Annotated in this window: 57 protein-coding genes and 2 pseudogenes (1 of these 59 only partly in view); 32 read left to right on the forward strand and 27 right to left on the reverse strand. The window is 64.1% G+C overall.

The features are described 5' to 3' along the window. Window positions 1-647, forward strand: a pseudogene (locus tag AC07YR_RS13005) (hypothetical protein); the annotation flags it as partial. An 89-nt stretch (window positions 648-736) separates the two neighbouring features. Continuing rightward, window positions 737-1,123 (forward strand): VOC family protein, encoded by a 387-nt coding sequence (locus tag AC07YR_RS13010; RefSeq protein ID WP_436057500.1) that lies wholly within the window; start codon window positions 737-739, stop codon window positions 1,121-1,123. A gap of 12 nt (window positions 1,124-1,135) precedes the next feature. Here the strand turns inward: AC07YR_RS13010 and AC07YR_RS13015 are convergent, their stop codons facing one another. Continuing rightward, window positions 1,136-1,534, reverse strand: a complete 399-nt coding sequence (locus AC07YR_RS13015) for a hypothetical protein (RefSeq protein ID WP_494734211.1) — start codon at window positions 1,532-1,534, stop codon at window positions 1,136-1,138. 326 nt (window positions 1,535-1,860) lie between these two features. Between AC07YR_RS13015 and AC07YR_RS13020 the strand changes: the two genes are divergently transcribed. The 4 genes from AC07YR_RS13020 to AC07YR_RS13035 are packed head-to-tail and all read left to right on the forward strand — an operon-like array spanning window position 1,861 to window position 5,318. After that, window positions 1,861-2,211: a ribosomal maturation YjgA family protein gene (locus AC07YR_RS13020; protein WP_436057498.1), complete on the forward strand. Its 351-nt coding sequence runs from the start codon at window positions 1,861-1,863 to the stop codon at window positions 2,209-2,211. 29 nt (window positions 2,212-2,240) lie between these two features. Next, on the forward strand, window positions 2,241-3,614 hold the full coding sequence (locus tag AC07YR_RS13025; protein ID WP_494734212.1) for a type I glutamate--ammonia ligase: 1,374 nt from the start codon (window positions 2,241-2,243) through the stop codon (window positions 3,612-3,614). Next, entirely contained in the window at window positions 3,614-4,753 is a 1,140-nt protein-coding gene (locus AC07YR_RS13030; protein ID WP_494734213.1) for an amidohydrolase family protein, read from the forward strand. The genes AC07YR_RS13025 and AC07YR_RS13030 overlap by 1 nt, the downstream gene beginning before the upstream one ends. 37 nt (window positions 4,754-4,790) lie before the next feature. After that, complete coding sequence (locus tag AC07YR_RS13035) at window positions 4,791-5,318, forward strand: DUF427 domain-containing protein (RefSeq protein WP_494734214.1); 528 nt, start codon at window positions 4,791-4,793, stop codon at window positions 5,316-5,318. A 57-nt stretch (window positions 5,319-5,375) separates the two neighbouring features. Here AC07YR_RS13035 and AC07YR_RS13040 read toward each other — a convergent pair whose 3' ends face one another. From AC07YR_RS13040 to AC07YR_RS13050, 3 genes are all read right to left on the reverse strand, one after another. Then, window positions 5,376-6,155, reverse strand: a complete 780-nt coding sequence (locus AC07YR_RS13040; RefSeq protein ID WP_494734215.1) for a type 1 glutamine amidotransferase domain-containing protein — start codon at window positions 6,153-6,155, stop codon at window positions 5,376-5,378. 122 nt (window positions 6,156-6,277) lie between these two features. Further along, on the reverse strand, window positions 6,278-6,616 hold the full coding sequence (locus tag AC07YR_RS13045) for a DUF1801 domain-containing protein (protein ID WP_494734216.1): 339 nt from the start codon (window positions 6,614-6,616) through the stop codon (window positions 6,278-6,280). 170 nt (window positions 6,617-6,786) lie between these two features. Then, entirely contained in the window at window positions 6,787-7,581 is a 795-nt protein-coding gene (locus tag AC07YR_RS13050) for a hypothetical protein (RefSeq protein WP_436057492.1), read from the reverse strand. Window positions 7,582-7,731: 150 nt separating this feature from the next. Here AC07YR_RS13050 and AC07YR_RS13055 point away from each other — a divergent pair, with 150 nt between their 5' ends. Further along, complete coding sequence (locus tag AC07YR_RS13055; protein WP_494734217.1) at window positions 7,732-8,289, forward strand: putative immunity protein; 558 nt, start codon at window positions 7,732-7,734, stop codon at window positions 8,287-8,289. A 30-nt stretch (window positions 8,290-8,319) separates the two neighbouring features. Here the strand turns inward: AC07YR_RS13055 and AC07YR_RS13060 are convergent, their stop codons facing one another. Beyond that, complete coding sequence (locus AC07YR_RS13060; RefSeq protein WP_494734218.1) at window positions 8,320-8,823, reverse strand: DUF1801 domain-containing protein; 504 nt, start codon at window positions 8,821-8,823, stop codon at window positions 8,320-8,322. Window positions 8,824-9,159: 336 nt separating this feature from the next. Between AC07YR_RS13060 and AC07YR_RS13065 the strand changes: the two genes are divergently transcribed. Continuing rightward, entirely contained in the window at window positions 9,160-9,600 is a 441-nt protein-coding gene (locus AC07YR_RS13065) for a ribosomal maturation YjgA family protein (RefSeq protein ID WP_436057489.1), read from the forward strand. A gap of 855 nt (window positions 9,601-10,455) precedes the next feature. Here the strand turns inward: AC07YR_RS13065 and iolG are convergent. From iolG to AC07YR_RS13085, 4 genes are all read right to left on the reverse strand, one after another. Further along, window positions 10,456-11,469: an inositol 2-dehydrogenase gene (gene iolG, locus AC07YR_RS13070; RefSeq protein WP_055806314.1), complete on the reverse strand. Its 1,014-nt coding sequence runs from the start codon at window positions 11,467-11,469 to the stop codon at window positions 10,456-10,458. Window positions 11,470-11,513: 44 nt separating this feature from the next. Further along, window positions 11,514-12,398 carry a sugar phosphate isomerase/epimerase family protein gene (locus AC07YR_RS13075; protein WP_494734219.1) on the reverse strand — a complete coding sequence of 295 codons (885 nt, stop codon included), beginning with the start codon at window positions 12,396-12,398 and terminating at the stop codon, window positions 11,514-11,516. After that, window positions 12,395-13,477, reverse strand: a complete 1,083-nt coding sequence (locus AC07YR_RS13080; protein ID WP_494734220.1) for a Gfo/Idh/MocA family protein — start codon at window positions 13,475-13,477, stop codon at window positions 12,395-12,397. Before AC07YR_RS13080 ends, AC07YR_RS13075 begins: the two co-directional genes overlap by 4 nt. Window positions 13,478-13,646: 169 nt before the next feature. Then, window positions 13,647-15,248 (reverse strand): IclR family transcriptional regulator, encoded by a 1,602-nt coding sequence (locus tag AC07YR_RS13085; protein WP_494734221.1) that lies wholly within the window; start codon window positions 15,246-15,248, stop codon window positions 13,647-13,649. Window positions 15,249-15,481: 233 nt separating this feature from the next. Between AC07YR_RS13085 and chvE the strand changes: the two genes are divergently transcribed. The 8 genes from chvE to AC07YR_RS13125 all read left to right on the forward strand — a co-directional run bounded on the left by chvE (window position 15,482) and on the right by AC07YR_RS13125 (window position 25,291). Next, a complete protein-coding gene (gene chvE / locus AC07YR_RS13090) occupies window positions 15,482-16,642 on the forward strand; it encodes a multiple monosaccharide ABC transporter substrate-binding protein (RefSeq protein WP_494734222.1) in 1,161 nt (386 codons plus the stop codon). Window positions 16,643-16,726: 84 nt separating this feature from the next. Then, complete coding sequence (mmsA, locus tag AC07YR_RS13095) at window positions 16,727-18,265, forward strand: multiple monosaccharide ABC transporter ATP-binding protein (RefSeq protein WP_436057482.1); 1,539 nt, start codon at window positions 16,727-16,729, stop codon at window positions 18,263-18,265. Between the two features lie 26 nt (window positions 18,266-18,291). Beyond that, window positions 18,292-19,503: a multiple monosaccharide ABC transporter permease gene (gene mmsB / locus AC07YR_RS13100; RefSeq protein ID WP_200939432.1), complete on the forward strand. Its 1,212-nt coding sequence runs from the start codon at window positions 18,292-18,294 to the stop codon at window positions 19,501-19,503. Window positions 19,504-19,583: 80 nt separating this feature from the next. Continuing rightward, window positions 19,584-20,663, forward strand: coding sequence for a maleylacetate reductase (locus AC07YR_RS13105; RefSeq protein ID WP_436057481.1), 1,080 nt, complete (start codon window positions 19,584-19,586; stop codon window positions 20,661-20,663). A 133-nt stretch (window positions 20,664-20,796) separates the two neighbouring features. Then, entirely contained in the window at window positions 20,797-21,738 is a 942-nt protein-coding gene (locus tag AC07YR_RS13110; protein WP_494734310.1) for an aldo/keto reductase, read from the forward strand. Window positions 21,739-21,847: 109 nt separating this feature from the next. Continuing rightward, entirely contained in the window at window positions 21,848-22,735 is an 888-nt protein-coding gene (locus tag AC07YR_RS13115; protein ID WP_494734311.1) for an intradiol ring-cleavage dioxygenase, read from the forward strand. Between the two features lie 96 nt (window positions 22,736-22,831). Further along, window positions 22,832-23,542, forward strand: a complete 711-nt coding sequence (locus AC07YR_RS13120; RefSeq protein ID WP_494734223.1) for a substrate-binding domain-containing protein — start codon at window positions 22,832-22,834, stop codon at window positions 23,540-23,542. Window positions 23,543-23,728: 186 nt separating this feature from the next. Continuing rightward, window positions 23,729-25,291, forward strand: a complete 1,563-nt coding sequence (locus tag AC07YR_RS13125) for an IclR family transcriptional regulator (protein ID WP_494734224.1) — start codon at window positions 23,729-23,731, stop codon at window positions 25,289-25,291. A gap of 258 nt (window positions 25,292-25,549) precedes the next feature. Here AC07YR_RS13125 and AC07YR_RS13130 read toward each other — a convergent pair whose 3' ends face one another. The 4 genes from AC07YR_RS13130 to AC07YR_RS13145 form a co-directional block, all read right to left on the reverse strand. Continuing rightward, entirely contained in the window at window positions 25,550-26,044 is a 495-nt protein-coding gene (locus tag AC07YR_RS13130; protein ID WP_494734225.1) for an MFS transporter, read from the reverse strand. A gap of 118 nt (window positions 26,045-26,162) precedes the next feature. Continuing rightward, window positions 26,163-27,407 (reverse strand): cytochrome P450, encoded by a 1,245-nt coding sequence (locus AC07YR_RS13135; protein ID WP_494734226.1) that lies wholly within the window; start codon window positions 27,405-27,407, stop codon window positions 26,163-26,165. Window positions 27,408-27,578: 171 nt separating this feature from the next. Then, complete coding sequence (locus AC07YR_RS13140; RefSeq protein WP_055806337.1) at window positions 27,579-27,836, reverse strand: DNA-processing protein DprA; 258 nt, start codon at window positions 27,834-27,836, stop codon at window positions 27,579-27,581. A gap of 38 nt (window positions 27,837-27,874) precedes the next feature. Further along, window positions 27,875-28,498 carry a TetR/AcrR family transcriptional regulator gene (locus AC07YR_RS13145; RefSeq protein ID WP_494734227.1) on the reverse strand — a complete coding sequence of 208 codons (624 nt, stop codon included), beginning with the start codon at window positions 28,496-28,498 and terminating at the stop codon, window positions 27,875-27,877. Window positions 28,499-28,601: 103 nt separating this feature from the next. Here AC07YR_RS13145 and AC07YR_RS13150 point away from each other — a divergent pair, with 103 nt between their 5' ends. Beyond that, a complete protein-coding gene (locus tag AC07YR_RS13150; RefSeq protein ID WP_055806343.1) occupies window positions 28,602-29,390 on the forward strand; it encodes an SDR family NAD(P)-dependent oxidoreductase in 789 nt (262 codons plus the stop codon). A gap of 76 nt (window positions 29,391-29,466) precedes the next feature. Beyond that, window positions 29,467-30,324 carry a PhzF family phenazine biosynthesis protein gene (locus tag AC07YR_RS13155; RefSeq protein ID WP_494734228.1) on the forward strand — a complete coding sequence of 286 codons (858 nt, stop codon included), beginning with the start codon at window positions 29,467-29,469 and terminating at the stop codon, window positions 30,322-30,324. Window positions 30,325-30,403: 79 nt separating this feature from the next. Here AC07YR_RS13155 and AC07YR_RS13160 read toward each other — a convergent pair whose 3' ends face one another. Next, the gene (locus tag AC07YR_RS13160) at window positions 30,404-30,919 is read right to left on the reverse strand and encodes a barstar family protein (RefSeq protein ID WP_494734229.1); all 516 of its coding nucleotides are present in this window, start codon (window positions 30,917-30,919) and stop codon (window positions 30,404-30,406) included. A gap of 173 nt (window positions 30,920-31,092) precedes the next feature. Between AC07YR_RS13160 and AC07YR_RS13165 the strand changes: the two genes are divergently transcribed. Further along, a complete protein-coding gene (locus AC07YR_RS13165) occupies window positions 31,093-32,766 on the forward strand; it encodes a phosphodiester glycosidase family protein (protein ID WP_494734230.1) in 1,674 nt (557 codons plus the stop codon). A gap of 203 nt (window positions 32,767-32,969) precedes the next feature. Here the strand turns inward: AC07YR_RS13165 and AC07YR_RS13170 are convergent, their stop codons facing one another. Beyond that, window positions 32,970-33,161, reverse strand: coding sequence for a three-helix bundle dimerization domain-containing protein (locus AC07YR_RS13170; protein WP_494734231.1), 192 nt, complete (start codon window positions 33,159-33,161; stop codon window positions 32,970-32,972). A gap of 217 nt (window positions 33,162-33,378) precedes the next feature. On the opposite strand from AC07YR_RS13170, the gene AC07YR_RS13175 reads away from it, so the two are divergent. After that, complete coding sequence (locus tag AC07YR_RS13175) at window positions 33,379-33,558, forward strand: hypothetical protein (RefSeq protein ID WP_494734232.1); 180 nt, start codon at window positions 33,379-33,381, stop codon at window positions 33,556-33,558. Window positions 33,559-33,574: 16 nt separating this feature from the next. Here the strand turns inward: AC07YR_RS13175 and AC07YR_RS13180 are convergent, their stop codons facing one another. After that, window positions 33,575-33,859, reverse strand: coding sequence for a hypothetical protein (locus AC07YR_RS13180; RefSeq protein ID WP_055806353.1), 285 nt, complete (start codon window positions 33,857-33,859; stop codon window positions 33,575-33,577). 216 nt (window positions 33,860-34,075) lie between these two features. On the opposite strand from AC07YR_RS13180, the gene AC07YR_RS13185 reads away from it, so the two are divergent. After that, window positions 34,076-34,528, forward strand: a complete 453-nt coding sequence (locus AC07YR_RS13185; RefSeq protein ID WP_494734233.1) for a GNAT family N-acetyltransferase — start codon at window positions 34,076-34,078, stop codon at window positions 34,526-34,528. Window positions 34,529-34,556: 28 nt separating this feature from the next. Here AC07YR_RS13185 and AC07YR_RS13190 read toward each other — a convergent pair. Beyond that, window positions 34,557-34,790 (reverse strand): annotated as a pseudogene (locus tag AC07YR_RS13190) (recombinase family protein); the annotation flags it as partial. A 719-nt stretch (window positions 34,791-35,509) separates the two neighbouring features. On the opposite strand from AC07YR_RS13190, the gene AC07YR_RS13195 reads away from it, so the two are divergent. Continuing rightward, a complete protein-coding gene (locus tag AC07YR_RS13195; protein WP_494734234.1) occupies window positions 35,510-35,860 on the forward strand; it encodes a hypothetical protein in 351 nt (116 codons plus the stop codon). A 111-nt stretch (window positions 35,861-35,971) separates the two neighbouring features. Here the strand turns inward: AC07YR_RS13195 and AC07YR_RS13200 are convergent, their stop codons facing one another. From AC07YR_RS13200 to AC07YR_RS13210, 3 genes are all read right to left on the reverse strand, one after another. Then, window positions 35,972-36,157 carry a hypothetical protein gene (locus tag AC07YR_RS13200; RefSeq protein ID WP_494734235.1) on the reverse strand — a complete coding sequence of 62 codons (186 nt, stop codon included), beginning with the start codon at window positions 36,155-36,157 and terminating at the stop codon, window positions 35,972-35,974. Between the two features lie 143 nt (window positions 36,158-36,300). Next, a complete protein-coding gene (locus tag AC07YR_RS13205) occupies window positions 36,301-36,486 on the reverse strand; it encodes a hypothetical protein (RefSeq protein WP_494734236.1) in 186 nt (61 codons plus the stop codon). Window positions 36,487-36,586: 100 nt separating this feature from the next. After that, window positions 36,587-37,159: an IclR family transcriptional regulator gene (locus AC07YR_RS13210; protein WP_494734237.1), complete on the reverse strand. Its 573-nt coding sequence runs from the start codon at window positions 37,157-37,159 to the stop codon at window positions 36,587-36,589. Window positions 37,160-37,392: 233 nt separating this feature from the next. Here AC07YR_RS13210 and AC07YR_RS13215 point away from each other — a divergent pair, with 233 nt between their 5' ends. The 7 genes from AC07YR_RS13215 to AC07YR_RS13245 all read left to right on the forward strand — a co-directional run bounded on the left by AC07YR_RS13215 (window position 37,393) and on the right by AC07YR_RS13245 (window position 44,459). Continuing rightward, complete coding sequence (locus tag AC07YR_RS13215) at window positions 37,393-38,412, forward strand: VOC family protein (RefSeq protein ID WP_494734238.1); 1,020 nt, start codon at window positions 37,393-37,395, stop codon at window positions 38,410-38,412. Between the two features lie 6 nt (window positions 38,413-38,418). Then, a complete protein-coding gene (locus tag AC07YR_RS13220) occupies window positions 38,419-39,381 on the forward strand; it encodes a fumarylacetoacetate hydrolase family protein (RefSeq protein WP_436057463.1) in 963 nt (320 codons plus the stop codon). Next, window positions 39,378-40,412 (forward strand): cyclase family protein, encoded by a 1,035-nt coding sequence (locus AC07YR_RS13225; RefSeq protein ID WP_436057462.1) that lies wholly within the window; start codon window positions 39,378-39,380, stop codon window positions 40,410-40,412. Before AC07YR_RS13220 ends, AC07YR_RS13225 begins: the two co-directional genes overlap by 4 nt. Before the next feature lie 63 nt (window positions 40,413-40,475). Continuing rightward, complete coding sequence (locus tag AC07YR_RS13230) at window positions 40,476-41,600, forward strand: FAD-dependent monooxygenase (protein ID WP_494734239.1); 1,125 nt, start codon at window positions 40,476-40,478, stop codon at window positions 41,598-41,600. Then, entirely contained in the window at window positions 41,597-42,670 is a 1,074-nt protein-coding gene (locus AC07YR_RS13235) for an amidohydrolase family protein (protein WP_436057460.1), read from the forward strand. The genes AC07YR_RS13230 and AC07YR_RS13235 overlap by 4 nt, the downstream gene beginning before the upstream one ends. 11 nt (window positions 42,671-42,681) lie before the next feature. Beyond that, a complete protein-coding gene (locus AC07YR_RS13240) occupies window positions 42,682-43,680 on the forward strand; it encodes a fumarylacetoacetate hydrolase family protein (RefSeq protein ID WP_494734240.1) in 999 nt (332 codons plus the stop codon). Between the two features lie 2 nt (window positions 43,681-43,682). Then, window positions 43,683-44,459, forward strand: coding sequence for an SDR family NAD(P)-dependent oxidoreductase (locus tag AC07YR_RS13245; protein ID WP_436057458.1), 777 nt, complete (start codon window positions 43,683-43,685; stop codon window positions 44,457-44,459). Here the strand turns inward: AC07YR_RS13245 and AC07YR_RS13250 are convergent. Next, complete coding sequence (locus AC07YR_RS13250) at window positions 44,456-45,238, reverse strand: SDR family NAD(P)-dependent oxidoreductase (RefSeq protein WP_436057457.1); 783 nt, start codon at window positions 45,236-45,238, stop codon at window positions 44,456-44,458. The genes AC07YR_RS13245 and AC07YR_RS13250 overlap by 4 nt on opposite strands. A gap of 72 nt (window positions 45,239-45,310) precedes the next feature. Then, the gene (locus AC07YR_RS13255) at window positions 45,311-46,273 is read right to left on the reverse strand and encodes a LysR family transcriptional regulator (RefSeq protein ID WP_494734312.1); all 963 of its coding nucleotides are present in this window, start codon (window positions 46,271-46,273) and stop codon (window positions 45,311-45,313) included. A gap of 192 nt (window positions 46,274-46,465) precedes the next feature. On the opposite strand from AC07YR_RS13255, the gene AC07YR_RS13260 reads away from it, so the two are divergent. The 3 genes from AC07YR_RS13260 (at window position 46,466) to AC07YR_RS13270 (ending at window position 49,712) form a co-directional block, all read left to right on the forward strand. Further along, window positions 46,466-47,251: an isocitrate lyase/PEP mutase family protein gene (locus AC07YR_RS13260; RefSeq protein WP_055806389.1), complete on the forward strand. Its 786-nt coding sequence runs from the start codon at window positions 46,466-46,468 to the stop codon at window positions 47,249-47,251. A gap of 201 nt (window positions 47,252-47,452) precedes the next feature. After that, window positions 47,453-47,995 (forward strand): PadR family transcriptional regulator, encoded by a 543-nt coding sequence (locus AC07YR_RS13265; RefSeq protein ID WP_055806393.1) that lies wholly within the window; start codon window positions 47,453-47,455, stop codon window positions 47,993-47,995. A 4-nt stretch (window positions 47,996-47,999) separates the two neighbouring features. Then, on the forward strand, window positions 48,000-49,712 hold the full coding sequence (locus tag AC07YR_RS13270) for an ABC1 kinase family protein (RefSeq protein ID WP_494734241.1): 1,713 nt from the start codon (window positions 48,000-48,002) through the stop codon (window positions 49,710-49,712). Between the two features lie 110 nt (window positions 49,713-49,822). On the opposite strand, the gene AC07YR_RS13275 is transcribed toward AC07YR_RS13270, so the two are convergent. From AC07YR_RS13275 to AC07YR_RS13295, 5 genes are all read right to left on the reverse strand, one after another. Further along, window positions 49,823-50,917, reverse strand: coding sequence for an ROK family protein (locus AC07YR_RS13275; protein ID WP_494734242.1), 1,095 nt, complete (start codon window positions 50,915-50,917; stop codon window positions 49,823-49,825). Between the two features lie 197 nt (window positions 50,918-51,114). Next, the gene (locus AC07YR_RS13280; protein ID WP_055806402.1) at window positions 51,115-52,704 is read right to left on the reverse strand and encodes a GMC oxidoreductase; all 1,590 of its coding nucleotides are present in this window, start codon (window positions 52,702-52,704) and stop codon (window positions 51,115-51,117) included. Between the two features lie 16 nt (window positions 52,705-52,720). Next, entirely contained in the window at window positions 52,721-54,217 is a 1,497-nt protein-coding gene (locus tag AC07YR_RS13285; RefSeq protein WP_494734243.1) for an MFS transporter, read from the reverse strand. 162 nt (window positions 54,218-54,379) lie between these two features. Beyond that, window positions 54,380-55,177 (reverse strand): hypothetical protein, encoded by a 798-nt coding sequence (locus tag AC07YR_RS13290; RefSeq protein ID WP_055806408.1) that lies wholly within the window; start codon window positions 55,175-55,177, stop codon window positions 54,380-54,382. After that, window positions 55,174-55,611 carry the 3' end of a Gfo/Idh/MocA family protein gene (locus AC07YR_RS13295; RefSeq protein WP_494734244.1) on the reverse strand. Its footprint extends 603 nt past the window's final position, so the window shows 438 of its 1,041 coding nt (coding positions 604-1,041); its start codon lies beyond the right edge, outside the window; it ends in the stop codon at window positions 55,174-55,176. Before AC07YR_RS13295 ends, AC07YR_RS13290 begins: the two co-directional genes overlap by 4 nt.

Consider the following 55,611-nt stretch of genomic DNA (forward strand, 5'->3'; position numbering starts at 1 on the left):
GTCCCCGGACCCGACATCGATTCCCGCGCCGCCCCCGGTGCCCCAAAGCGTTCGCCCTCAACCTCTACCGGGAGGGGGACTTCGTCCCGCAGTACACGTTTGAGTGGTGTGTGGCGGCGAGCATCCAGATCATGCACAACCTCACCGACGACGCAGGGGCCGGCACGTGGGCCGATAGTGCCCAGCAAGGTGAGCTCTGGGAGATGGCCCGGGCACGGTCGTTCAACTCGTTCAACGGTGCCAACCCCTTGGGCTGGGCGCAGGTGCTGAACGAGCTCGGGATGGGGCCGTACGCCGTCGTCAGCGTCGCTGACTACGGCGAAGCGCTGCGGACCGCGGCGCATGCCATCGCCGAGACGGACCGGCCGGTCGGGCTGGTCCTGTGGCGCGGCCGCCACGTATCGGTGATGAGCGGCTTCGAATCCCTCGGCGATCCCGACCAGTTCCCGGAGTTCTCTGTCACCGGAATCCGCGTCCAAGATCCGCTCTACCCGTACGGCGGCGTGCAGTGGGGACCGTCCCCGGCGCCCAACAGCCTGCTCACCCCCGAGCAGTTGGCCACGCAGTTCGTCGTCCGCGAACCGCGGCGCTGGAGCACCGATCTCCCGACCGGCTACCTGCTGGTGCTGCCGGTCGCCAAGGCCTGACCGGAACTTCAAGGACGAATCCGGCGCTCCTGAAACCTGAGAAGTGCCGGACGTAGATGGTTGCAGACAAATCACCCGAGGAGGTCTCCATGACAGTCGCTTTCAACCACACCATCGTCTATGCAACGGACAAGCAGCGCTCGGCAGGGTTCCTGGCCAGCGTGCTTGGACTGCCGGCACCCCAAGCCATGTGGTCCTTTGTGACCGTTGCGTTGGACCATGGAGTGACCCTCGATTTCGCCACGACGGACCGACCGATCTCCCCGCAGCACTACGCCTTCCTGGTCAGCGAGGAGGACTTCGACGGAATTTTCGCCAGGATCCAGGCCGAGAACGTCGCCTACTGGGCGGACCCGGGACGGTCCCGCCCGCAGCAGATCAACCACAACGACGGCGGACGCGGCGTCTACTTCGCGGACCCTGACGGGCATTTCCTGGAGGCGATCACACGTCCGTACGGATCGGATGGTGCTTGACAGCAGATGCGGTCAGCCGAAGGCTTCCTTCGCCTGGGCACGAATGGCCCCAATCACCGGTCCTGACCCCTGGATGCGGTACACATCGATTGGCTTGGATCCCAGTTGCGTGTTGTGGCTGCACATCCAGACCATGGCCTGGGCAGGTGTGAAAGCACCGTGGAGATGACCTACCAGAGCGTCGAGGTCCGCCAACTGAAGCCTGCCATGCACGTCCGGCGCATCCTGGGCAGATGCCCAGCGTTCTAGGAGTTCTTCGCTGACCCCCAGCAGCGGTGCCGCGGCGTCCGCGCCCAACGATCCAATGAGCCGTTCGGCGATGGCCTTCGGGCTGTAGCCGGGGGCGTCCCTCAGCTCAGAAAGGCTGGCAAAAACGGTGGTGACAGACAACGCCGGTTCTTCAGCGCTCATGTGCTGAACCTGTTCCATGACTCAGTCTTGTCCTTTGGCGTCCCGTTGGACTAGGGCCACAGGACCTCCTGGGCTCGGGCGCCCGTTGACATTCCGGCAGGACGGCTCGCTTTCTTCTGCCGGCCCGTCAACCGACGCAAGGCCCTGAGCTAGGCTGAACGCGTTGATTCCCGTGGATCCGCATCAGGGATGGAAAGTGCAGATTCGACAATGGGGGCTTGGGCAATGATCTGGCTGGGAACAGCGGCGGTGCTGGGGCCGTGAGCGATTCCGTCGAACCGGGGCGCTCAATAATCAGACGGGCTTGGCTGTGCATTGCCGGGCTGATGAGCGTTGTGCTTGGGCTGAGCATTCGCACATTCAGCGATGCGGCATGGACAGGTCCTGCGGGCGATGGCCTGTACGCGGTAATGGTCTATGTTCTCGTGGCAATCGTGATTCCGTCGAAGTCCAAGGCATTGATTGCGGCCGCTGCCCTTACTGTCTGTGTCATGATCGAGCTCTTCCAGCTCACTGGTCTTCCTGCCGAGCTCGGGCAATCTTGGCCACTCCTTCGGCTGGTCCTTGGAACCACGTTCGGCACCGTGGATTTGCTGGCCTACACCGGTGGTGCTGCAGTCGCCTACATCGTGGACCGGATGTCGGCCACGGTGGTTGGCTGCCGTCGCCACCACTAGACGCTGGACAGAAGGTGCAGAATATCCCTATGAGCGATGGTTCGGGTTTCCCTGCTCTCGACGCGGCCGACCTGGATCCGGAAGCGGGCCGACTCCAAGAGGCTGGCGTTCGACTGGTCATCGGATCGATGGTGAACGCGGCCGGAATCACGCTTGCCAAGAGCGTCCCGGTGGCCCGGCTTGGCGCCTTCCACCGGGCAGGCATGGGTGCCGCTCCGGTCTGGCATGTGTTCTGCATCGACGGCGAAATCGCCTTCACGGACAGCATCAGCGCCGTTGGTGACCTGCGCCTGAGGATCGATCCCAACGGGTTGCGCAGTCTCGGCGGAGGCCTGGCGTGGGCGCCCGCGGACATGTTCCGCCAGGACGGGAGCCGGGATCCGGCCTGTCCGCGTGGCACGCTGGCACGCGTCCAGGAGCGGGCCGGGAACGCCGGCTATCAGGCACTCGTGGGCCACGAGCTGGAGTTCGTGCTCGTCGCCACCGACGGCACGGCGCTCGACGACGCCCCCTGGGCTCCGTACGGGCTGACCGGCTTGCTTGACCGCGAGCAATTCCTGGCCGAGTTGCTGGCCGCCCTGAAGGATTCGGGTGCCCAGGTTGAACAGCTTCACGCTGAATACGGCCGCAACCAGTTTGAGCTCTCCCTCGCCCCGAAGGATCCACTCGCGGCAGCGGACACCGTGGTGCTGGCAAAGATCATCATCGGTAGGGTCGCCCGTGCACACAAGCTGCAGGCCTCCTTCTCTCCCGCACCCTTCCCCGGCTCGGTCGGCAATGGCGCCCACCAGCACTTCTCCTTCTCCCGTGGCGGTTCACGCCTCTTCAGCGGCGGCGCCGGCCCGTACGGCATCACCGAGGAGGGCGGAGCCGCGATCGGCGGAATCCTCCGGGGGCTTCCCGAGGTGCAGGGGCTGCTCACCGGTTCCATCCTGTCCGGTATCAGGCTCGCGCCCGGAGCATGGTCCGGTGCCTTCTTGTGTTGGGGCCTGGAAAACCGTGAAGCATCGGTCCGTTTCGTCGAAGGCGGTGTGGGCAACCCCCACGGGGCCAGCGTCGAAATCAAGGTCATTGACCCGTCCGCCAACGTATACCTGGCCTCCGCCGCCATCCTGGCCCTCGCGCTCGAGGGCATCACCAGCGGCAGTCGCCTGCCCGATGAAGTTCCCGGCGACCCAACGCGCCTCACCGCGGCGGAACGGCAGGCTGCGGGGATCGGCACCGTGTCGGACTCGCCGTCGGCCATCATCACATCGCTGGCCAACTCCGCCTACGCCCGTCGGCTGCTCGGCAACGAGGTGGTCGACACCACCGTTGCGGTGCGGCGCCATGAGCAGCAGACGCACGGGGCCAAGGACCCCAGGGAACTCGGCGCCCTCTTCCGCCTGGCATGGTCAATCTGATGGCGGAGTCTTTCGCCGGGTTTGTCGAAGACGTGAAGCTCATCGACCATCACGTGCACGGCGCGTATGGGGTCGATGGCGACGAGGAACGCTTTCAGAATTCGCTCAACGAGGGCAACAGCGAACTCCTCGCCGAACCCTCGACAGCCTACGACTCCCAGCTGGGGTTCGCCCTCCGCCGCTGGTGCGCCGAGATCATGGACTTGCCCCGGCACGCCACGGCCGAGCAATACTGGCAGCGCCGCACCGAACTGGGCGAACTGGAAATCAGCCGACGGATGACCAGGGCGGCCGGAGTCAGTCACTGGCTGATCGATACCGGGTTCAAGACCGGGGCCCTGCTCGATCCACCCGGGATGGCGGAAATTACGGGGGCCACGGTCCACGAGATCGTGCGACTGGAAGCCCTCGCCGAAACCCTGATCCAATCGGACCAGGACCCGGGCGGCTACGTGGACGCGTTCACCGGGCTGCTGGCCGGCCTTCCCCCTATTGTTGTGGGAGCGAAGTCAGTTCTTGCCTATCGGGCCGGCTTCCAGCACGACCTTAGCCGGCCGGCCGGCCGCGACGTCGCTGAGTCCGCGAAGATGTGGCGGCGGCGGATCGAGTCCGGTGGGGCGGTGCGCCTTGATGACCCCACCCTCATCTGTTTCGGCCTGCACTGCGCCATCTCACTCGGGCTACCACTCCAACTCCACGTCGGATTCGGGGACCGCGAGCTGGACCTTGATAAGGCAAACCCTTTGCTTCTGCTCGAGTTTCTCCGGTCTGTGGAGGCCAGCAAGGTTCCCGTCCTGCTCCTCCACTGCTACCCGTTCGAGCGTGAGGCCGGCTATCTCGCTCAGGCCTTCGACAACGTCTACCTCGACGTCGGCCTGGCGGTGAACCATCTCGGCGCCCGTAGCCGGAGCCTCATCGCGCGCTCCTTCGAACTCGCCCCATTCAGGAAAATCCTTTACTCGTCCGATGCCATCGGTCCGGCTGAACTCCACTACCTCGGCGCGCGGCTGTGGCGCAACGCGATCACAGCCATCGTCGGCCGATGGATTGACGATGACGAGTGGTCGGAGGCAGATGCCCGCCGCGTTGTGGAGCTTGTCGCGCGGGACAACGCCCGAAGGGTCTATGGACTGCCGTAACGGCCATCACCGGACCCGAAGATGGCACCATAGGGATATGGTTCCTGCTCACGGTTTTTCCGGCCTCTTTCGGCGTCCCCAACCCATCAAACCCAAGGCCGGTCAAGAATCGGTGTGGGACTACCCGCGTCCGCCGAGGGTCGAGCCGCGATCCGAACGAGTCATCGTGAGGCTCGGCGGGCAGGTGATTGCCGACACCACCGACGCGGTGCGCGTCCTGGAGACCAGTCATCCGCCTGTCTACTACCTGCCAATGGACGCGTTCCCCGGAGGCGTTCTCGTCCCGGTCGAGGGCACCAGCTTCTGCGAGTTCAAGGGAGTAGCGCACTACTTCGAGGTCGTTGCCGGCGGAGTCGTCGTTCCCCGTGCCGGCTGGACCTACCCGGAGCCCACCCCTGGCTTCGAGGCGCTCAGCACCCGTGTGGCCTTCTACCCGGCCCACATGGATTCCTGCGAGGTCGACGGCGAGCAGGTGACCTTCCAGGACGGCGACTTCTACGGCGGTTGGATCACCAGGCTGATCGTTGGCCCGTTCAAGGGTGGCCCGGGCACGGCCGGGTGGTGAGGACATCCCTCTTGCGCGCCCGCGGGACTTGCCCGGCTTGCCAGTGCGCTGCGGGCGTTAGTGCTCGGTGCCTGCCGCAGCAGCCTTCCTGGCGTTCTTCTCGGCGTCCTTCTCGGCGCGCAGAGCCTCCGCGTCGTGCTGTTCCGCGGCTTTTTCCTGGTGAATGACCTGAGCGAACAGCTTCTCCATCTCCTTGGCCACGCCAGCCGCTGAGGCCGGGTTCTGACCGGTCACCAGCCGGTCGTCAACCACGACCTTCTCCTCAAAGACATCAGCGGAAACGTGGGTGGCGCCCTGTTCCACAAGTCGGTCAGCCAAAAAGAAGGGGATCACTTTGTCCTTCCCCACAGCCACTTCCTCGTCGTTGGTGAAGGCTGCCACCTTCCTGCCCTCGACGAGGCGAAGCCCGTTCTCCAGTTCCACGTTCAGCAGGCCGGCCGGTCCGTGACAGACCGCGCCCACCAAGCCGCCTGCGTTGTAGACGCTGGCTACGAGGTTCTGCAGGCCTTCGCTGTCCGGGAAGTCCCACATGGTGCCGTGGCCGCCCACAAGGTATACGGCGTCGTACTGGTCGGGATCAACGACGTCGACGCGGGCGGTGTTGTAGAGACCGGCTCGCGTGGCCTCGTCCTCCGTGAAGGCGACCTGGATGGGATCTTCTGAGTCCACGTCGTCGCGCGGGGGCTGGCCTCCCTGGATGGAAGCGAAGTCGACGAAATGCCCGGAATCCTTGAAGACCTTCCAGGGATGTGCAGCTTCGGCCACGTTGTAGCCGGTCTTCTCTCCGGTATCGCCGATCTCGGAAACGCTGGTCAGAACCATGAGGATTTTTTTCATGAAGTGCTCCTTTTGTCTCACTTCCACCCTACGCCCAGACCAATTCAGGCTGGCACAGACGGCGGCCAGAGACAGAGGACCCCTAAAGCCGGACGCCGGGTAATTCCCAGCGCACGCCCGAGTCAGCCAACCGCTTTCTCGACGAGCGCACGAATCTTGGCCTCCGTCGCAGCATCCAGCGAGGTGATGGTCCACGCGATTGGGTGCATATGGGCACCCTCCTCCCGTGCGGGGTTCACAACTTCGCCAAAGCCGAATGCGATGAAGTCCTTATCCGGCTTGATGTAGCAGATGTCCTTACCGTCCTTCACATAGAACGGCAGTCCCCAGCGCACGATCGGCTCTAGCGAGGGCGCGCTCTCCCGGATGATGCTATGCAGGCGTTCCCCAATCGCACGGTACTGTGCGGGTGCTTCACTGAGCTTGCTGAGAACAGCCGCGTCACCCTTCTTTGTGAACATAGTGCCCACGCCTCCTTCAAGCTGTCTTCAGGCAATTGTTGTGGCCGGCCTCTGACTGCCGTACCCATGATGCGATCGTACGCCCACCCAAATCGAAATAGACCCGGCGCAACAGCCCGCGCCCGGGGTAGCGGTTTCATTCCGGCCGGATACTGCCGGTCCTCAGGAAATCAGGAAATCAGGTTGAGCGTGAGTTCCACGGCGCCGAGGAAGAGTGCCAGAACCGACGTGCCAAGCCCGGCCACCAGGAGCAGGCCGGGGTGGGCGAGACCCACCACAACGCGCCGGAGTTGGGGCGAATCCCGCAGGAACCTCTTGGGCAGCCGCGAGCCTTCCGGGTTCTGGCGCCAGCCGCGTAGACGGCGCAGGAACCACGCACAGCGCACAATGAGGGCCATCCACAACACCGAGACAACCAAGGGGACCGCCGCAAGGAGCAGGTTGAACCCCAACGACGTGACCTCACGCTCCGAGTTCCCGGCCAGTGCCTGCACCGTTGTGGAAATCGAGGCGCTGGCCACCACGGAGAGGCCCCACACCAAAAACGCTGCCGTCAGCGCGAGGAACCGGACAAAGAAGTGGGCGAGCACCGATTCTTTCTGCGACTTGAGGTAGCGGCGGGGTGTCGCATGGAGAACGACCACAGTGCAGGCCAGTGTGGGCAGCGCAGCCATCCCCACAAGCACGTACCAGGTCCAACCGGCCAGGTCCACGAACTCGTCAACAACGATCAGCAACGCCCAGAACCCCGTCCACGTCCAGCCAGCATGCAGCGGATTCCGGACTAGCCAGGCGGGCAGCCGCTGAGGCAGCGGGACAGTCGGCGCGGTAGAGGGCCGGGAAACAGGATTCCGTGCCCTCCTGTTGGCGGGCGCAGCAGCAGCCGGACCGACGCCGACCGGGCCGTCCGTCGGGGCCCCGGGATTGCCGTCCGGCGGGGTTTGTTCCCCTCCAGCCATGCTCATGGGCTCACTGTAGCGGGAGGCGGGCCCGCCGTCGTCCGTCCACGCTGTTAGGTACGGCGCAGGGGCAGCGGAGATTCGCTGGGTATCGCTAAACGGGGCGCCGGATGCCCGCGCCAGGATCTGTCTGCGAGCAGTGTGTACTGTACTGATATGGCTTCTCCGCAGACGCTAAGCCAGGCCGAGCGCCGCGTCGTCGCGACTTGGGCCGCCGACTGCGCTGAGCGGGTCGTCGCCCTGTTTGAGGCAGAGGCACCGGCGGATGGTCGCCCCCGCGACGCCATCGCCCGCGCCCGGGCCTTCGCTCGCGGTGAGCTCAGTGCCGCCGAGGAGATCCGCCGGCGGTTCGTTGCCGGCCGTGCCGCACGAGAGGTGACCAGCCCTGCTGCGGTGGCTGCCGCCCGGTCTGCAACGCAAGCCGCAGCCGTCGCCCACATGGGCGCGCACGCCTTGGGGGCAGCCGCGTATGCCGCTAAAGCGGCCGGACTGGCAGCGCCCGACCGGTCCCTGACGGTCGACGACGAGGTCCGCTGGCAACTCGATCACATGACTGCCGACGTCCGGTCCGCGCTTCGGCAGTTGCCGCCTCTAGGTGCGAATTCTGCCGGTCCGCTGGGGCCGGGACTTCTCGCGTCTGGAATCCTTGCCGCGATCATCCGCGCGATCCAGTCCGACCTGGCTCGCCCTGACCAGCCTGGCTCCTCCAGCTGAATCTGCTGCCAACAAACCGTCCCGTAGGGTTCAGCGCTTCCCGCCCCCGACACCAGGCACGGACGCGACCTGCTTCATCCACGCCGCGATCTGGCGTTCGTCGATGTCGGCCAAGGATTCGATCTCCACACCCCGCGTCGACTTGCCCATTCCCACCGGTGTTATCGGCGGTACGGGCTCGAGCGCCGCGCCATTGACAAACATGAGTTTTACATGGCCCGCAAAACCGCCGCAGCTGAAGCACCATCCGTCGCCAACCCCGTAGTACGACATACCCCACTTCACTGAGCGCCGGAGGCCGGGCAGCGTCTTTGCCGCCAAGGCATCCACCGTTTCGGCCATGCCGCGCTGCGGCTGGGGCAGGCTGGCGATATACGCGAAGACCGGCTTGTCCCCGACGGCCGCTTTCGCGGGGCTGGCCCTGCCGGTCATGGCTTCCGGCAGCGTGATGGCTGCATCGCCATCTGCCGCTGCGCGCGCGGCCGGCTTTCGGGCTTCGCTCTCGCTGATCTCCCCGCTCGTCATGGAGAGCATTATTCCGCACCAGCGCGAGAAGGCGAAGCGACTATCTCCAGGGTGGCGAGGGCTCCGCTTCCCCCGAGAACCGATCAATGTGGCACGTGCTTCCTGAGCGTTCTCCTTTGGTTCCTAATGACCTCCACTGAGCCCCAGTAATTCTGAGCAGAGCGCTGGGCTAGGCTGAATCGGAAGATTCCCCTGTTGCCGCACTCGGGGGAAATGCCGCTTCGTCAACGGGGGGATTGGGGCAATGATCTGTGTGCCAACAGCGGCGGTGCCGGGGCTGTGAGCTGTTCCGTCGTACCGGGGCGTTCAAGAATCAGACGGTCCTGGCTGTGCATCGCCGGGGTGATGAGCGTTGTGCTTGGGTTGAGCATTCGGACGCTCCGTGATGCGGCGTGGACCGGTCCTGCAGGTGATGGCCTGTACGCAGTTCTGGTCTATGTTCTCGTGGCCATCCTGATTCCGTCGAGGTCCAAGGCACTGATTGCCGCCGCAGCCGTCACGGTCTGCCTGATGATCGAGTTGTTCCAACTCACCGGCCTTCCTGCCAGTCTCGGAGAATCCTGGCCACCCCTTCGTCTGATCCTCGGAACCACGTTCGGCGCCGCGGATGTGTTGGCCTATGCCTGTGGCGCTGCCGTGGCGTACGCGGTGGATCGAACGACGGGCACGGTGGTGGACTGCAGCCGCTATCACGGGCCGCTCACGATCCAAAGTTTGGTTCGGCGCTCCGACCCAGCGGTGAGTCCCGTATCAGATCGACGCACAAATCTGACGGACAGGCGATGATTGGAGTGCCGACGTCGGTCGATCACTCGTCAGATCGGAGAAGCCCATGCTCAAGGCCCTGCTATGCAAGCTGAACATTCAGCACGACTGGCACCTCGAACACGCCGAAGACGGCTCCCTGTATAAACGTTGTCAACGTTGCGGCAAAGACGACGACCGTGGAGGCGGCGGAACCGGTGCCGGCGGCGCCTGGGCGGGTCCGGCCGGCATGGGTTAGCGCCGGCTCGAATAAGCCGCAACGAAGGCGTCTACATCCGCAGAGCGGGCGACACCCGCCTCATGCTGACCACCCCCGAAGCTTTCGTTCTTGCCCTGGGCGGAATCGCTATGCTGCGTGCCCTCCAACAGGCCTTCGTTACGGCGTTCGCCACGAACTTCACCTTGGGAGCCCTGGTGACTTTCATGGTCACGATCTCCGGTCTGGACCGATCATTGGTGCAACGAAGGGGAAGCACCTCGCAGATGCGGCAGCAGCCCTCGAGCTGACGCTCAGCGACGAAGAAGTGGCCACACTAGAGGCCGCATACACCCCACGCCAGCCCACGTTCTTCTAATCAGACGATCAGCACCACGTCCCGCCGCCGAACCAAACAAGTCCGGCGACGGGTCGGCCGCAAGGCGATCCGAGGCAATCCAGCCGCACTACGACCCCTATCCGACACCTGAAGGGTGCAGGTTGTGCACACCCCGGTGCTGCTTCCTCCACTTTCCCGGGATCCGGACGCGTCGTCCTTCGTGCTTGCGTCAAAGTCGTCGTCCAGGGGGTGGTGTGATCGAATGTTCAATCCTTGGGACGCCGGGCTCCTGGGACAAAGGCTTTCCTTGCGGTTCCAGGGAAGCCTCCGTCCAGCAGGACTAGAATTCGACGACGCTCACGGACTTTCCGGTGGCGGCAGACTCGGCCGCTGCGTTCGCCAGGACCAGGGCGGACACTCCGTCCGCGAAGCTGGGCGAGCATGGCGATCCCGTTCGGATCGAGTGGGCGAAGGCCTCCAGTTCCGCGTAGTAGGCCTGGGGGTAGCGCTGGAGGAAGAACGGAAGGTAGGGGTCGGACTCTTCCGTCCCGGAGGCACCGGACTTCCGCACGGTTGTCGGTGCTACGTTGCCGGCGGAAAGCATGCCCTTGGCGCCGAAGGCTTCCAATCGCTGGTCGTAACCGAAGGCGCAGTGACGGGAGTTTGTGATGGTGATCAGCTCCCCGCCGCTGCCGCGTAGTGTCACCACGGCGGAATCGAAGTCGTTCAGCTCAGCGATGTCTTCGCTGAAGACGTTCGATGCGACGGCCGTAACCTCGACGATGTTCGGGACGAAGGAACGTGCCATGTCCAAATCGTGGATTGTCATGTCCCTGAAGATGCCGCCTGAGCCGGCGATGTAGTCGCGTGGGGCGGGTTCCGGGTCGCGGCTTGTGATGGTGAGCTGCTCGAGCTTGCCGATTTCGCCTGCCTCGACCCGGTTCCGTACGGCGGCAAAAGAAGGATCGAAGCGTCGGTTGAATCCAAGCATGATTGGAACGTTGGAGTCTTTGATCTGTTCGCGGCAAGCCAGGACGGTGTCGATGTCCAGATCAATGGGCTTTTCGCAGAGGACGGCGAGGCCCTTGGCGACCGAGCGTGAAATAAGGTCGACGTGGGTGCTTGTGGGTGAGCCGATGATGACACCGTCGAGTCCGGTTTCGGCGAAAACTTCCTCGGGGTCCTGCACCGCCCGCGCGCCGGTCTCCACTGCCAGCCGGCGGGCCCCGTCGATGAAGGGATCGGCGATGAGGACGAGGTCGATGTCCGGGTGGGCTGCGATGTTGCGGGCGTGCACCTGCCCGATGCGGCCGGAGCCGAACAGGGCCAGGCGCAAGCGTCGGTCTTTAGACATGGTGTGTGAACCTTTCAAGTTGTTTGGTGAGGCGTACAGGGGTGTCAGCGCTGGTGCTGCGCGCCAGGAAAGCAGCCGATCGCGGTTTCGTACGCCCGCTTGAGGCCTTCAGTGAGGGGGAGGCTGCGGTGTTCGGCCGAGATGATCTCAACGCCCCACGGACCTTCGTACCCGGCGTCGAGGGTCCGTTGAATGAACGTGCGGGTGTCGAAGTCACCCTCGCCGCAGTAGGCGCGGTTGTTGATGGTGTCTTCGAATAGTGTGCCGACGACGTCTTTGTAGCCGTCGTCGATTTCCACAGCGGCAACCCTTTCCATGGGCACGACGTCCCACAGGTCGTTGTGCGACAGGCCGCCCCTGTAGGTGTGCCAGATGTCAATCATGAGTCCAGCAGCTGGGCTGTCGGACTGGGTGACTACTTTGACCGCTTCCTGTGTGGTGCGCAGATGGGAGAAGGGCGTCGCCTCCAGTGCCAGGCGGATGCCGGATTCGTCGGCTTCATCTGCGAGGTCGGAGAAGGCGCTGGCAATGGTCGAGAGGGGAAGCGGGTCATCCGACATGCCGGCGCCGACCTTGATGTGGCGGGCGCCCAGGGCGTTGGCGGCCTCGAAAAGCTCTGCACGGTGGATGTCGGATTCGGCGCGTTCAGCTCCGGTGGCCCACCAATCGTTGAGGAACTCGACCTCCACGATGTCGATGCCAGCCTCCCGGATCAAGCGCGAGAGTTCGGCATACCCGATGGTGTCGCGTACTTGGACCAGGTCTGCATGAACGAGCCCGATGCCGGACCACCCTGTCTGAGCGATCGAAGCGATGCGCTCGGCGATCGGTAAGGGGCTGCGTTCGTCGGTCCGCCCCGGCGCGGCGTCGCCGGCACTGATCCAGCAGGAGGCAATCAGCTGCGGTGTCATCGTGTTCTCCTTGGTCATGCTGACTCCACCTCGATGGAGGCTCCCAGCTCTTTTTCCGAGCGGTAGCAGGCGTCGACAATCCGGGCGACGGCCAGTGCATCCACGACGGGTGCCACAACAGGAGAACCGGTGCGGATACTGTCGACCCACCCGCGCATTTCGGGGTGGAAGTTGCTGATGTTCTCCAGCTCGGGCAGCTCGGAGAACTTATTCGATTCGGTGCGGGCAAACGGGGGCGTGAAGTAGCTTTCGGTCCATTCAGTCCAGCCGGCCTTCCATCCTGCCCGGTCCTGGTCGACATAGACCCGAAGTTTCTGGGGAAGAATGCCAATTTCGATCATCCCGGCGGTGCCGTACACCGAAATGCGTGAGCTCTCGAACCACTCAAGACGATCGTGGCCGTCGAAACTGAACGTCACGGACATGTCCGGGTAATTCAGCAGGACAGCTGCGGAGTCCTCGCGGCTGGTGTCGTCGGAGAGGCGGGCTGACTTGTGCACGCGGGCGTTGACGGAGTCCGGGGCGCCGAACATGTGCACGAGGGAGTCGAGCATATGGCATCCGATGATCCAGAGCGCCCCGCCCATGTCTGCCGGCTGGTTGAGGTGTGCGGTGAGATGTTCACCCACGAAAGCGGCGCCTCGGGCCGAAACACTGACCACATCCCCGATCATGCCGGCCTCGATCAGCTCCTTCGCCTGGCCGATGGACCCGGCCAGGCGCACGTTGTAGCCCACCTGTACGACCAGACCGGGCACGGCCTGCGCTTCGGCCTGGGCCAGCTGCAGAAGATCCTCGACGGTACCGCCGCCGGGCTTTTCCACGACGACTGATTTCCCGGCCGCCAGTGCCCGCAGTGCATGCGGGACCATGTCCTTGCTTTTGGAGTGAACCATGACCGCATCGATGCGGTCGTCCTGGAGGACCTCGTCGACGGTCCTGGCCTCCACGCCGTACTTCTCGGTGAAGTATGTCAGGCGCGGGTCGTCGTCGGCAGCGGCGACTACTTCGACTCCTTCAATCTCCCTCAGGGCACGAACCCTCGCGGAGGCGTGCGGGTGAGTTATTCCCAGAAGTCCTACGACAATCGGTTTCAAGACATTGTCTCCTGTCGGTTGAGCCCTGAGGCTCGATCGGGATTTTTGTGTGGTTGTGCTTGTTGGCCAGCACTGTCCCTGCTCCGGTGCAGTGATTTACAGGGGCCAACTTGGTGTCATCTAATGGACAGGCTGTCCAGATCATTTCATGCCGAGGATGCGTGGTCAACTATGGCGCGAAACACATCGACGTGATTCGCGGCCCGGAGGGGCGGTGCGCCCAGGTAGTCCGACAGTGCATGCGCCCCCGGAGAACGAGTTCAGCTATGGGATCGTCGTTAGGGCGCGCGAGGAGCCCTTCGCGCAGTCCACTGACCGACAGCGAGGCGGCCACCTCACCGCGGTGGTTGAAGATCGGCGCGCCGATGGCGGCTATGCCCGGGGTCACCTGATTATCGCTGCGCACGAAGCCCTGCTCCTTGATCTCTTCGAGCTCCGCGTAGAACTCAGATCGGGACCGCCCCCGCAGCCATGGTTCGCCGGTGTTGGCTGAGATCGCGGCGTACTCCTCCCATGATTCGCGCCCCTCGAATGCAAGGAGCGCCCGGGGCGCAGCACCGACGTGCAGCGGAAGTGACTCCCCTAACTGCAGGACACGGCTGTTCACCCGAATCCCATCGATACGCTCAATGCAAACGGCCCGGGTCCCACGTCGGATGCACAAGAAGGTTGTCTCGCCGGTCGCTTCATGGATTTCCCGGAGAATCGGGGCGGCAGCCCGCCGGATATCTGCCCTGCGGGAGAACTCGCCCGAGAGCGCGAGCAGCTTGCTGCCAACACGGTAGGCTCCACGGTGACCGATCTGCTCCACCCAGCCAGCTTCCGCCAAAGTAGCCAGCATGCGGTAGACCGAACTTACGGGCTCCTCGAGGAGTTCGGTCAGCCGGGCCGAGGTGGCGATCCGCTCTTCCGCCAGCGCCGCCATAAGGGCACTGGCCTTGGCGATGACTGCAGGGGTCCGAGTAGCCTCCCGCTCGGACCCCTGCGGCTCTTCGGGTCCGGCGGTATCCCTGGTGTCATTGGCGCCATCTTGGGCCGTAAACGCTGTGATGGCCTGCGCGGCTTCATCCAGCGTTTGCCTGGCGATCGCCGCCTGGCCCAGAACACTTCCCCGAAGTCCGGCAACAGCTATGGCACCGAGCAGGCTGCCGTCGCGGTGGAAAACCGGGACACCAACCGAGGCGACACCTTCTGTTACTTCGCTGTCCTCGACGCTCCACCCGCGCTCGGCCGCGTGCTCGATCTTCTTTCTCAGCGCATCGGCAGTGAGGGGCGTCTGTGATGCGATGCGCCCGTAGGGGCCACTCTGCAACACGGCTGTCTGGAACTCCGCTGAAGCCGAGGCAAGAAGGGCCTGGGACGCTGCCCCTGCATGAAGCGGAATGGTGCGCCCCGGGGCCAGGTCAAGCAGGTTGACATCGGAACCCTCAACTTGGTCGAGGCACACCGCTCCGTTCTCGCGCAGGACACAGAAGTACGCGCTCATGCCCAACTGCCCGCGGACCCAGCGCAGCCGGGAATGTAACTCGGCCCGATCGACGAGGGCATCGGCCGCCGCGTCGCCAAGCTTGAGTAGGGCTGTACCGAGTTCAAGCCTGCCGTCACCCGCCGAACGGATCAGTTTTGCCTGTTCCAAGGCTGCAACTATTCGGTAGACGGTTGGCCGCGGTTCCGAGATGACCCTCGCCAGTTCCGCCGGCGTAGATTGCCCGATGCGGGCAAGTTCGTCGACCACCTGGCTGGCCTTTTTCAACAACTGAATGGTGCTCATTGACCGTCTCTTCCATTACCCCTCAAGGGCGCTAGCGCTTGAACTCCCCGGCCGCGGCTGACCCTGCCCGAATGTAATGCACGACACCACTAGCTTTCTTAGGTGGTACTGTGCGAACATGTTGTCCACTGTACGGCACTAGGTGCTGGCAGTCACAGACAAAACTTAGGCGCGGCAACCACGACGCGCGGAAGTGGCCCCAAGGGCCACTCGGGCTCCAAAGGAGGAGAACGGTGCAAAAGAAATTTTTCCTGATCGCTGCAACTACTACTGCCGCTTCACTGCTACTGGCGGGATGTGCCGGTGGCGGCGCCGGTTCCGGCGGCGGATCCAACGGCTCCCCCGCGGCACCCAAGGACACCCGGATCGGTGTCTCCCTGCCGAGCCAGGATGAGGAGCGGTGGATTACCGACGGTTCCGCCATCAAGGAGGGCCTGGAGAAGATCGGTTACCAGGTGGACCTTCAGTACGCCAACAACGACATTCCCACCCAGCAGCAGCAAGTGGACCAGATGATCACCCAGGGCGCTGACCTTTTGCTCCTGGCTCCGCTGGACGGGACCGCGCTGACCCCCCAACTCCAGGCTGCCGCAGGTTCTAACATCCCGATCATTTCCTATGACAGGTTCGTCAGGAACAGCGCTGATGTGGACGTCTACGTCACCTTCGACAACTTCAAAGTCGGAGCACAGCAGGCAACCTCGCTCCTCATCGGCCTGGGCGTGCTCAACAAAGACGGATCCGAGGGCAGCGCGAAGGGCCCGTTCAATATCGAACTGTTCGGTGGCTCACTGGACGATAACAACGCGACGTTCGTCTTCAATGGCGGCATGTCCATCCTGCAGAAATACATCGATAACGGCACGCTCGTCATTACATCGGGGCAGAACAAACTCGCCCAGGTCGCCACGGAAAACTGGTCCCAGCAGAAGGCCCAGGAGCGCATGGACAACCTGCTGACCGCCAGCTACACCGGAGGTCCCGCGCTCCACGGAGTCCTTACCCCCAACGACAGCGTCGCCCGCGGCGTCATCACTTCGCTGAGAAACGCCGGCTATGGCCCGACCCTCACCTCCGGGCCTAAGCCCATGCCGGTAACCACCGGTCAGGACGCCGAGGTCGCGTCCGTGAAGCTGGTCAACGACGACGTCCAGTTCTCCACCGTGTTCAAAGACACCCGCACTCTTGCCGCGCAGGCGGTAAGCGCGGCTGAGGATCTCCTGGCCGGCAAAGAGCCCCAGGTCAACGACACCAAGTCTTACGACAACGGTTCCAAGATCGTCCCCTCGTTCCTCGTGCCCATCCAGCCGATTTACAAGGACAACATCAAAACCGCGCTGATCGACAGCGGCTACTACACCGCTGCTGAGGTTGAAGCCGGCCGCCTTCAGTAGCACCCCGGGAGGGGTGCCGAGCCTTCGCCGGTGCCCCTCCCCCAAACCCTTTCCCTTCAAGACCCCTGATTAGGACGGCGTGCCATGGTAGAACACATCCTGGAAATGCAATCCATTACCAAGTCCTTCCCCGGCGTCAAGGCGCTGTCCGGAGTGTCCCTCGCCGTGGAGCGCGCCGAGGTCCATGCGATCTGCGGCGAGAACGGCGCCGGCAAGTCCACCCTGATGAAGGTGCTCTCCGGCGTCTACCCGGCCGGGAGCTACGGCGGCGAAATCCTCTTCAAGGGGCAAACCTGTTCCTTCTCCGGTATCCGGGATTCCGAACACGCCGGCATCGTGATCATCCACCAGGAACTGGCCCTCGTGCCCCACCTATCCATCGCCGAAAACATCTTCCTGGGCAACGAGCGCCGCGGCAAGTCCGGACTCATCGATTGGCACAGGACGAACGCCGAGGCCGGCGTGCTGCTGGACTCTGTGGGCCTCCGCGAAGAACCCACCACTCCGGTCGGGCAACTCGGCGTGGGCAAACAGCAGCTTGTGGAGATCGCCAAAGCCCTGTCCAAGGAGGTGCAGCTGCTCATCCTCGACGAACCCACCGCAGCGCTGAATGACAACGACTCCGCCCACCTGCTCGGACTCGTCCGCGATCTGCGCACCCGCGGCATCACGTCGATCATCATCTCCCACAAGCTCAACGAGATCGAAGCGATAGCGGACCACACCACGGTCATCCGCGACGGAAAGACCGTGGAAACGCTCGATATGGCGGACCCCGACGTCAACGTCGACCGGATCATCCGGGGAATGGTTGGCCGCGACCTCGAAGCGTTCTACCCCTCCCGAGACTCAAAACCCGGAGAAGTTGTGCTCCGGGTAGAGGACTGGACAGTGAAACACCCGACCCAGGACCGCCAGGTTGTGGACCAGGCGACCTTCGAGGTCAGGGCCGGAGAAGTTATCGGGATCGCCGGGCTCATGGGGGCAGGGCGCACTGAACTGATGATGAGCATCTTTGGCCGGTCCTACGGCCGTTACATCTCGGGCCGGGTATTCATGCACGGCAAGGAAACCAGAACCCGCACCGTGGCGGAAGCCATCGAAGCGCGGATTGCCTACGCAACCGAAGACCGCAAGGCTTTCGGCCTCAACCTCATCGACGACATTGCACGCAACATCTCCGGCGCGGCGCTGGGCAAGCTGTCGAGCTGGGGCTTCGTCAATCACCACGAGGAAGCAGCCGCGGCCGAGTTCGCGATGAAATCGATGAACATCAAGGCGCCGAACGTGAAATCCATCGTAGGGAAACTCTCAGGCGGTAACCAGCAGAAGGTCGTGCTGTCCAAGTGGCTGCTCACCGACCCCGAGGTACTGATACTCGACGAACCGACCCGCGGCATCGATGTCGGCGCCAAGTTCGAGATCTACACGCTGATCAACAGTTTTGTGGACGCCGGGAAAGCAGTAGTGGTCATCTCTTCCGACCTGCTCGAACTCCTCGGCACCTGCGACCGCATCTACGCCCTTTCTACAGGACGGATCACCGGGGAACTGCCGGCGGCCGATGCCTCAGAGGAACGCCTCATGACACTCATGACCAAAGACAAGGAACTCATCGCATGACCATGACAGCCCCCAAGGGATCCCAAATGGGGAAGGCCTCGCCTCCCGCATCAGTCGTCACCGCCGGCACCAGCGAAATCCGCGAACTGCTCACCCGCAACATGCGCACCAGCGGAATCTACGTCGCACTCGTAGCGCTCGTCGCGCTCTTCGGCGTCCTGACCGGCGGAGCCTCGCTCGGACCGGGAAACATCACCAACATCGTCCTCCAGTACTCCTACATCCTGATCCTGGCGATCGGCATGGTCATCGTGATCATCGCCGGCCACATCGACCTCTCGGTGGGTTCCGTGGTCGCCCTCACCGGAGCCGTCTCGGCAGTGGTCGTCATCCAATACGGCCAGCCATGGTGGGTGGGCGTCATCGCCGCACTCCTAACAGGCCTGCTCATCGGGGCCTGGCACGGCTACTGGGTGGCCTACGTCGGGATCCCGGCCTTCATCGTCACCCTCGCAGGCATGCTCCTGTTCCGCGGCCTGACCCTGGTGGTGCTGGACAACGTCTCGCTCTCCCCGTTCCCTGCCGAGTACGGCCAGATCGCGTCGGGCTTCCTCAACGGGCTCCTGGGCGGTGCCGGTTACGACGTCTTCACCCTTGTAATCTTCGCCATCGCAGTGGCCGGTTACGCATTCAGCCAGTACCGCACCCGCAAGGCGCTCATCAGCTACAACCAGCTGGTCCCGTCTTTCCCCCTGTTCATCGCGAAAATCGTCGTTGTCGCCATCGCGGTCATGACCTTCGCCTGGCAGCTGGCCACGGCCCGCGGCATGCCGATCGTCCTGATCATGCTGGCCATCCTGATACTGGCCTACAGCGTCGTGATGCAGCGAAGTGTCTTCGGTCGACAGGTCTATGCCATCGGCGGCAACGTGGTCGCGGCCGCACTCTCAGGAGTCAAGGTCCGCACCGTCAACTTCTGGATTTTCGTGAACATGGGACTCCTCTCGGCCCTGGCCGGCATCGTGTTCTCCTCCCGATCCAACGGCGCCCAGCCCGGCGCCGGCAACATGTTCGAACTTGATGCGATCGCCGCAGCATTCATTGGCGGCGCCGCTGTCACCGGCGGCGTCGGCAAAGTGGCCGGCGCCATGGCGGGCGGCCTCATCATGGCCGTCATGAGCAACGGAATGCAGCTGATGGGCATCGACCAGTCCGTGCAGTCCGTGATCAAGGGCCTGGTACTGCTGCTGGCCGTCGCATTCGACATCTACAACAAGCGCCGCGCCGGCTCACGCTGACCCGCCCGCCCCACCCTTTCCGGAACACCTCGCCTGCGCACAATGTTCAGCGACAAGAATTTACAAAGGAGCTCACCCCTATGACTCGCCAGTTTGTATACGAAGCCCTGCCCATGCGAGTGCGGTTCGGCGCCGACTCACTCTCGACTCTCCCCGAGGAACTCGACCAGATCGGGCTCAAGCGGGTCCTGGTCCTCTGCTCCCCAGAACAGGAGGACACCGGCCGGCGGGTGGCCGAGGCACTGGGTGACCGTTGCGTGGGTGTGCTGCCCGAAGCCGTCATGCACGTCCCCAACGAGGTCGCCCAACGCGCCAGCGACGAGGCAGCAAGGGTCGGTGCCGACGGCTGCGTCGCCGTCGGCGGCGGCTCGGCCATCGGACTCGGCAAGGCAATCGCTCTCAAGCACGGCCTTCCGATCGTCGCCGTGCCCACCACCTACGCCGGCTCCGAAATGACCCCCGTGTGGGGCCTCACCACCGACGGGCGTAAGGAAACCGGCCGCGACCCCCGGGTACTGCCCCGCAGTGTTGTCTACGACCCCGAGCTGACCGCAACACTGCCAGCCTCCATGTCGGTGACCAGCGGCATCAACGCCATCGCGCACGCCGTCGAGGCCCTTTATGCCCCGGACGCCACCCCGATCATCTCGCTGATGGCCGAGGAAGGCGTCAAAGCCCTGGCCGCCGCCCTCCCCGCGATAGTCGCCGATCCCTCGGACCCAGGGGCCAGAAGCAACGCCCTCTACGGATCATGGCTGTGCGGCGCGTGCCTGGGAGCCACCACGATGTCCCTGCACCACAAGCTGTGCCACGCGCTGGGCGGAACCCTCAACCTTCCGCACGCCCAAACCCACACGGTGGTGCTCCCCCACGCCCTCAGCTTCAACCAGCCGGCAGCACCCGAGGCCACCGCGGCCCTTTCACGGGCCCTGGGTGGCGCGGCCGACCCGGCCGAACGGTTGTGGGAGATCGCCGGCGAACTTAACGCGCCACGGTCCCTCGCCGAACTTGGCATGCGGGAGGAGGACATCCCCCGAATCGCCGAAGAGGTAACCAGCCGCTCCTACGGCAACCCGCGCCCTATCACCTACGACGATGTCGTGGGAATCCTGAACGCCGCCTGGGCCGGAAAGCCGCCAAGCCCCACCCCCTCCGTTTGAGGCACGGAAGGCGGCCTCCGGAAACGTCTGAACGATGACCCGCCGGAGGCCCGCTGGCCCGCCCAACCCCCTGAACCTCGAACATCCGGAATCTCGTTCAGCAGAACTACTTAGGAGACCGACCTTGCCCACCATGCGGACCATCGCCCCAGGAATCGAAGTATCTCCCCTGGCACTTGGCACCAACGTCTTCGGCTGGACCGCTGACACCGCGACCTCCCACTCGATCCTCGACGCCTACATCGAAGGCGGCGGGAATTTTCTGGACACCGCCGATTCCTACTCCTTCTGGGGAGAGGGAAATTCTGGCGGCGAGTCCGAAACCATCATCGGCAAGTGGCTGGCCGGCCGTTCCAACCGGGATGATCTCGTTCTGGCAACCAAAGTCAGCCACCACCCCGACCTCCAAGGGATGGCCCCCAAGACAATCCGTACCGCCGTCGACGGCTCCCTCACCCGCCTCGGCGTCGACACCATCGACATCTACTACGCCCACTTCGACGACCCGGGGACACCCCTGGCCGACAGCATCGCTGCAATGTCCTCGCTGGTGGACGAAGGAAAGGTGCGGTCCCTCGGGATCTCTAACTACTCAGCAGAGCGCATCGAGGAATGGCTTAGGATCTCCGAGCGGGAAGGATTCCACACACCTGTCGCGCTGGAGCCCCAATACAGCCTCATGGAGCGTGGCGTCGAAGCAGACATCCTGCCCCTGGCGATCAAGCACCGCCTGGCAGTCATGCCCTACTACTCCTTGGCCCACGGCTTCCTGACGGGAAAATACGCCGGCACGGCGCCGATCGAGGGTCCTCGAGCCGCCGACGCCTCGAAGTACCTCACGCCTCAAGGACTCCGGGTTCTGGACGTTGTGCGTCTCGTTGCCTCCAACCATAATGTCCAGCCCGCCTCCATCGCCCTCGCGTGGTTGGCTGCTCAACCCGGGGTCGTCGCCCCCATCGCCAGTGCGCGGACTAACGGGCAGGTTCCCCCGCTGCTGGCGGCCATGGACATCAGACTCACCGACGCCGAACTTCAGGCCCTCGACGCCGCATCCCAGCCCTTGGTCCGCGCTTAGAGAACCGATTCATTGCCCCCGTCCTGAGAAGCACCACCACCCCCACCGACAGCTAGGAACCATCGTGAACAACCAGACCCGAGTCATTGAAACCGGCACTCATGTAGCCCTGCACCCAGTCTCCGAGGCCCAGCAAAGGGTCGAGCAGAAACTGGTCGAGAATGTGTTGGCCTCCTTCGAGGGCTGCCAGGACCCGAGACTCAAACAACTCATGCAGTCATTGACCCGGCACATCCACTCCTTCATCCGTGAAGTGCGCCTGACAGAAGCCGAATGGAATGCCGCAATCAGCTTCCTGACGGCGGCCGGCCACATCACAGACGACAAACGGCAGGAATTCATCCTGCTCTCCGACGTGTTCGGGGCATCGATGCAAACGATCGCCGTCAACAACGAAACCATTGACAACGCGACCGAGGCCACAGTTTTTGGCCCCTTCTTCGTCGAAGACGCTCCGGAAATCGAGAACGGTGGGGACATCGCCGGCGCCGCTCCCGGCCAGCCATGCTGGGTCGAAGGCAGCGTCAAGGACACCGCCGGCAACCCCATCCCAAATGCGAGAATCGAAGTTTGGGAAGCCGACGAGGACGGCTTCTACGACGTACAGTACTCTGACCAGCGAGTGTCCGGCCGGGCCCATCTCTTCAGCGACGCGAATGGTAACTACCGGTTCTGGGGGCTGACGCCGACCCCATACCCGATCCCCCACGACGGCCCGGTGGGGGAAATGCTGGAGGCCGTCGGACGGTCACCCATGCGGGCCTCGCACCTCCACTTCATGGTCACCGCGCCGGGCCTGCGGACATTGGTAACGCATATCTTTGTCCGCGGCGACGAACTGTTGAAGCACGACAGCGTTTTTGGGGTCAAGGAATCTCTCATCAGGGACTTCGAAGAACAGGCACCCGGTACGGCTGCGCCCGACGGACGCGACCTCGGGGGCCGGTCCTGGGCCAGAACCCGCTTCGACATCGTTCTCGCCCCATTCACGAGCTGACCGTAGTCACCAGGGGAAGGACAGCAGCTCCTGCCTCCCCTCCCCACATACCTGCTGGGCAGTACCCGCATGCCCACCCTGGATAAGGACAGCCACATGAGCTCCCATCACAAGAGCAGCCCGAGGGTTTCGCTCTTCTGCGCCGCCGCACTGAAGCCGGCCCTAGAAAGCCTCGGCCTGGAGTCCCTCAGCACCGAGATCGGCGCTACCGTGGACATCGTCTACGCCTCAACCAACGTGTTGGTGCAGCGGATCGACGCCGGCGCTCTGCCGGACGTGATGATCGGCATGTCGGCCTCCCTCCAAGCTCTGGCAGCCTCAGGCGTCCTGGCGGCCGGCACCATCGTCCCTTTAGCGAAATCCGGGATAGGCATCGCGGCATGCCCTGGCAGGAAACAGCCGGACATTTCCACTGTCAGGACGCTGGCGGGAACCCTAACCGCCGCCGGCTCCGTGGCCTATTCACGCAACAGCCCCAGCGGGCTGTACTTCCAGACCCTGATCACGAAGCTCGGCATTGCCGACGAGGTGAATTCGCGAGCCACGCTCATCGACCACGGGCCCACCGCGGCAGCTGTCATCGACGGACGAGCAGATCTCGCGGTCCAGCAGATCAGCGAACTCCTGCATGTGCCCGGCGCACGGGTCATCGGCCCGCTGCCGGACTCTGTCCAGCACTACACGAACTTTGCGATTGCTTCCACTGCGCCAGCGGCACGGAAACCGGCGGCTAAAGCACTCACCCGTTTCCTCACCGGGCCGCAGGCCAAGACTGCCTATGCCGATTCAGGCCTGGAAGTTTCGTAGCGTCCAACGCCAAGTCGGGCGCTCCAGTGTGGCCCTAAGGGATCGCGGCGAGATCGGGCTGGCGCGGTCGCCCTCGACGGCAAGTCGCATATACTGGACAGGTTGTTCATGAAAGGCGACATCCTGCCCGGTCCCCCGATTCATGTCGCTTGTGGCGCGAGGCAGTTCGATTCGAGGGGTGCAACCATGACGCAGGCAGCCAAGCTGATTCAGCTGGTGCTCAAGGCTACACAAGTGGTTGATGAAGCGTCCGCCCTCGGCCCCTCGACTCCGGCGGACCTGGCGAAAGCTGTCGACGAACCGCGGCCTTCTGTCTACCGGATCATCAGCGCGCTGGAACAGTCAGGGATTCTCCGCCGCTCCCCGGCCGGGCTCGTTGAATTGGGCATTGGGATCTTGCGATTTGCGGAGGCGGCAACCGACGCCCTCCTCGATCATGAAGCCCTCAATACCTTGCTGGAGGGCATCCAGTCCGAGCTGGGTTTAACGGCGGCATTCTGGATACCGCGCAACGGCACTGCCGTCTGCTTGGAGCAGGTTGATTCCACGGAAGTCGATCTCCACGAGCTCTCATCCGGGCGGATCCTTCCACTCCACGCCGGTGCCGCATCCCATGTGCTACTGGCGTGGCAACCCCCCGAAGTATTCGACGAGCTCCTTGCCCAAGCCCCGTATGCTCAATGGGCGTCAAGGACGCCCATTGACGCCGAGACTCTCCGCCAACTGGTCGCAGACACTAAACGCGACGGCTGGAGAATGGAATCCAATGAGGTTGTCGATGGGATTGCGGCCTTGGGATTTCCCGTATTCAGCGCGGACGGCAGCATCTTCGGCGCGTTGACGGCAGCGGGTCTGGTCGACCAAGTGGTCAACCAGCAGGAAGAAGCCAAAACCGTTCTCGCGGCTGCAGCGCAGGCCCTGACCGATCTGATGGCGGAATTCAAGCCGGTCCCGACCACTCACGAGTTCAACGCCCCCGAATCGAACGAGTCGGTATTGGCCAAAGCCAGCTCCCTCATGGATGCGCTGGCTGTCGAACGCGTCTCAACCTCCGCTAGACTCGCCGACCTCACAGGCGAACCCATCAGCTCCGTATACCGCATGTTGGGAACCCTTGTTGAGACCGGTTGGATAGAGCAGCTTGGCCACCGCGGTTCCTATCGAATCGGCAGTAAGATGATCTCCCTCGCGGGGAATCTGCTGAACCAACTGGACTTGCGGCGGGCTGCGCTTCCCGTGCTCCGCGAAATCCACGATGCAACCGGGGAAACTGTATTCCTTTGCATCAGGAGCGGTACCCGTGCCGTATGCATCGAGCGGATTGACGGAAAGCGAGTGAACAGTCGCCGCTTGGCCCTTGGAAGCTCTTTGCCCTTGCACCTCGGTGCCGCACCCCGCGCTTTGTTGGCTTTCGACACCCCCAAGGCCTGGGAGGACTACGCTGCGGTCATGGTCCAGAGCTCGGATTTTAGTCTCGGCGCGCGATCCCGAGCGGAATTCTATGGAAAGCTCAAAGAAATCCGCGATGCCGGCTTCGCCCTCAGCGACGACGAAGTCACCTTGGGAATGGCCGCCGTCGCTGCCCCGATATTTGATCACCGCGGCCATGTGATGGCGTCCCTATCGGTCAGCGGACTACGAGACGGTATCCTCCACCAACCGGATTCCTCACCCAGCATCATCGACCTGGCCTGCGATGGGGCTCGACGGCTTTCAAGCTATTTTGGTGCCCCAGGATCAGGCATCTAGCGGTCCACCCCGCCCTAAATCACGGAAAAGGCGGAGCTGCGCCGCTGCATGGCGGATTGAGCGGACATGCCCTCGTGTGACGGGGCACCCCCTTCAAAGCCTCCCGCGCAAATGTCAGGAAGACGGGTCCCACGGCTTAGCCGTGGGACCCGTCTTTGCTGGCCGGGGGTTGCCTGGTCCGGCTTGTGGGAGGTCAGCGGGTAGACGTGCTGTGGACGCGATCGTTGCTGGCGGTTGCCGGTGCTTTGCCGATGGTGTCTAGGTCGAAGTCCTCGGGACGAACCAACGACGGTGAGGGCCGCTGATGCCGCCCTCACCGCTGTCTGCCTGCCAGCACTCGTAGGCCGGTCGGGTCCCCGAAACAAACACGTTCAGGTTCGCGATCATGCCTCCGATACCGAGACCGGCGAGAACGCGGTACGCCATGAGCTGCACGACGTCCCCGGCGAAGACGGACAGGACCATGCCTGCACTGACCAGGACCAGGGCGACCAGCATCATCCTGCGGCGGCCGATCTTGTCCGAGAACGGCGTTAGAAATAGGGAGCCAGCGGCCATGCCCACGAGGCCGGAGCTGAGCAGGAACCCGAGAGTAACGGGGTCAAGGCTCCAGGCTTTGGAGAGGGACGGCGCTGCGTAGGCGGCGACTGCCACGTCCATACCGTCTATCAGCATCAGGGCAATGGCGACGGCGACTGCCCGCATTTGGAGCCTGCTCATCGGTGATGAGCGGACTTCGTTGAGGATGTCCATGTTTACGTCCTTGTAAATTGGCGCACTGAACCGGGCAGCCGCAAGCGGCTGTCTGGTTGCTGGCGTCGTGTCTGGTTGTGGTTGCGGTATTACGCGGCCGGTACTGCCTTCGGGTTGTTCAGGCGGTTCGGACGCGGACGGGCAGGGATGCCCAGGCCCGCAGGGTGTTGTTGTGGTGCCTGCGGGTTGGTCCTGAAATCTCTATGGAGGTGATCCTCTTGGCCAGGACGCTCAAGATGGTCGCTGCCTCCAGGCGCGCGATGTGCTGGCCGACGCATTGGTGGATGCCGAAGCCGAAACCTACATGGCCGGAGGGATCCCGGTTCAGGTCGAAAGCATCCGGGTTTTCCCAGCGTCGCGGATCCCGGTTGGCTGATCCGAGGAACATGAGGATCTTGCGGCCTTCGGGGATGAGTGCGCCGCCGACTTCGATGTCCCGTGTGGTGGTCCGGAAGAACGTCTGGACAGGTGACTCGAACCGTACGGCCTCGTCAAAGGCGGTGCGCGACAGGGCGGGTTTTTCGCGCAGCAGGTCCCACTGGTCAGGGTGGGTGGCGAAGGCGTAGAGGACGGCTGCCGGGCCATTCACTGTAGTGTCCACTCCGGCGGTGAGCAGCGAGCGGACAATCAGGGGCGCCTGGGCCTCGGTGATGTCTCCCCTGTCCGCGGCGGCCCAGATCTGGGCACCGAATCCGTCCGCCGTCAGGACATCGCGTGCGCATTGGGAGCCTATCGAGGCCGAGAGTCCGGCCACGCGCGGCGCCCCTTTGGCGACGAGCTCGTTTGGCGGGCCGAAGGCGTTGAAGACGCGGTCCCCGTAGGGAAGGAGGTCTTCCCTGCCCGCCTGGGGTATTCCCACGGCGTCGGGAAAGACCCGGAGGGGAAACGCCGCGGCCAGGTCCGTGACGGCATCGAACTCTTTGCCTCTTGCCAGCAGGTCCTCGACCAGTTCCTCAGCGTCGGTGGCCCAGGATTCGCCCAGCCTGCGGATTTCACGGGGCCCGAGGATCTTGGTGAGGACCGCGCGGGGCGCGTCGTGGTGGGGTGGGTCCGCTTCGAGCAGCAGGCTCGGGGGACGCCACGGCTTGTCATAGCGGAAGTTGCTCAGTCCGACGCCGGCCGCGGACTGGAAGGTTTGCCAGTCGGTCAGGGCGGCGTGCACTTCGTTGGAGCGGCCCATCGCGAAGACATCATATTTGTCCAGATGGACCACCGGGCCCGCGGCGCGGAGGGTCTGCCTGGAAGGGAAGCGGGTCCTCCAGAACAGGGCCAGGGGCGGCGGAGCCCTGCGGAGCCGGCACTGGCCCCACAGCCGGCCGCGCCAGCGGACGCCCTTTTCTGGTGAGCCCTGCGGACGCTCCATCAGGACCCCGGTCTTCTTTCGGCGTCCCTGACTTCGGTGGCCGCGCGTCCCCGGTCGCCGGCGGTGCGTGTGCGTATGGCGGTCCGCCGCCGCCGACCCACGGCGCAAGCCGACCACGGCGGCGGACCGCCAGCGGTGACCGCCCCGGAAAGGGGGCGGCCACCTGAAGGATTAGTCTGCGAGAAGTTCGGCTGCATCGGACACCAGCACCGCCGCGCCTTCTTTCAGGAGCCTGTGGCATCCTGCGGAGTTGGCGCTGTGCACGCTCCCGGGGACGGCCGCGACATGCCAGGCAATGGTTTCGGCGTGGTGTGCAGTGTTGGGCGCCCCTGAGCGCCAGCGGGCTTCCACGACACAGGTCACCCCTGCAAGGGCGGCGATGATGCGGTTTCTCTGCAGGAAGGATGCCTGACGGCTGGTTCGTCTCAACGGGGGTTTATGACGCTGAGTTCATCTAGGCGAGCGGCTCAGGCGCCGATTCCCGAGGCTCCCTGGGGTGCGGGACCTGCGGCCATGCCTGCCCACAACAGGTCTGTTGTGGCAACCGTCAGGGCGTCGATGGAAGTTCCATCCAGGAGGTTGCCCGCCGCCAGCACAGCGGCTCCATGCAGGCTCACAAAGCAGACGAGCGCGAGCATCTCGCGGTCCCCTGGCGCCACCTCCCCGGCGTCCTGGGCTTCAGCGATGAGCGCCCTGGCGACCGCTATGCCGTCTTCACCGATGCTGCGCAGTTCATCGCTGGCGTCAGGATGGTGTTTGGTGGAGTGCATCACGGCCAACAGGACCGGGTGGGCGACCGCGAAGTCCACATAGGCCCTGGCGATCCGGACAAAGCGTGACCGATGGCCTCCGGCGGCTTTGGACGCTCTTGTGATCCGGGCATTCATGCTGCGGAAACCGTCTAGGGCGAGGGCATCGAGAAGCGCCTGCTTGTCACGGAAATGCTTGCCGGGTGCCGCGTGGCTCACACCCAGATCACGCGCGAGCTGCCGCAGGGAAAGCCCCTCGACTCCTGCTTCTTCGATGACTTCCCTTGCACGGGCCAGCAGCGCCTCGCGGAGCTTACCGTGATGGTAGGGCTGATCGGTCATGAGATGAGTATAGCCACAAAGTAGTCATTGACTACAATGATGCCAATGTCTACTATGTAGCCATTGGCTACATAGAGTAGCTGCCACACGGAATGGATTCGACATGACCATGAGCTACACCGGAACCACGGCACTCATCACTGGAGCGAGCTCCGGGCTCGGCGCGGAGTTTGCCGCACGATTTGCAGCGCGCGGGGCCAACCTTGTGCTGGTCGCACGGCGGACCGACAGGCTTGAGGATCTCGCCCGGAAGCTGCGCGACGCGCACGGCATTTCGGTGACTACGCTCTCGAAGGATTTGAGCCGTGCGGGAGCCGGAGCGGAACTCCGCGAGGAGCTTGCCGGCCGGGGCATCCGCATCGACACCCTGATCAACAACGCGGGCTTCGCCACGAGCGGCCCTTTGGTCAAGGAAGACCCCGCGGTCATCGCATCGGAGATCTCCCTCAACGTGGCCTCTCTCGTCGAGACCACGCGGGCATTCCTCCCCGAGATGCTCGCCGCCGGGAGGGGCGCACTCATCAATGTGGCCAGTACCGCAGCTTTTCAGCCGGTGCCTGGGATGGCGGTTTACGGAGCAACCAAGGCATTTGTCCTGAGCTTCACCGAAGCCGTGGCGCATGAGACGAAGGAATCCGGCCTTCGTGTACTCGCGCTCTGCCCGGGGGCTACCCGCACCGAGTTTTTCGATGTACTCGGGAGCCAGGCCGCAGCGGTCGGCCGGCTGCAGGGCGCCAGCGATGTCATCGACACCGCCCTGCGCGCTCTCGATCGCCGCACTACACCCGTGAGCGTCGTCTCAGGCTTGGGAAATCGCCTGCTGGCCGGCATCGCGCAGCGCCTCCCCCGAAACATCGCCCTCGCCATGGCCGGCAGAGCCGTACAGGACTAGTGCTACAGTCGCATTTCGCTTCGCCCTGTTGGTCTTCGCCACGCCCGTATCTTCACAACCCACCGAGGATGTAGCAATGAATCAGACACCCGACGTACTTCGTTATGCCGCCTTTACCAGCACCCCCGACGGGGGAAATCCGGCGGGAGTAGTACTGGACGCAACCCGTCTCGATGACGCCCGGATGCAGGCCATCGCGGCCGACGTCGGGTATGCGGAAACCGTCTTTGTCACGGAGGTGTCGGTTGACGGGGACTCCCGCCGGAACCGGGTGCGGTACTTCTCCCCGATCGCCGAGGTGCCGTTCTGCGGCCATGCCACAATTGCTTTGGCCGTCGCGCTGTCAGGGCGGGATGGCGCGGGGACCTTTGTTTTCGAGACCCTGGTAGGGCCCGTCGTGATCGAGACTGCAGGCCATGGCTCAGCGGTGACCTCATCCTTCACGAGCGTGGAGCCGCGAGTAGCCGAGTTCCCCGACGATGTTCTAACCACCCTGCTCGGGTTGCTCGGCATGCGCCGGGGCGAGTTGCACCCGGCGTACCCGCCGATGGTCGCTTTTGCCGGAAACTGGCACCCCATTCTCGTCTTCGCGGAACGCAAGGCCTTTGACTCGTTCGTTTTCGACCCGGATACCATGCGCACACTGATGGATGCGCAAGACTGGGCTGGCACCGTCACGACGCTCTACGAGATGGGGCCGGGCGAATTCGACTCGCGCAACCTCTTCCCGGTGGGCACCATCACCGAAGATCCGGCGACCGGTTCGGCTGCCGCCGCTTTCGGCGGATACCTGCGCCTGCTCTCACTCGTGGAACCGCCAAGCCGCGTGGTGGTGCGACAGGGAAGCCATGTCGGCCGCCCGAGCGTGCTCACCGTCGACATGCCTCCGTCCGGCGGGATAATCGTGCACGGAGAAGCCGTCGAAATGGCTTGATCCGTACGGGACTCCATACCGCGGTGCGATGCTGCTGTCGCGTTTGGGGAACCCTATGCGGGACGGATCTCAAAACTACTTAGAGGCCGCGGGTTTGGCGTGCTGAATCGGCAGCTTCAAGGTAGTTCCACATGACTGTTGTTCCGCCGACAGGCGGAACGGAAAGCTTCGGGTCTGAGCTATGCACCAAGCACATCAGGCGGTGACCAAACAAGGCTGCGTAGGAGGCTTGGCGGGCAAACACGTCCAAAAGCCTATGAGCCCCGACGGGGTCAACAACTGAAAATTCCGCGCAGCCGCGAAGTACCAAGACTAGCCCGGTATCTGCGGCGACGGACCATCCATAAGAACCGACAGCAACCTCGCTCAGGCAATCGTTGAGCGCGTCCAAGCTGCCTCCGTAATAGGCGGGAAATTCGAGGGCCGAAGCGATGTCGACGTGCATTTGCTCCAACTCTTCCCACTCTGCGGCGTCAAGCGAAATGACCCGGTAACCATGGAGGGCAAGCCACTCAGCGGTATCTTCCAGGACCGACTTCTGAAAGAACAAACTAATGAAGCCGTTTGGGACAAGGTACGCGCGCTTATCAACCAAGGACCAGTACCCGGTTCTCGACGAAAAATAGGAGTGAAGGTTGCTTGGGTGGCGACTGTCGGGAACATCTGGACACCGCCTCCCAAACGCGTGGAGAACACTTCCCGAAAGCATAGTTAACGAGGGCGCTTGCGTGCCAAGTCCCACCCCGAAACACCCTAGTGTCGGTAACCATGATCAATCCCAATCATCGTCACCGCCGTGCGGTTATCACCGCGCTTGCCGTGTCCCTCCCCATTGCCTTCCTGGCACCAGCAGGCGCCTCCACCGCGGCACCCACGGCTCCGGAACTGGATCAGCAGACCGCCCGATCATTACAGCCTTCCCACCTGGATCTGGGCGCGCAGGACCTGCCCGAGACGCGCAACGTGACCACTCTGGCCCCAGGCCTTACCCGGACCACAATCACCCGGGGTGCCCCTAACCAGGACTTCTTCTGGACCGCTGAGGTTGCCGTTCCGTCCACCTCCCTGGATCCGGACGCTCCGGCATCAGCGCTGTCCACCCAGGCAAAAGCCGATGAAGTCGCCGACAAGCTCACCGCCGCAGGTGTTGTTGCACGGGTTGAGCATGTCCAGTCACCGCAGCTGGCCGATGCCGGCGGGGACCTCGGCTACCGTGTGCGAGCCGGCCACTTCTCGGCCAAAACCGACGGTGCCGCCACTGTCGCCCAGATCCAGGCGGCCGGCTACAAATCCTCAGTGATCTACACCGGCTGGGATGGCGACGAAGGCTCCAGCCAAAACGACCGCGGGCCCTGGAAGCTGGAGGTCCTCACCATTGATCCCAAGGAATTCCGCGGCGACCTTACGTCCTCTTTCGGCCCCAACCTCGAAGACCGGGAAACGACCAGCCAGCTCGCGGCCGCCTCCGGCGCATTGGCAGCGACCAACGGCGGCTACTTCGTCATGGACCCCGCCGCTGGAGCCCCGGGCGATCCCGCAGGCGCCGCGGTGCACGACGGCAAGGTCCTCAGCGAACCCGTCGGGGACCGGCCCTCCCTCGTCATCGGCGCCAAGAACGAGACCTCCATCCAGCGGCTGCAATGGCACGGCACAGTCACCACCCCCGTCAACACGGCAGAGCTCGCCCTGGACGGTCTGAACCGCGTGCCGGGCCTCATCCGCAACTGCGGCGGCACCGACGACACGCCGACGAACCTTCCGCTGCACGACTTCACCTGCACCGACGCAAACGAGATCGTCGCCTTCACCCCGGAGTTCGGCGCTACAACACCGTCCGGTCCCGGACTCGAAGCCCTCCTCGACGCCCATGGCACGGTCACCGCCGTCAACAACACCCGGGGCACCACTGTCCCGGCCGGCGGCCACACCCTGCAGGCCACAGGAGCGGAGGTCGACAAGCTCGCAGCCCTGGCTAAGGCCGGCTCCAAGCTGACGGTCAACACGGATCTGCTCAACGAAGCCGGGAAACCCCTCAAGACCAGCGCCACCACCGACGTGGTCAACGGCGGACCGACACTGGTCCAAAACGGCGAGCTCAACGTGACCGCCAAGCGCGACGGCATGGTGCGCACCGGAGACGGCAACTCCTTCTTCTACGGGTGGGTGCACAAGCGGAATCCGCGCACCATTGCAGGCGTTGACGCCCAGGGCCGTACCCTGCTGGTCACCGCCGACGGGCGCCAGACGACGTCTCTCGGACTGAGCATCAAAGAATCCGCCGACGTGGCCCGGTCCCTGGGCATGGTCAACGCGATCAACCTGGACGGCGGCGGATCAACAACGATGGTCCAGAGCGGTCAGGTCGTAAACTCCCCGTCCGACGCGGCCGGTGAACGCCCGGTCGGAGACGCACTCCTCGTCTTGCCCGGCCGCAAGCCGTAGCCCGGCACAGGCCAAGACGCCGACTTCCCGGACCGGTTGCGCGACGTCGGCTGAACGGTCACTGAAGCTGCCCAACCAGTACACCCTTACCCCTGCGCTGGCAACAAGGTGACCACTAGCCAGGCCACTGGAAGCCCCTGCACCTTCACAGGGCAGGGGCTTCCTTATATCTGGGCGGAGAAGCCTCGGGACGCGTGCAGCTACTACTGTCTTAGCCGGTCCTTGACGGCGTGTTCGACCAGGATCGGAACATAGTCACGGACCCTGCCGCTGTCCAACGTCCGGTGTTCCTGCTCGACGAGGTCTTCGATGTGTTGCCGCGGCACCGCCGGATACTTTTCGGCGAGCCGGTCCACGACATGGTCAAGTGCCCGCAATTCTTCGATGACTCCCATTGGGAGAGTTTCGGGCCGGCCATCCCCTGATACAAGACTGGTTTTTTTCGCCGGGCGGGGTTAACGGCCGCCACCTGCCCATCATCCTGCGGACATCAGCAGGCAACCTTCGCCCACCATCCTTCAAGCATGAGCACCACGACAGACACGCCCGGCACTTCCAGTCCTGAAAGAACCGCTATCCTCTCGATGGCGGCCCTTTCCTGCGGCGATCAAATTGAAGCCTCCTACAAGGGCACCCTGGTGCAACCGCGGCCAGGTCACGGAGATCGCCCCCAGCCAGGAGCTGTTCTGGATCACGGACTACCTCACCGGAAGCCGCCGCCTTCTGGACGTTGCCGAATTCGAGATCGTCCGGCTGGCCAATCCGTCTGCCACCGAAGAGTCGGGCATCTAGACGGGGGTCGTCCAATTTAGCCAGGGATGCTGAAGAAGCGTTTCGGGTCGTCGGAGCCCAGCAAGTCATGGTGGAAGGCGATGGCGTCAACGGGCCGGGTGTCCACAAACAGGACCGCGACCGTCCGGGAGTGGACGATGGTGTAGCGCGTGGGCCCGTCGAGCCAGGAGTGGATGCCGGTGTACTCCTCGACGAACAACCCGTCGCCGAGCAGGCCCCGCTCCTCGAGCAGGTTATAGACAACTTTCCAGGCGAGATCCATCAGGTCATGGATGGCCGCCTCCACAGTTGGAGCCGTCATATCTCCATGGTGCTCCCGGGCACTGACAGTCTTGCGGAGCCTGGCCGCGTGTCCTGAAGACGGAACGGAACAAGGGTATCCCCGGGTGCCGATCAACGAAAAGTCAACATTTCTTGCTGGAGTCGTCGATCAGCCACCGCCTTACGGGCGTTGCTGTCGAGCAGCTATCCGGCAAGCGTTTTGCGTCGAAGCGGACTGTCCGGTTGGATGATTGTTGTGTCAGCTGAATGGGTGTTCCGGGCAAGTGATCTTTCTGACGCGCAATGGATGGCGGAGTTGCGAGCCGAAGTCATGCGTCCCGACCTGGAACGACTTGGTCGTTATGACCCGGGCCGTGTTCGCAAGCGCTTCCTTGACGCCTTCATTCCCGCGCACACTCGCGTTATCCAAGTCGACGCGGAAGACATTGGGCTCGTGGCACTCCGTCCAGAATCCGATGCTCTATGGCTAGAACACTTCTACCTCGCGCCGGCACATCAGGGACAGGGTATTGGGAGCAAAGTTCTGGCCCAGATCATGGCGGAACGCGATGATAGGCGACCTTACCGTCTTAACGTCCTTCGAGGCAGCCCTGCACGCCACTTGTACGAGCGCCACGGATTCGTCCTCGATCACGAAGATCTCGTCGACGTCTATCTGGAAGCCCCTCCACTCGCGGCTGCACGCTAGCCGATTGACTCACGTGCGGCGGGGCCACGGAGACCGGCCAGCCGAAACGTGTGCCATTCTGCCTCGCGGCTGCGATGCCGGCGTTGACCCGCTCAACGATCAGATCGCGCGCGTACTCGGCGAGGGTGGCGAGCATATTCAGCATCGTGCGCCCGGTCGATGTCGCCGGGTCAATGCCGTCGGCGATCGAGCGCACATGGACGCCGTGGTCGCGCAGCAGGGTCACGGTGTTGAGCACGTCGATCAGCGACCGGCCCAACCGAGCAAAATGGTTGAACCGAACATCAGTGCTGTAGTAGTAGCTGGCTCCGGCGCTGAAGAAAGGGCATAAAGCCAGTCTTCTGTGCGCTCGTCACCGAGTTGCGGTTGGCAACGCTCAGACGATGCCAACCGTGACCAAAGCGCGCACGAGAATGCGAGAACAGGAGACGAATCACCGCGCTCCGCCTGTCACAGCATCTAGGAATCTCCCGAGGAGATCGGCCAGTTCCTCGGGAGACTCCAACTCGAGGTGCTCAAAGACCGAGGCAGTGAAGGGCCCATGGTTGAACTCGGCGTCACCAGACTCCCAAAGTAACAACTCAACGTCCGAGTCAGTAGACAGAGCCACCAGGAGATGAACTGACGGGTTTGCCGTGCCCGGCGGGCCGGACACAAGCGTGACTTGACCGTGCTGCTCGAGCACATCCCGGTGCGCCGCAACCCAAGTTTCAAGGCGAGCAAGGTGCGTCATCGGCGACACAGTACCACGATGCAGGTGGCGGGCGGCATTTGGCTCTGTTGAAACTTCTTATGACTGGTCTCCCCAGACAAGAACTTTGACGCAGAAAGTCTCTCCGAACACCGAAACTGCATTTCCCGTTGCTATGTCTCCCTTAGCGATCAGCGACATAATGCACGATTGCTTTAATTGCTACTTTCCAATCGCCGGAGCCCCACGAGGTTTTCCATCCATAGGACAGTTCTTACCGCTCACTGCGCTTGGGGCAAATTACAACTGAACATTTTGATTCTACGTACATTCATTCGTATCCGGCAAATGAATGGAGCCAAAAGATAACCGGCTTTGGCTTTCGCTTCTTGACCGCGGCAGGGCATGTAGATGGATTAGGGTCATCCATTTCGTTTGACATCGATAAATACGGACCCCTGGAAACGAGTACATTTCTTTCAGTTTCAGGATGGATTGCCGATAACGATCTAGGAGATGCCGGAAATCATCTGTACGTGATTGGTGCGGAAGAGTCATGGCAGGCCTTTGCTGTCAATATCATGACAGCATTTGGCGAGTACTACGATCCGTATCCTGTAACCTGGACAGAATTCCGTTAGTTTATTCGGAAAGAGGCGCCATTCGATCAGTGGTCGAGTGGCGCCTCCACGTTCCTGTAGACAACCCTGCCAGCCTTGCTGCTTCAGAGGAAATAAGGCCGAACACTATGCTCATGCCGAGTACCCAAAAGTAGAACCTACAATTGCGGCCAGAAAAACAGCAACGGAAAAGGTCAGAACGCTAAACTTGCCCGAAGCAATCCAGGTGCCGATCAGAACCGACACAAATAACGGCGCCGCAAGCATTCCAAGAACGACTCGTCGAGTCGCTAAGTTTGCTCTAAATTGAGCAGTCATACTGCATTCTTACTCAAATCAGCTCACAAGGTCGGCCATTCAAGCGAGCCGCATCACTAAAACCGATATCCATGCAGCTTTGCGTCGTATCACTGAACCTTATAGTGCCGGTACGGCGGAAGTTCTTTCCGACGCATACTCCGTCACAGTGGTTTCTTCTTCATCATAAGCACCACATCGACATGGGATCCTGGTGTCCAGTCAGGCAGCCTGCGGCCGTCGGGATGGGCCAATGTCAGGGCTACCACTTCGTCAGCGACCCCGGCCTTCGCCGTCACCGTCAGCTTGACCTGTGACGCTTCGGCGGCGGAATTCTCTCCAGTGAACATCTCGGCTCCTTTGCTCGTCTTGTTCTCCACAAAGGTTCACTCACGGGTGACCGCCGCCACTACGCAACTCTCAATGGTCGAGAGGAAAACGTGGGACGACTTACGGGAGTGGCGGTGCCGGGTACGGCATCGCCCGGGAAACGGCGCCTGACGCGGCTTGAAGGACTGCGATGCGGGAGCGTGCAGTATCGTCATTGGGCACAATGATTGCCAGGGCGGCCACCACCTTGCCCAAAGGGTCCCGGACCGGCATGGCGACGCCGGTGGCGTCGGGGGGAATGTGCCCGGCGAGCAATGCATACCCTTGGCGCGCGGTCAGGCGCTCCACGAAGAGCACCTTATCGCCTTCCATGACTCCGAGCTGGATGTGCTGGCCAACGATTGCATGCAGGTCTTCCATGACAGGCATCGCTGCTTCCCGCAGGCTGAGCGTCGGTGAAGCCCGGGAGACGAGCTCCCACATGCGGACCCCGATCCGCACCTTCCGGTCCTCGTCCCGTTGCAGCCAGCCGAAGCTGCCCAGTTCCTCCACCAGCCGGGAGGCGGTAGCGATGTGCAATCCGGAACGGCGGGCAATTTCGGTGATGGTCAGCGCGGAATCGCCCGGCCCGAAGGCTTCGACGATGCGGACGACTCGGGAGAGTACAGACTCTCCCCCTTGGGTGCGGGGCATGTTCAATAGCATCCGTGATCGCCTCTCCCCGTGTCGAGCGTCATGGCCACCATCGCTACGCCTTGCGGAGAATCCACTAGCCGTCTCGAACGGCCGGCGGCAAACCTCCCTCATATATCCGTACGGCGAATAGCACATATCCCGATTTACGGCTTCCACGTATACCAAACCTGCCGCAGAGTAGTTCCAAGACCTGCAAAAACAGAGCAGCCAGTACGCAGAAGGAATTCAACGTGGAAACTCCCCTGTCCCATCTTGCCCACCTCGAAATCACCACCCCGGACGTCGACGCCTCGGCACGGTTCTACGAGGAAAAGTTCGGCATGCGCATCATCGACCGGGTGGACGGCAACGTCTACCTGCGCTGCTGGGGCGATTACTACCGCTACAGCCTGGTCATTACCGAAGGACCGGAAGCATCCCTGGGCCGGATGGCCTGGCGCACCAACTCCCAGGAAGCCCTCGAAGCGGCCGCCCAGCGCGTCGAAGCAACGGGCGTGCAGGGCACCTGGACCGCCGGCGGCCACGGCTACGGCAAGGCCTATGAATTCACGGGCCCTTACGGCCACCGCATGCGCCTCTTCTTCGACGTCGAAAAGTTCGTGGCAGAACCCGGTTTCGAGTCCACTTACCCGGACCGGCCGGAGCGCCGCAGCAGCCACGCCGCAGCACCCCGCTTCCTGGACCACGTCACAGTCGCCTGCTCCGACGTCCGTGGCTTCGCTAAGTGGCACAACGAAGCCCTGGGCTTCCGCGTCATGGCCTTCGTGGACCTGGACGAAGCACCCATCACCGTCTTCTCCGTCCTGACCACAAACGAAAAGTCCCACGACCTCGGCGTCGTCCTGGACACCTCCACCCGCGCCGGCCGCGTCAACCACATCGCGTTCTGGGTGGATGCCACCGAAGACCTCCTCCGCACTGCGGACGTCATGATGGAAAACGGCACTGCCATGGAATACGGGCCCTCCATCCACGGCGTGGGCGAGCAGAACTTCCTGTACTTCCGGGACCCGTCAGGGCTGCGCGTGGAGCTCAATTCCGGCGGCTACCGCAACTACGTCCCGGACTGGGAAGCCAACACCTGGAAGCCGTCCGAGGGCTCCAACAACTTCTACAAGAACGGCGCCATGCCGCACTCCATGACCGAATCCTTCCCGCCGGCCGAAGGCTTCACAGCCACCGAAGAAGGCGCCTCTCCCGAAATGAAGGAAGCCCTGCTGAACCCTTACGCCAAGCAGGGTCGGGGTTAAAACACCATGACCGAAGCAACGTACTCCCTTATCCGTTTCCAGGAGCCGGGTGACAGCAAAGCTCGCGTGGGCCTCTTGGTGGACCAGCGGGTCCTGCCGGTGGACGGTGACATCAACTCCCTGATCGAGCACTGGAACACTACCGAGGGCCGCTTGGACAGCCTGGCCGCCTCTGCAGGTGAGGAGACCGGCCTGGCGCTGGCCGACGTCGAAATTCTTGCCCCGGTGGAGCCGGTCCAGGTCCTGCAGACCGGCGCGAACTACCGCAAGCACGTGATCGACCTCGCCGCCGCACACCGCGAACCGGGCCAGGACGAAGAAGAAGTCCGCGCCACGACCGCCGCGATGATGGACAAGCGGGCAGGCCAGGGCACCCCGTACTTCTTCATCGGGCTTCCGACGGCGATCGCTTCCGCAACGGACGACCTCACCCTGCCTGCCTACTCCAAGTCCCATGACTGGGAACTGGAGCTGGCGGCGGTGATCGGCAGGACGGCCTTCCGGGTCACACCAGAGGAGGCACTGGAGTATGTGTTCGGCTACACGATGGTCAACGACATCACCACGCGGGAGTACGTTTTCCGCAAGGACATGCCCGCGATCGGATCGGACTGGTACCGCGCCAAGAACGCCCCGGGCTTCCTCCCCACCGGTCCGGTGCTGCTGCCGGCCAAGTTCTTCGGCGACCCGCAGGACGTGCAGGTGACCCTGAAGCTCAACGGCACGGCCATGCAGGACGAGTCAACGCAGGACATGATCTTCGGAGTGGCCAAGCTGGTCAGCGAGGCCTCCCAGATCATGCCGCTGCGTCCGGGCGACCTGGTCCTGACCGGCAGCCCTGCCGGCAATGGCCAGCACTGGGGCCGGCTGCTCCAGGACGGCGACGTCATGGAAGGCACCATCACCGGCCTGGGCACCCAGCTGATCCGCTGCAAGGATGAAGCTCACACTGAAGGCAGCAAGCCGTGACCACCCAGGACACACGCACCACCGGCACCGGGGAATCAGCCGATTCCCCGGTGATCCGGCGTGAGGATCCGCTGGGCAGCATCCGGGCCATGGCGGAGGCGCACAACAACTGGGGCCGCTGGGGCGCAGATGACGTCCTGGGCACCCTCAACTTCATCGACGCTGCGAAGCGCGTTGAAGCTGCGGCGCTCGTTAAGACCGGCGATGCGTTCTCGCTCTCCCAGCCGTTCGACACCAACGGCCCGCAAAAAGGCTGGCGGCGCCGCACCAACCCTGTCCACACCATGACGGACACCGGCGTGGACGCCGAACGCGGCAACCAGGGCTTCCCGCACGGCTTCGGCGGCGCTGATGATGTCATTGCCATGCCGCTGCAGTGCTCCACACAGTGGGACGGCCTCGGCCATATCTTCGACCAAGGCAAGGCCTGGAACGGCCGGGCCGCCGGCGACGTGGTCACCTCCGAGGGCGACCTTGTGACCGGCATCGAAACCGCCGCGGCCAAGATCGTCACCCGCGGCGTCCTGCTGGACGTCGGCCGCGCGCTCGGCCCGGAACTGGGAAGGACCGACGGCGAGCTGCCGGACGGGTTTGCCATCACCCCGGAACACCTTGAGCGCACCATCGAACTGCAGGGACCCAGCTCCATCGTCCGCCGCGGCGACATTGTGGTGATCCGCACCGGCCAGCACACCCGGGTCCGCCGCGACGGCTGGGGTGAATACGCCGGCGGCCCCGCACCCGGACTGTCCTTCAGCACCGCACCGTGGCTGCATCACAGCGAAATCGCCGGGATCGCCACGGACACCTGGGGCTTCGAAGTCCGTCCCAACGAATTCGACGGCGCCTTCCAGCCCCTCCACCAGATCGCCATCCCCAATCTGGGGCTCTTCCTGGGCGAAATGTGGGACCCGGACGCGCTGGCCGAGGCCTGCGCGGCTGATGGCCGGTACGACTTCATACTCACCGCTGCGCCGCTCCCCATCACGGGTGCGGTCGGATCGCCCGTCAACCCGATCGCCGTCCGGTAGCTTTCAGCTAAACAGCAACAACAATCCACCAGCAGTAACGCCGTCAACACAAAGGAGTCAGCGATGGCAGCAGTACAGAACGTCGGAATCGTGGGGGCGGGAGCCGCGGGACTGACCGCAGCCATCCTCCTGGCCGACGCCGGAATCGACGTCGAAATCCTGGAAAAGGCGGACGCTCCGCAGACCCTCGGATCGGGAATCACCCTGCAAGGGAACGCCCTGCGGATCCTGCGCCAGCTCGGGGTCTGGGAGCAGGTCGAGGCCAAGGGCTACGCATTCGGCACCCTCGGCCTGCGCGCACCGGACCCCGCCGGTACCGTGATCGCGGTCCTGGAGGACATGCGGACCGGCGGCGACGACCTCCCCGCCACCCTGGGCATGTACCGCCCCGACTTCACCACCATCCTCCGCGAACGCGCCGAACAGGCAGGGGCCCGCATCAGCTACGGCAGGACGGTCACCGGAATAGCGGACGACGGCGGCTCCGTCACCGTCAGCACCGCCGACGGCACGACCGAGAATTATGACCTCCTGATCGGCGCCGACGGCCTGCACTCAGCCGTCCGCAAGGCGATCGGCATCGACGTGGAACCTGCCTCCACCGGCATGGGCATCTGGCGTGCCTTTGTGGAGCGTCCCGCGGATGTGGTCCGCACCGACCTCACCTACGGCGGCCCCTGCTTCATCGCCGGCTACTGCCCCACCGGCCCGGACACCATCTACGCCTACCTGGTGGAGAAGGCCCAGGAGCGCAGGCACGAGGACGGCCCGCGCATCATGGCCGAACTCGCCGCTGCCTACGGCGGGCCATGGAACGAGATCCGCGCCAACCTGGACCACAGTGCCCGCATCAACTACACGTGGTTCACCACGCACCTGGTGGACGGGCCCTGGAACCGCGGCCGCACCGTGATCATCGGGGACGCCGCGCACAGCTGCCCGCCCACCATCGCGCAGGGCGCTGCCATGGCACTCGAGGACGCGGCGGTGCTCGCCGAACTGCTGATCAGCGCCGATGACGTCACCGAGACGCTTTGGAAGGAGTTCGCCGACCGCCGGCTGGACCGTGCCAAGGCAGTGGTCAACGCCTCCGTCCAGCTGGGCCAGTGGATGCTCGACGGCGTCCGCGACGCCGACGTGCCGGGCCTCATGCACTCGATCTCCAGCATGGTCAAGGAACCCGCATGAGCACCGATCCTGTTGCAAACCCCACGGTGGACGTCCACGCCCACATCCTGCTTCCGGCCCTGCAGCAGCTGGTTTCCGACGCCGACTCCGAAGGTTTTGGTGCCCAACAGGCCTTGGAGGTGCGCCGTAACGGCCCGGAGTCGATGGCCGCTTCAGGCCGGATGATCAAGGAGCGCTGGCCACAGCTGACGGACCTGGACCGCCGGCTGCAGGACATGGACGCCCAGGGCGTGGACGTGCAGCTGGTCTCGCCGTCGCCGTCGCACTTCTACTACTTCGCCGGCGAGGAACTGTCGCTTCAGCTGGCCCTGGCCGCCAACCGGGCGGTGCGCGAGTTCGTTGACCGCGCCCCGGAACGCCTCAACGGCCTGGGCCTGGTGCCGCTCCAGCATCCCGGGCTGATGGTGGACGCCCTGGAGCACGCGGTGCTGGAGTGCGGGCTGCTCGGCGTGGAGATCGGCTCGTTCGCCGCCACTCCCGGCGACCCGGAACGCAGCACCGTTGAACTCTCCGATCCGAGGCTTGAGCCGTTCTGGGCCCGGGCTGAAGAGCTGGGCGCACTGGTGTTCCTGCACCCGTTCGGCTGCTCCCTGGATGAACGGCTGGACCGCTTTTACCTGGCCAACACCGTGTCGCAGCCGGCCGAAAACGCGGTGGCCCTGTCGCACCTGATCTTCGGCGGAGTCCTGGACCGCCACCCGCTGCTGAAGGTTGTGGCTGCCCACGGCGGCGGATACCTTCCCACAAGCCTGGGCCGTTCCGACCACGCGTGGAAAGTCCGGCCGGAAGCACATGGCTGCGCCCAGCCGCCGTCGTCATACCTGAAGAAGCTCTACTTCGATTCGCTGGTCCATGACCCGGCTGAGCTGCGGGCGCTGGTGGCGGCAGCCGGCCCGGAGCAGGTGCTGCTGGGCTCCGACTACCCCTTCGACATGGGATCCGACCTCCCTGTGGACGAAGTGCGCGCGGCCAGCCTTCCCGCGGACGACGAAGCCAAAGTGCTGGCCGGTAACGCCGCAGCCCTCGGCATCACGCCCGCTTCAATCCTCACCGCCCGACCCACAGCTTAAGGGACAACGTCATGGTCAAGATTGCACGCTGGAATTACGACGGCGGGACGCAGTCCGGCTTTGTGGTCGGCGGAAACTGCTACGCCCTGCCCGCGGGCAGGACCGTCAACAGCCTGCTGGAAGCCGGACTTGCCGAAACCCTGGCCCTCGCCGGCAAAAGCATCGGGTCGGCGGCGCCCGTGCCGCTGGCGGACGTGCAGCTGATTGCCCCGCTGGCGCCTGCCACCATCCGTGATTTTGTGGCCTTCGAGGAGCACGTCGAAGGGGTGCGGAAAAGCATCGACGGCGTGGCCGGCGTGGTGCCCGAGTGGTACGAGGCACCCACGTTTTACTTCACCAATCCGCACACCGTGACGGGAACCGGCGAGGTGGTCGGGATTCCGGCCGGCTGCGACGACCTGGACTTCGAGACCGAAGTCGCCGCCGTCGTCGGACGCGTTCCCGGGAGCGACGGCCGGAACCTGACAGCAGCGGAGGCGCACCAGCACATCTTCGGCTACACGGTGCTCAATGACTGGTCCGCGCGGGACCTGCAGCGCCGCGAGATGAAAGTAAGCCTTGGCCCGTGCAAGGGCAAGGACTTCGCCAACACCCTGGGCCCGTGGATAGTCACGGCGGACGAGTTCGAGGACCTGCACGACGCCGAGGGGTTCCTGCCGATCTCCATGGCCGTGGAAGTCAACGGGGAAGCCGTCGGGCAGGACCTGCTGTCCAACATGGGCTGGCCGTTCGCCGAGCTTGTTGCTTACGCGTCGCAGGACTCGGTGGTGAAGCCCGGCGATGTCCTGGGCTCCGGCACGTGTGGAAGTGGCTGCCTCGCGGAACTCTGGGGACGGAACGGCTCGAAGACTCCCCCGCCGCTCAAGACCGGCGACGTGGTCCGGATGACAGTGGAAGGCATTGGCCGCATCGAGAACACCGTGGGTGAGCGGCGCGATGCCGTTACCCGTATTCCTGCCCGGACCCGCCCGCGGAACCGGGTTGCGGCTGCGGCTGCTTCGGGGGCCTGAGAGTGGTTTCCTTCCAGCTCGCGGGCAGGACAGTGGTGCTAACGGGGGCCGGCCAGGGTCAGGGGGCTGCCGAAGCGCGGCTGTTGGTGGAGGCCGGAGCGTGCGTCATCGCGACGGACCTCGCGGCGGATATGCCGGCTGAGTTGGCCGCTTTGTCGTCGTCGTCCGGTGGTGCGTTGGTGTACCGCCAGCTTGATGTTGCCGATGCCTCCGGCTGGTCCGGTCTCGCTCAATGGATACAGTCCCGGGGATGGAGGGTGGACGGCCTGGTGAACAATGCCGGAATCACCCGGAGGAGCCGGCTTCTGGATGCCTCGGTGGCCGACCTGCAGAAGGTGTACGAAGTGAACGTTGCCGGAGCTTTGCTGGGAATCCAGGCCCTCACACCCCTGATGAGGTCCGGCTCCGCGATCGTCAACGTGGGTTCGGTCGCAGGACTGACGGCGCACTATCCGGTCGCCTACACCGCCAGCAAATGGGCCCTGCGCGGGCTCTCCCTGGTGGCGGCCACGGAGCTTGGCCCGCAGGGTATCCGGGTGAACACCGTCCACCCGGGCTTCATTGATACGCCCATGACGGCGAGCGCCAAGCCGGAGTTCCGGCAGGCCACCCTGGCCGAAATCCCGCTGGGCCGCACCGGAGGCGTGGAGGAGGTGGCCGGCGTCGTGCTGTTCCTGCTCAGTCCTTTGTCCTCCTTCGTGACAGGCGCGGAAATTCCGGTGGATGGCGGCCAGTCGGGCCACGGCGGCGCCAAGTCGGTCTCGGACGCCATGCGTTAGCCCGGCAGCACCGCCGACCAGCCGCCGTCGACCATCAGGTTGGCGCCCGTCACGTAGGACGCGTCGTCCGAGGCAAGGAACAGTGCGCACTTGGCGACTTCTTCCGGCGTGCCAATCCGGCCCAGCGGGATGCTGCCTGCGATGGTTCGCATAGGGTGGTCTGCGGCCAGGAGGTTGCCCTCGGTGGCGGCGGTGCGGATCATTCCGGGACTGACGGCGTTGACGCGCAGTCCGTGCGGAGCCCCTTCGGCCGCGAGCTGCTTCGTCATGGCAACCACGGCTCCCTTGGTGGCGGTGTGTGCCAGGCGGCCGTTGGTCATGGAACCGGTGACCCCTGCCGTTGAGCCCACCAGGACAATGGCCGTGTTCCGCGCCTGGATCAGCCGGGGCCAGAAGTACTTCACCGGCAGGAACACCACATCCAGTTCATGCGCCACGTTCCATTTCCAGTCGGCGAACGTGAGCTGCTCCACCGGGGCGAAGCGGGTGACCGCCGCGTTGGCATACAGGATGTGGACCTGGCCGTGGGTTGCGGCCACATCCTGCGCCCATGCCGCCACAGCGCCCTCATCCGTCAGGTCAACCCTGCTGCTGGCCATCCGGCCACCGGCCGCGGTGACCTGCTCAACGGTGGCCGCGGCGCCGTCGTCGTCCATGTCGCAGCCGACCACCAGCGCACCCTCGGAAGCGAAGGCGAGGGCGGCCGCCCTCCCCTGCCCGCTGGCGGTTCCGGTGATCACGGCGGTTTTGCCGGCCAGGCGCTGGCTGGAGACAGGCATGGGTCTTCCTTTCGAAGGGATGTTTCTCCGACTCTCTCAGTGATGCCCGGGATGGGGAACAGCGCGTTTGGTCTACCTGGTATCCGCCGCGTCGATAGTCACCGGGTGGAAGGTGACGGGGAAAAGTCCGTGCAGCCGCGAACAGGCCCGCTGCACCACGGAGCGCAACCAGGCGCTGGCGGGGTCCTCCGTCTGGGAGGGGTGCCAGTACATGGCCTCCACAAGGGACGCCTCGGTGCCTTCGGAGAACTCCAGCACCACAATGTCCCCTCCGCGCTGGGCCCGTGCCGCCAGCATCATCGGGACCAGTGCCACCAGATCCGTTCCTTCGACCAGCAGCGGCAGCGACAGAAACCCGGCCACCACGGCTGCCACGCGGCGCTGAACACCGCGGGATTCAAACAGCTTGTCCGCCGGGGTGCTGATGCCCTCACCGAAATAGCCGACGGCGTGAGGCACCGTGGCCAGGTCGTCCAGCGTGAGGCGGGGCTGCTGGAGCAGGGAATTTCCGGAATCAGCCACTGCCACGAAACTGTCCCGGAACACCTGCTTGCTCGTACCCTGCATGTGGTAACCGGTTGGCCCCACCAGAAGGTCAATCTTTGAATAGTCGGCCATTTGGCCCTGGATGCCGGACTTGGCCGTCGGGACGAAGTCCACGGACACGCTTGGGGCCTCCTCCCGCAGAATCCCCCGCAACGGACCAACAATCAGCGCCGCAGCGTAGTCCGACGCCGCAATCACAAATTCCCGTTCGCTCGTGGCGGCGTCGAAACCTGACCGCACCCGGGTGGCCCGCTGGATGTGTAGCATGGCTTCATCTATCAGCGGGACCAGGGATTGCGCAAAGGGCGTGAGGTCGTAGGTGCGGCCGTTCCGGACCAGGAGTTCGTCGTCGAAGTGCCGGCGGAGTCTGGCCATCGCCGCGCTGGTGGCAGGCTGGCTGAGCTGAAGCCTCTCGGCCGCCCGGGAAACGTTGCGTAGCTCCAGCAGGACCTGAAGTTGGGGCAGCAGGTTCAGGTCCAGGTTCTTCATACCCACAGGTTATCCGTACAGTACATCCACAGCACGAATGTTCGCCGGTACCGACCAGGCGGGCACGACCCGAGCATCTTGTCCCGTTAGGCCATCACTTGTTCCGCGAAACGTCGGTCCCTTGCGGCGTCCGGCCGCGTTTGTAGACTGAACGGGGATTCACCTATTCGGTTAGCAGGGGATGGCAATGAAATGGCCACTTTTCGGGAACTCCATCACGCTGCGGCGCCACTCCTGCTGCCCAACGCATGGGATGTCGGATCCGCCTTGGCTTTCGCGACAGCGGGGTTCCCGGCAGTCGGCACCACCAGCTTTGGCGTTGCGGCAAGTGCCGGCCTGCCGGACGGAGGTCGATCCAGCAAGGCCGTAACCACGGCACTCGTGGAGCATTTGTGCCGCCTGCCTGTCCACGTCACGGCGGACATCGAGGACGGCTACTCCGATGACCCTGCAGAGGTTGCGGAACTTGTGGCCCAACTGGCTACCCTTGGCGTGGCCGGGGTCAACCTGGAGGACAGCACGGCCGGGCACCTGGTCGATCCAGCAGCCTTTGCCGACAAGGTTGCCGCCGTCAAGAGACGCAGCCCGGCCATGTTCGTCAACGCACGGGTGGACAACATATGGTTCGGCGAACAGGCCACTGTGGATGCCGTCCTGCTCCGTGCCTCTGCCTACGCCGACGCCGGGGCGGACGGAATATTTGTCCCCGGACTTGTGGTTCCGGAGGACATCCGGACCATTACCGCCGGCATTGGGCTGCCGCTCAACGTGCTGGCGCATCCCTCGCTGACTGTTGCCGAGCTGGGTGCGCTGGGCGTCCGGCGGGTGAGTTCCGGTTCCCTGCCGTACCGCGCAGCAGTTGACGCGGCCGTGAACGTCGTCAGCGCCCTGCGTGACGGCAAGCAATCGCCGGCCGCCACTTCGTACTGGGAGATGCAATCGCGTCTTATGTCATTTAGCCAGCGCCTCGGGGGTTGACTGACCCCCGTTAGCGCGAACCAGCCCACGCCCAAGGCTCCACAACCGGGTGGCACAGATCCGGTGGGGTGGGATTTTACGTCGACGTTGCCGGGAACCTTGTGCGTAATCCTCCACTCGGCAGCCCTCTTCGAGGTGCTGGTTTTCGCCTGTATCGGGATGTATCGTTGAGTATCGTTCGCGTCCCATTAGGAGAGCAGCATGCGTAATTCATACCCTGCGGGCGGATTTGGCGGCCCCAACATCGAGGGTATGTGGCACGCCGTTGAAGAGCTGCGTTCAAGGTTTGAGAATCGCTCCGGCACCCGCGCGGGGCGGGGCGAGGTGCGCTCGGCGGTGCTGGCCCTGCTCGCGGAGCGGCCGATGCACGGCTATCAGATCATCCGTGAAATCGAGGAGCGCAGCAGCGGCAGATGGAAGCCCAGTGCCGGCTCCGTCTACCCCACGCTGCAACTTCTGGCCGATGAGGGGTTGATCCGTGCCGAGGAGTCCAACGGCCGCAAGATCTACTCGCTCACCGAAGCAGGCCGGGAGGAAGTGGCGGGTGCGCATGCATCAGCGCCGTGGGAGTCAGGAGGCCAGGCTTCCGGCACCGGATTCGCGGCACTGCCCAAGGCTGGCCTTGAGCTAGCGCAGGCCGCGTCGCAGGTAGGTCGCACCGGCTCGCCGGAGCAGGTGCAGCAGGCCGTGGCGGTGCTCGACGAGGCACGTCGCCGGCTGTATTCGATCCTCGCCCAGGACTGACGGGGTGACGTCGGTCCGTCGGGACCGGGCGGATCCGGTACCCGGCGCCGGGAGCACCCGCGCCCGTTACCGTCGCATCCTGCGCTTCGCCGCGTGGCATCTCGCGGTGACCTGGTGGTTTGAGCTGTTCCTCCCCCGCGTCGGGCTAGGCAAAATTGCCGAGCGCACCCGGACGACGAGGATGCGGCGCTTCGCGCGGCGCTTCCACGTGCTGGCCGTGGATTTGGGCGGCCTGATGATCAAGGTGGGTCAGTTCCTGTCGTCCAGACTCGACGTGCTTCCGCCCGAGATCACCAAGGAACTTGAGGGACTCCAGGACGAGGTGCCCCCCGTCCCGTTTCCCGCAATCCGAGCACTTGCCGAGGCGGAGCTGGGCGCGCCGCTGGACAAGGTTTTCGCCTCAGTCGAAGAGATGCCAATCGCCGCCGCATCCCTCGGGCAGGCGCACCGTGCGCAACTCCTTCCCGCCAATGCCGCCGACGCCGGGCTCCACAGCGTGGTCTTGAAGGTGCAGCGCCCCGGCATCAACGCGATTGTCGACGTCGATCTGGCGGCACTGCGCAAAGTGGCCGGCTGGCTCAGCCATGTGCGTCTGGTGTCCGATCGTGCGGACATGCCCGCGCTGGTCGAGGAGTTTGCGCAAATTAGCCTTGAGGAGATCGACTACCTGCATGAAGCAGCGAATGCCGAACGCTTCGCGACTGATTTCGCCGACGACGACCGGGTTGGTGTGCCCGAAGTCGTGTGGGAGTGGAGCACCCGCCGCGTGCTCGTCCTCGAAAATGTCGCGGCAATCAAGATCACTGATGCGGAGGAACTTCTTGCCGCGGGTATCGATCCGGCTCAGGTTGCCCCGGTTTTCGCCTCGGTCATGTTCGACCAGTTGTTCAGCAGCGGCTTTTTCCATGCCGATCCGCATCCCGGGAACATCTTCGTCACACCGGCTTCCAATGCAACCGCAGGACGCCCCTGGAAGCTGACGTTCATCGACTTCGGCATGATGGGCGAGGTTCCTGCCAGTACCCGCAGCGGCCTGCGGAAGCTTTTGATCGCGGCCGCCTCGCGTGACGGTAAGGGCTTGGTGGCCGCGATCCGCGATGTGGGTGTGCTGGTGCCGTCGGCGGACACGGCCGAGCTTGAGCGGGCAATGACGCATCTCTTTGCCCGGTTCGGCGGGATGGGCTTCGCCGAACTGCGCGAAGTGGACCCGCGGGAGTTCCTCGATTTTGCGGTGGAGTTCGGCGACCTGGTCCGCTCGCTGCCGTTCCAGTTGCCGGAGAACTTCCTGCTCATCATCCGGGCGATGTCACTCACCTCGGGGGTGTGCAGCTCGCTGGATGCCAGGTTCAATCTGTGGGACGCGGTGGAACCCTATGCGGCGCAATTGCTGCGCGACGAGCGTGGAAACATCGTCCAGGACGTGGCCAAGCAGGCGCTCGACGTCGCCGGCGTCGCACTGGGGCTGCCGAAACGCCTGGACGGGCTTCTCACTCGAATCGAGGACGGCTCACTATCCGTGGCCAATCCGCGTCTCGAACGTCAGATGGCACGGCTGGACCGGACGGCGCAGCGAACCGCATCGGCGCTGGTTTTCGGCGCCCTGCTCATCGCAGGTTCTGTGGTCAGGGGGGACGACACGCTGCTAGGCAACCTGCTGATGATCGCGTCGCTCGTGCCGCTGCTGCACGGGCTGTGGGCGGGACGCCGCGGCCTCTGAGTGAAGTGGTGAGACATATCGGCTGGAACAGTCCCTGGTGAGCCTTGGAGATGGGCCTCCGGCAGGAGTCTCCTACCATCACGGGACTATCAAAGCCCCCGGCTGCGCCGCTACGACAGTAGGTCCAGCACAGCTGCATCTATTGCCGCCGGTGAGAGTACACGGTCCGCGACCACCTGAGTGGCTCCGGCAATTGTGGCTTGGTGATGCAGAAGCGAGTGGTTGATTTGCAGCTGGGACGTCACCGGCGGCAGAGCCCGCTGGTAAACAACTTCCCGGACCCCGGCAAGGACATCCGCCGACTCCCCCAGGCTACCGCCGAGAACGATGACCGAGGGGTTCAGCAAGCTGACGGCCGTTGCCAGGACGTCTCCTATTTCACGGCCCCCTTGATGCAGCGCGGATATGACTTCGGGCTGACCGTCAGCTGCCAGACGCAAAAGATCTTCACCCGTTCGGGCATCCACGCCGTGCTGGCGAACTTTCCGGACCAGTGCCGGCACTGAAGAAATCATGTCCAAGCAGCCATAGTTCCCGCAGGGGCACGCAAGGTCGCCACCGTTGGACGCGCGAACGTGCCCCAAGCCACCCGTCGCCCCATTGGCGCCAGGCTGCAATCTACCGCCGCTGATAATCGCAGAGCCAATACTCGAATCGACGTTCACGAACATGAAGTTGCCGTGACCGGACCAATGGGCTGTGTGCTCCCCCCGCGCCATCAGATTGACGACGCTATCGACGACAACGGGCACTTGGAGTGACCGTTGAATGAAGCTCTCGAAGTCGAATCCATGCCAGCCGGGCCTGAGTTGAGACCCCGCGTGGTTGTCGGTGCGGTGGCTTGGACCGGACAGCCCGATCCCAACGCCCGCAAGCATTTCGCCCCCGCAGCCGGCAGTTCCCAGAAGTTGCCTGCCCACGGCAATGGCCCGGCCCAAGGTTGCCGGCGGCTCTTGTGCTTGCAGACGCTGGCACTGTTGGTCCGCAAGTACCTTCCCCGACAGGTCTGTCACCGTAACCAGGATCTGGCTGACGGCCATCTCAATGACGAGTACTGCGCGTGCAGACGGGTCAAACGCAACTGTCGCCGGAGGCCGCCCTCCGCTGGACGCCGTCCCCCCACCATCTTTGATGAGCCCCAAATGAAACAAGTCCTCGATGCGGGATTTGACCGTTGAACGCGCAAGACCCGTGTTGCGGGCCAATTCTGCGCGTGTTCTGGACCTGCCGTCCCGGAGAAGTTGAAAGAGCTGCCCAGCGCTGGAAGAGGTACCGGGCCCCCAGGCTAAGCCCGTAGGGCCCGACAACGCCATTGCCTTCGAAAATATGGAACCGGCTTGGGACTCCATGGGCAAGGTCCCGTTCGATTGCCCCCGTGACACGTTATGGCCCGAGCGGTAGTTCAGCCGGCAGCGGACTCGGCCGCGAGACTGATCTCCTCGGCCATTTTTCGGGCGCCACGCACTGCGATGGCTACGCTCATCAGCGTCGGGTTCATCGCCGTAGCCGTCGGAATCAAAGCATTGCCGCCCACCACCAGGTTGTTGTACCCCCACACCCGAGACCACGGATCCGCCACCGAGGTGCCGTCGTCGGTGTCGCCCATGCGCATTGTGCCCTGGTAGTGCAGGCTGGAGCCGTTCGGCATGAGGCGCGGCTCGGCGACGAAGACGCCGAGAGCTTTCCCGGCACGGCGGAGCCGCTCCGTGGCTTGAGCGATCTCCGCGTCTTCCCTCTCGGTGAGCGTGTACTCAATGGTCATGTTTGGGAATCCCCGGTAGTCCGTCTCGTTGTCGTCAAAGGTGACGGCATCCTCGTAGCGGGGGTGCTTTCGCGTCCCGTAGCCCATGTTGACGTAGCCCCAGCGGTTCTCGGAGTACGGGGTTCCCGGCTCCATCGGGAATGGCGTTGTCTCGGTGTACATCACCTGCACGGAGAAAGGGTGCTCCGGCTCGGAGAACGGAATGCGGTTCACGGCAGCGACGGGATCTGCGGGGTTCTGTGCACGCCGGGCCAGTTCGGCCTTGAGGTCCTCTTCGGTGGCGTGCCGCCCCATCTTTTCGGCGTCCAGGGCCACCGTGGAGATAACCACGGGATGCTCAGTCAAGTAGTGCCCGAGCGCCTTCGGCCGAACACCCGATGCCCACAGGAGCTGGGGGGAACGGAAGGCGTCCGCCGCCACGACAACGACGTCAGCTGCCACGAACGACACCTCCCCCGTGCGGAGGTCCTGGACGGTGACTCCGGTGACCCGCCGTCCGTCCAGTTCCACGCGACGGACCAGGGTGAGGTCACGGAGCTCGAACTGCTTCGAGAGCGGGCTGCCCTGATCGATCAGCGGGCCGAGGACGACGTCGGCCCCCGCCCAGCGCACTGAGCCGTCCGGCTGCGGATCGCCGGCCACTGGCAGCGTGCCAACGCCGTAGCCGTCCGGCAGTTCCGCGCCGAACTCTTCATCAAGGAGGGACCTAATGGCTTCACCCACCGCCGAATCAGCGAACGCTGCACTGTGAACGTGCAGCAACTGCTTGGCCTCCTCGATGAGCGCATCCCACTCGTTGCCTGCAATGAACGGGATTTTCTCGCTGAAGGCGGGCGACGGCGTCGCGCAGGTCCAGTGCGCCCCTTGGCCGCCAACGTTGGTGGCCGCCGCCGCTGCGGGGAAACTTGGCGCGTGGGCTGAGCCGGCGCCGCCGAAGTCCAGCAGGTGGGTGCCCTGGCGTGCGGTGAACATTCCCTCGGTGACGGTCCCGGCAGGGATACCGAGCGACTCGCGGTAGGCACCGGCCTGCGGCCCCTGCGATATTTCCCTCGCGCGGGCCTTTTTCGCGGCGTCGGGAATGTTCCGGACGCTCTCACCGGGAACTTCCGTCAGCTGCGGCCCGGCTTCGAACATCACCACCCGGGCGTTCGGGACCTGCTCAAGAAGCACGCGTGCGTAGGCGGAGCCGATGGGCCCGCTGCCGACGATAACGATAGTGGAATTGGACATGATGTCTCCTTTGAAATCAGGCCGAAAGGGATTCGGAAGTTGTGTGGGAAGCGGGAACGGGCTCATCGGAGAGCCAGCCATGGGGAAGCAGGACCGCCGCGATGATTCCTACGGCATAAGTGATTGCCAGGGCGATGAAGATGGGAATGAAGACCGTGCCATAGATCTGCGCGACGCGGGCTTGGACGGCCGGGTCCGCCGCGTGGACCAGTTGGGGGGTAAGCGTGGAGGCGTCAAGGCCCGACGGCAACAGGGCTGCGACACCGAAGCCGATCACCCCGCCAATGACCGCCGTCGCCACTGTTGATCCCACTTGCCGCACCAGGTTGATGGTTGCCGTAATGGTGCCGGTCTGGCTGGCGGGGACAGCGCCCTGGACCACTGCGACGATCAGGCTCATAAACGCCCCGGTGCCCATGCCAACCACACTCATTGCAATCATGGGCACCCACAACGGCAGCCCGACGGGCAGCACGGCCATCGCAAAGAGCCCTGCCGCTCCCAGCGAAGTACCCAGGATCGGGAAGATCCGGTAGCGCCCTGTCCGGCTGGCCAGCCATCCGGTGAGCAGGTTACTGATCAGCATGCCGAACACTGTGGCGATGGGGACAAGCCCGGAGACGGTGGCGGTGGTTTGGTATGCCATTTGGAAGTACGTGGGCAGGTACGCAGTGATGGAGAAGAGCCCGACGCCGATAATCGCCGACAGCGCGGTGCCTGCGGCTATGGTGCGGTTGGCAAAGAAGTGGAACGGCACGATGGGCTCGGGAGCACGCCGCTCTATTAGGAAGAAAACGGTAAAGCCCACGATGCTGAGTGCGAGCGCGACAGCGGCAGCGGGACCCGCGGTCCGTTCGGTTGCCCAGGAAACGGCGAGCACGAGCGCAACGAGTGCGGTGGTGAAAACAGCTGCGCCGGCGACATCGAAGTGGCGTGGAGTGGGGCCCGGTTCCCGGTGTGGAACCGCGATCAGCGCAAGGACCAGGGCTGCCGCGCCCACGGGGATGTTGATCCAGAAGACCCACTGCCAGCCCCAGTAGTCGGTGATGGCGCCGCCGAGCACGGGGCCAATAAGGATCGCGATGGGGAAAGCAGCGCCAACGATCGCCATGTAGCGCGGCCGTTCCCGCTGCGTGGTGACCTGGGCAATGATGGTCTGGGACATCAGCTGCAGGCCTGCGGAGCTCATCCCCTGCAGGACGCGGGCGGCGATGAGCCAGGTCATGTCGTGGGCGAATCCGCAGGCAAGGGAAGCGGCCAGAAACATGACCAGTGAACCGAGGAAGATCCTGCGAGCCCCCAGCACATCGCCCAGTTTGCCGAGCACCGGCAGCAGCACTGTGCTTGCGAGGGTGTAGCCCACAACAACCCAGCTCATCAGCTGCAGCGCGCCCAGCTCGCCGGCAATGGTGGCCAGGGAAGTGGACACCACCGTGTGGTCCAGGGCTCCGAGGAAGGAGACCGAGAGCAGGGAGGTAACAAGGAGACGTAGTCTCAAAGGTGAAAGTGGCATAGTGATCTACCCGAACGATCGGGCCGTCGACGCGACGTGTTGTGCCTCCGCCGCACCATCACGGCGGAGAACGGGTCCGGAAGGAACCCCGGCGCCACCACCCATGTTACTTCACTTTCGTCAGAAAACAACAAAAGAACGCCGGAATTAGACTCAAAGAACTTACGGAGCACCCAGGGCCCACGTGAGGGCCATGTCCTCCAGCAGCCCCTCCAGATCGGTAGCCGCCACGCCTGAGGCATAGGCGTTAAATGCCCGGCGAAGCGCCAGGCGGGCTGATGACTCATGGTGATCAGGAGCCCTCAACGTTCCATCCTCGGTTGACGTCTCCAGTCGTATCAGTCCGGCAGGCTGGTCCACAGTTACTTCCGTCCTCACCTCACCAAGGGCCATCACCTGGAGCAGGCCTCCGGCTCGAAGACCCCCCACCACCGTCGCCGCAAGAGTGGCGGGAACTGTCCCGCCGGAGGCGCCCTCCCAGTCCAGGAGCGCCATCCTGCCCTGCGCCGTGGCAATATTGGACCGAAGCGCCAACTTCCTCTGGGCCAGGGACCGCTGCCAGCCAAAGCCGTCACGAATCGCGGCATCCAGGGCCGGAGCGGGTGCAGCGCACTCCACCGTGATAATCCGGGCCGGACTGCCTCGCCTTGCCCGGACCGCCTCAGCAACAACATCGGGGCGCAGGCGGGGGCGCTCAACTATCACAGGAATGCCACCCGGCCACGGCTCGGCTTCCACTATCTCGCGCGGGAGCACGCCCGGGTCCGCAACCACTACTGCTGACGCTCCCCCGGCCCGGGCCGCCAGCATGCCCTGCCACCAATCGCCGGATCCGGGCACCACCACCACCGCGCCACTGACGCCATCGGTCAGGGCAGCGCTGAGAGGTAGTTCGGCGACAGCAGCCACATAGGAAGGCAACGCAGTGACGACGCCATACCCTCGATCACCTGGACTCATAGGGGCACTCCTTCAAGAACTTTCGCGGCCGCAGCGTCGCCGAGGTCGATTGCATAATGCGAGTCCGCCAACAGTTCGTCGTACTCCACCGGGGCCACGCCCTCAAGGAGCGACCCAAACAGGCGCCACTCCGTCACGTAGCCGTCTTCCAGATCCCGCGGGTACTCTGTCCAGAGCCCGTCCACGCTTCGTACGCGGGTGACGGCACTTCCGGCATGGACGAAGGCCGGCGGGAAACTAACCTCGATGCGATCGTGGGAGGTTGCGATGCCCATCCGCCAGAGGGCATCGGGTCCTTCCGCAAGCATGGTAAGCGCCAGCTGGACCAGCACGCCCCCTGACCGATAACCCACCACGTAGCCGATGGGCGGAGCGACCCGCGCATAGACCACTTCGTCGATGCCTGGCGCAACGTCCCTGACGGCGGGAAGATC

Source organism: Arthrobacter sp. GW460-12-1-14-TSB2, from assembly GCF_059423525.1.

Excerpts from the sequence above, each read along its gene's own strand:
- AC07YR_RS13010 (WP_436057500.1), top strand. The coding sequence starts at position 737 with ATGACAGTCGCTTTCAACCACACCATCGTCTATGCAACGGACAAGCAG.
- AC07YR_RS13015 (WP_494734211.1), bottom strand. The coding sequence starts at position 1,534 with ATGAGCGCTGAAGAACCGGCGTTGTCTGTCACCACCGTTTTTGCCAGC.
- AC07YR_RS13020 (WP_436057498.1), top strand. The coding sequence starts at position 1,861 with ATGAGCGTTGTGCTTGGGCTGAGCATTCGCACATTCAGCGATGCGGCA.
- AC07YR_RS13025 (WP_494734212.1), top strand. The coding sequence starts at position 2,241 with ATGAGCGATGGTTCGGGTTTCCCTGCTCTCGACGCGGCCGACCTGGAT.
- AC07YR_RS13030 (WP_494734213.1), top strand. The coding sequence starts at position 3,614 with ATGGCGGAGTCTTTCGCCGGGTTTGTCGAAGACGTGAAGCTCATCGAC.
- AC07YR_RS13035 (WP_494734214.1), top strand. The coding sequence starts at position 4,791 with ATGGTTCCTGCTCACGGTTTTTCCGGCCTCTTTCGGCGTCCCCAACCC.
- AC07YR_RS13040 (WP_494734215.1), bottom strand. The coding sequence starts at position 6,155 with ATGAAAAAAATCCTCATGGTTCTGACCAGCGTTTCCGAGATCGGCGAT.
- AC07YR_RS13045 (WP_494734216.1), bottom strand. The coding sequence starts at position 6,616 with ATGTTCACAAAGAAGGGTGACGCGGCTGTTCTCAGCAAGCTCAGTGAA.
- AC07YR_RS13050 (WP_436057492.1), bottom strand. The coding sequence starts at position 7,581 with ATGAGCATGGCTGGAGGGGAACAAACCCCGCCGGACGGCAATCCCGGG.
- AC07YR_RS13055 (WP_494734217.1), top strand. The coding sequence starts at position 7,732 with ATGGCTTCTCCGCAGACGCTAAGCCAGGCCGAGCGCCGCGTCGTCGCG.
- AC07YR_RS13060 (WP_494734218.1), bottom strand. The coding sequence starts at position 8,823 with ATGCTCTCCATGACGAGCGGGGAGATCAGCGAGAGCGAAGCCCGAAAG.
- AC07YR_RS13065 (WP_436057489.1), top strand. The coding sequence starts at position 9,160 with ATGAGCGTTGTGCTTGGGTTGAGCATTCGGACGCTCCGTGATGCGGCG.
- iolG (WP_055806314.1), bottom strand. The coding sequence starts at position 11,469 with ATGTCTAAAGACCGACGCTTGCGCCTGGCCCTGTTCGGCTCCGGCCGC.
- AC07YR_RS13075 (WP_494734219.1), bottom strand. The coding sequence starts at position 12,398 with ATGACCAAGGAGAACACGATGACACCGCAGCTGATTGCCTCCTGCTGG.
- AC07YR_RS13085 (WP_494734221.1), bottom strand. The coding sequence starts at position 15,248 with ATGAGCACCATTCAGTTGTTGAAAAAGGCCAGCCAGGTGGTCGACGAA.
- mmsA (WP_436057482.1), top strand. The coding sequence starts at position 16,727 with ATGGTAGAACACATCCTGGAAATGCAATCCATTACCAAGTCCTTCCCC.
- mmsB (WP_200939432.1), top strand. The coding sequence starts at position 18,292 with ATGGGGAAGGCCTCGCCTCCCGCATCAGTCGTCACCGCCGGCACCAGC.
- AC07YR_RS13105 (WP_436057481.1), top strand. The coding sequence starts at position 19,584 with ATGACTCGCCAGTTTGTATACGAAGCCCTGCCCATGCGAGTGCGGTTC.
- AC07YR_RS13110 (WP_494734310.1), top strand. The coding sequence starts at position 20,797 with ATGCGGACCATCGCCCCAGGAATCGAAGTATCTCCCCTGGCACTTGGC.
- AC07YR_RS13120 (WP_494734223.1), top strand. The coding sequence starts at position 22,832 with ATGAGCTCCCATCACAAGAGCAGCCCGAGGGTTTCGCTCTTCTGCGCC.
- AC07YR_RS13125 (WP_494734224.1), top strand. The coding sequence starts at position 23,729 with ATGACGCAGGCAGCCAAGCTGATTCAGCTGGTGCTCAAGGCTACACAA.
- AC07YR_RS13130 (WP_494734225.1), bottom strand. The coding sequence starts at position 26,044 with ATGGACATCCTCAACGAAGTCCGCTCATCACCGATGAGCAGGCTCCAA.
- AC07YR_RS13135 (WP_494734226.1), bottom strand. The coding sequence starts at position 27,407 with ATGGAGCGTCCGCAGGGCTCACCAGAAAAGGGCGTCCGCTGGCGCGGC.
- AC07YR_RS13145 (WP_494734227.1), bottom strand. The coding sequence starts at position 28,498 with ATGACCGATCAGCCCTACCATCACGGTAAGCTCCGCGAGGCGCTGCTG.
- AC07YR_RS13150 (WP_055806343.1), top strand. The coding sequence starts at position 28,602 with ATGACCATGAGCTACACCGGAACCACGGCACTCATCACTGGAGCGAGC.
- AC07YR_RS13155 (WP_494734228.1), top strand. The coding sequence starts at position 29,467 with ATGAATCAGACACCCGACGTACTTCGTTATGCCGCCTTTACCAGCACC.
- AC07YR_RS13165 (WP_494734230.1), top strand. The coding sequence starts at position 31,093 with ATGATCAATCCCAATCATCGTCACCGCCGTGCGGTTATCACCGCGCTT.
- AC07YR_RS13170 (WP_494734231.1), bottom strand. The coding sequence starts at position 33,161 with ATGGGAGTCATCGAAGAATTGCGGGCACTTGACCATGTCGTGGACCGG.
- AC07YR_RS13180 (WP_055806353.1), bottom strand. The coding sequence starts at position 33,859 with ATGACGGCTCCAACTGTGGAGGCGGCCATCCATGACCTGATGGATCTC.
- AC07YR_RS13200 (WP_494734235.1), bottom strand. The coding sequence starts at position 36,157 with ATGACTGCTCAATTTAGAGCAAACTTAGCGACTCGACGAGTCGTTCTT.
- AC07YR_RS13205 (WP_494734236.1), bottom strand. The coding sequence starts at position 36,486 with ATGTTCACTGGAGAGAATTCCGCCGCCGAAGCGTCACAGGTCAAGCTG.
- AC07YR_RS13210 (WP_494734237.1), bottom strand. The coding sequence starts at position 37,159 with ATGCCCCGCACCCAAGGGGGAGAGTCTGTACTCTCCCGAGTCGTCCGC.
- AC07YR_RS13220 (WP_436057463.1), top strand. The coding sequence starts at position 38,419 with ATGACCGAAGCAACGTACTCCCTTATCCGTTTCCAGGAGCCGGGTGAC.
- AC07YR_RS13230 (WP_494734239.1), top strand. The coding sequence starts at position 40,476 with ATGGCAGCAGTACAGAACGTCGGAATCGTGGGGGCGGGAGCCGCGGGA.
- AC07YR_RS13235 (WP_436057460.1), top strand. The coding sequence starts at position 41,597 with ATGAGCACCGATCCTGTTGCAAACCCCACGGTGGACGTCCACGCCCAC.
- AC07YR_RS13240 (WP_494734240.1), top strand. The coding sequence starts at position 42,682 with ATGGTCAAGATTGCACGCTGGAATTACGACGGCGGGACGCAGTCCGGC.
- AC07YR_RS13250 (WP_436057457.1), bottom strand. The coding sequence starts at position 45,238 with ATGCCTGTCTCCAGCCAGCGCCTGGCCGGCAAAACCGCCGTGATCACC.
- AC07YR_RS13255 (WP_494734312.1), bottom strand. The coding sequence starts at position 46,273 with ATGAAGAACCTGGACCTGAACCTGCTGCCCCAACTTCAGGTCCTGCTG.
- AC07YR_RS13260 (WP_055806389.1), top strand. The coding sequence starts at position 46,466 with ATGGCCACTTTTCGGGAACTCCATCACGCTGCGGCGCCACTCCTGCTG.
- AC07YR_RS13265 (WP_055806393.1), top strand. The coding sequence starts at position 47,453 with ATGCGTAATTCATACCCTGCGGGCGGATTTGGCGGCCCCAACATCGAG.
- AC07YR_RS13280 (WP_055806402.1), bottom strand. The coding sequence starts at position 52,704 with ATGTCCAATTCCACTATCGTTATCGTCGGCAGCGGGCCCATCGGCTCC.
- AC07YR_RS13285 (WP_494734243.1), bottom strand. The coding sequence starts at position 54,217 with ATGCCACTTTCACCTTTGAGACTACGTCTCCTTGTTACCTCCCTGCTC.
- AC07YR_RS13290 (WP_055806408.1), bottom strand. The coding sequence starts at position 55,177 with ATGAGTCCAGGTGATCGAGGGTATGGCGTCGTCACTGCGTTGCCTTCC.